This is a genomic window from Ruegeria sp. HKCCD6647-2, from assembly GCF_057221075.1.
On record NZ_JBWVBD010000007.1, the window covers coordinates 1 to 55,474 of the forward strand.

General features: G+C 58.6%; 60 protein-coding genes and 1 pseudogene (1 of these 61 cut by a window edge). 35 read left to right on the forward strand and 26 right to left on the reverse strand.

The genetic code is table 11. From position 1 onward, the window contains the following. The 3 genes from AC2TDJ_RS17725 to AC2TDJ_RS17735 all read left to right on the forward strand — a co-directional run. Positions 1-304 (forward strand): 4Fe-4S dicluster domain-containing protein (locus tag AC2TDJ_RS17725; RefSeq protein ID WP_480844008.1); only part of this gene is annotated, 304 nt, incomplete at its 5' end. Positions 305-405: 101 nt separating this feature from the next. Continuing rightward, positions 406-2,121: a tetratricopeptide repeat protein gene (locus tag AC2TDJ_RS17730; RefSeq protein WP_480844167.1), complete on the forward strand. Its 1,716-nt coding sequence runs from the start codon at positions 406-408 to the stop codon at positions 2,119-2,121. Beyond that, a complete protein-coding gene (locus tag AC2TDJ_RS17735) occupies positions 2,111-2,932 on the forward strand; it encodes a 4-(cytidine 5'-diphospho)-2-C-methyl-D-erythritol kinase (RefSeq protein WP_480844009.1) in 822 nt (273 codons plus the stop codon). Before AC2TDJ_RS17730 ends, AC2TDJ_RS17735 begins: the two co-directional genes overlap by 11 nt. Here AC2TDJ_RS17735 and AC2TDJ_RS17740 read toward each other — a convergent pair. Continuing rightward, positions 2,925-3,923 carry a polyprenyl synthetase family protein gene (locus AC2TDJ_RS17740; RefSeq protein WP_480844010.1) on the reverse strand — a complete coding sequence of 333 codons (999 nt, stop codon included), beginning with the start codon at positions 3,921-3,923 and terminating at the stop codon, positions 2,925-2,927. The two genes, AC2TDJ_RS17735 and AC2TDJ_RS17740, sit on opposite strands and share 8 nt — an antisense overlap. A 56-nt stretch (positions 3,924-3,979) precedes the next feature. Between AC2TDJ_RS17740 and AC2TDJ_RS17745 the strand changes: the two genes are divergently transcribed. The 3 genes from AC2TDJ_RS17745 to AC2TDJ_RS17755 all read left to right on the forward strand — a co-directional run bounded on the left by AC2TDJ_RS17745 (position 3,980) and on the right by AC2TDJ_RS17755 (position 5,251). Then, entirely contained in the window at positions 3,980-4,195 is a 216-nt protein-coding gene (locus AC2TDJ_RS17745; RefSeq protein ID WP_050604033.1) for a putative signal transducing protein, read from the forward strand. Continuing rightward, positions 4,192-4,962, forward strand: a complete 771-nt coding sequence (locus AC2TDJ_RS17750; RefSeq protein WP_480844011.1) for a tRNA1(Val) (adenine(37)-N6)-methyltransferase — start codon at positions 4,192-4,194, stop codon at positions 4,960-4,962. The genes AC2TDJ_RS17745 and AC2TDJ_RS17750 overlap by 4 nt, the downstream gene beginning before the upstream one ends. 124 nt (positions 4,963-5,086) lie before the next feature. Further along, on the forward strand, positions 5,087-5,251 hold the full coding sequence (locus AC2TDJ_RS17755) for a YdcH family protein (protein WP_480844012.1): 165 nt from the start codon (positions 5,087-5,089) through the stop codon (positions 5,249-5,251). Here AC2TDJ_RS17755 and yddG read toward each other — a convergent pair. The 10 genes from yddG to AC2TDJ_RS17805 form a co-directional block, all read right to left on the reverse strand. Further along, entirely contained in the window at positions 5,248-6,114 is an 867-nt protein-coding gene (yddG, locus tag AC2TDJ_RS17760) for an aromatic amino acid exporter YddG (protein ID WP_480844013.1), read from the reverse strand. The two genes, AC2TDJ_RS17755 and yddG, sit on opposite strands and share 4 nt — an antisense overlap. Further along, complete coding sequence (locus tag AC2TDJ_RS17765) at positions 6,111-7,058, reverse strand: transcriptional regulator GcvA (protein ID WP_480844014.1); 948 nt, start codon at positions 7,056-7,058, stop codon at positions 6,111-6,113. The genes yddG and AC2TDJ_RS17765 overlap by 4 nt, the downstream gene beginning before the upstream one ends. 304 nt (positions 7,059-7,362) lie before the next feature. Further along, positions 7,363-8,085 carry an acetoacetyl-CoA reductase gene (gene phbB / locus AC2TDJ_RS17770; protein ID WP_480844015.1) on the reverse strand — a complete coding sequence of 241 codons (723 nt, stop codon included), beginning with the start codon at positions 8,083-8,085 and terminating at the stop codon, positions 7,363-7,365. Positions 8,086-8,272: 187 nt separating this feature from the next. Beyond that, on the reverse strand, positions 8,273-9,448 hold the full coding sequence (locus AC2TDJ_RS17775) for an acetyl-CoA C-acetyltransferase (protein ID WP_480844016.1): 1,176 nt from the start codon (positions 9,446-9,448) through the stop codon (positions 8,273-8,275). Positions 9,449-9,642: 194 nt separating this feature from the next. After that, positions 9,643-10,476: an EAL domain-containing protein gene (locus AC2TDJ_RS17780; protein WP_480844017.1), complete on the reverse strand. Its 834-nt coding sequence runs from the start codon at positions 10,474-10,476 to the stop codon at positions 9,643-9,645. A 127-nt stretch (positions 10,477-10,603) separates the two neighbouring features. Beyond that, a complete protein-coding gene (locus tag AC2TDJ_RS17785; RefSeq protein ID WP_480844018.1) occupies positions 10,604-10,780 on the reverse strand; it encodes a hypothetical protein in 177 nt (58 codons plus the stop codon). 102 nt (positions 10,781-10,882) lie between these two features. Then, positions 10,883-11,854 (reverse strand): sterol desaturase family protein, encoded by a 972-nt coding sequence (locus AC2TDJ_RS17790; RefSeq protein WP_480844019.1) that lies wholly within the window; start codon positions 11,852-11,854, stop codon positions 10,883-10,885. After that, entirely contained in the window at positions 11,851-12,237 is a 387-nt protein-coding gene (locus AC2TDJ_RS17795) for a hypothetical protein (protein ID WP_480844020.1), read from the reverse strand. Before AC2TDJ_RS17795 ends, AC2TDJ_RS17790 begins: the two co-directional genes overlap by 4 nt. A 59-nt stretch (positions 12,238-12,296) precedes the next feature. Continuing rightward, positions 12,297-12,626: a hypothetical protein gene (locus tag AC2TDJ_RS17800; RefSeq protein ID WP_480844021.1), complete on the reverse strand. Its 330-nt coding sequence runs from the start codon at positions 12,624-12,626 to the stop codon at positions 12,297-12,299. Positions 12,627-12,719: 93 nt separating this feature from the next. After that, complete coding sequence (locus tag AC2TDJ_RS17805) at positions 12,720-13,286, reverse strand: TlpA disulfide reductase family protein (RefSeq protein ID WP_480844022.1); 567 nt, start codon at positions 13,284-13,286, stop codon at positions 12,720-12,722. Between the two features lie 22 nt (positions 13,287-13,308). Here AC2TDJ_RS17805 and argH point away from each other — a divergent pair, with 22 nt between their 5' ends. The 5 genes from argH (at position 13,309) to AC2TDJ_RS17830 (ending at position 19,022) form a co-directional block, all read left to right on the forward strand. Continuing rightward, positions 13,309-14,697, forward strand: coding sequence for an argininosuccinate lyase (argH, locus tag AC2TDJ_RS17810; RefSeq protein ID WP_480844023.1), 1,389 nt, complete (start codon positions 13,309-13,311; stop codon positions 14,695-14,697). Then, a complete protein-coding gene (locus tag AC2TDJ_RS17815) occupies positions 14,694-14,879 on the forward strand; it encodes a hypothetical protein (RefSeq protein WP_480844024.1) in 186 nt (61 codons plus the stop codon). Before argH ends, AC2TDJ_RS17815 begins: the two co-directional genes overlap by 4 nt. A gap of 78 nt (positions 14,880-14,957) precedes the next feature. Then, positions 14,958-15,107, forward strand: coding sequence for a hypothetical protein (locus AC2TDJ_RS17820; RefSeq protein ID WP_480844025.1), 150 nt, complete (start codon positions 14,958-14,960; stop codon positions 15,105-15,107). A 72-nt stretch (positions 15,108-15,179) separates the two neighbouring features. Further along, positions 15,180-16,445, forward strand: a complete 1,266-nt coding sequence (gene lysA, locus AC2TDJ_RS17825) for a diaminopimelate decarboxylase (RefSeq protein WP_480844026.1) — start codon at positions 15,180-15,182, stop codon at positions 16,443-16,445. A gap of 36 nt (positions 16,446-16,481) precedes the next feature. Continuing rightward, positions 16,482-19,022: a TIGR02302 family protein gene (locus tag AC2TDJ_RS17830; RefSeq protein ID WP_480844027.1), complete on the forward strand. Its 2,541-nt coding sequence runs from the start codon at positions 16,482-16,484 to the stop codon at positions 19,020-19,022. 5 nt (positions 19,023-19,027) lie between these two features. Here AC2TDJ_RS17830 and AC2TDJ_RS17835 read toward each other — a convergent pair whose 3' ends face one another. Continuing rightward, on the reverse strand, positions 19,028-19,789 hold the full coding sequence (locus AC2TDJ_RS17835; protein WP_480844028.1) for a zinc-ribbon domain-containing protein: 762 nt from the start codon (positions 19,787-19,789) through the stop codon (positions 19,028-19,030). A gap of 184 nt (positions 19,790-19,973) precedes the next feature. Here AC2TDJ_RS17835 and AC2TDJ_RS17840 point away from each other — a divergent pair, with 184 nt between their 5' ends. Genes AC2TDJ_RS17840 through AC2TDJ_RS17855 form a run of 4 tightly spaced genes read left to right on the forward strand, consistent with a single transcriptional unit; the run spans position 19,974 to position 22,879 of the window. Further along, complete coding sequence (locus tag AC2TDJ_RS17840) at positions 19,974-20,651, forward strand: cell division ATP-binding protein FtsE (RefSeq protein ID WP_480844029.1); 678 nt, start codon at positions 19,974-19,976, stop codon at positions 20,649-20,651. Further along, positions 20,648-21,547 carry a cell division protein FtsX gene (locus tag AC2TDJ_RS17845; RefSeq protein WP_480844030.1) on the forward strand — a complete coding sequence of 300 codons (900 nt, stop codon included), beginning with the start codon at positions 20,648-20,650 and terminating at the stop codon, positions 21,545-21,547. Before AC2TDJ_RS17840 ends, AC2TDJ_RS17845 begins: the two co-directional genes overlap by 4 nt. Further along, positions 21,547-22,287 (forward strand): lysophospholipid acyltransferase family protein, encoded by a 741-nt coding sequence (locus AC2TDJ_RS17850; protein ID WP_480844031.1) that lies wholly within the window; start codon positions 21,547-21,549, stop codon positions 22,285-22,287. Before AC2TDJ_RS17845 ends, AC2TDJ_RS17850 begins: the two co-directional genes overlap by 1 nt. After that, entirely contained in the window at positions 22,274-22,879 is a 606-nt protein-coding gene (locus AC2TDJ_RS17855; RefSeq protein ID WP_480844032.1) for a pyridoxamine 5'-phosphate oxidase family protein, read from the forward strand. Before AC2TDJ_RS17850 ends, AC2TDJ_RS17855 begins: the two co-directional genes overlap by 14 nt. A gap of 137 nt (positions 22,880-23,016) precedes the next feature. Here AC2TDJ_RS17855 and lpdA read toward each other — a convergent pair whose 3' ends face one another. The 10 genes from lpdA to mdh all read right to left on the reverse strand — a co-directional run bounded on the left by lpdA (position 23,017) and on the right by mdh (position 35,478). Continuing rightward, positions 23,017-24,405, reverse strand: coding sequence for a dihydrolipoyl dehydrogenase (lpdA, locus tag AC2TDJ_RS17860; RefSeq protein ID WP_480844033.1), 1,389 nt, complete (start codon positions 24,403-24,405; stop codon positions 23,017-23,019). Between the two features lie 74 nt (positions 24,406-24,479). Further along, positions 24,480-24,749: a hypothetical protein gene (locus tag AC2TDJ_RS17865; protein WP_480844034.1), complete on the reverse strand. Its 270-nt coding sequence runs from the start codon at positions 24,747-24,749 to the stop codon at positions 24,480-24,482. Positions 24,750-24,751: 2 nt separating this feature from the next. Continuing rightward, positions 24,752-26,266, reverse strand: a complete 1,515-nt coding sequence (odhB, locus tag AC2TDJ_RS17870; protein ID WP_480844035.1) for a 2-oxoglutarate dehydrogenase complex dihydrolipoyllysine-residue succinyltransferase — start codon at positions 26,264-26,266, stop codon at positions 24,752-24,754. A gap of 3 nt (positions 26,267-26,269) precedes the next feature. Next, positions 26,270-29,227 carry a 2-oxoglutarate dehydrogenase E1 component gene (locus AC2TDJ_RS17875; protein ID WP_480844036.1) on the reverse strand — a complete coding sequence of 986 codons (2,958 nt, stop codon included), beginning with the start codon at positions 29,225-29,227 and terminating at the stop codon, positions 26,270-26,272. Further along, positions 29,224-29,763: a DUF805 domain-containing protein gene (locus tag AC2TDJ_RS17880; protein WP_480844037.1), complete on the reverse strand. Its 540-nt coding sequence runs from the start codon at positions 29,761-29,763 to the stop codon at positions 29,224-29,226. Before AC2TDJ_RS17880 ends, AC2TDJ_RS17875 begins: the two co-directional genes overlap by 4 nt. Continuing rightward, complete coding sequence (locus AC2TDJ_RS17885; protein ID WP_480844038.1) at positions 29,760-30,305, reverse strand: DUF805 domain-containing protein; 546 nt, start codon at positions 30,303-30,305, stop codon at positions 29,760-29,762. Before AC2TDJ_RS17885 ends, AC2TDJ_RS17880 begins: the two co-directional genes overlap by 4 nt. 18 nt (positions 30,306-30,323) lie before the next feature. Next, positions 30,324-31,205, reverse strand: coding sequence for a succinate--CoA ligase subunit alpha (gene sucD, locus AC2TDJ_RS17890; protein ID WP_480844039.1), 882 nt, complete (start codon positions 31,203-31,205; stop codon positions 30,324-30,326). A gap of 13 nt (positions 31,206-31,218) precedes the next feature. Next, a complete protein-coding gene (locus AC2TDJ_RS17895; protein WP_480844040.1) occupies positions 31,219-32,046 on the reverse strand; it encodes a glycosyltransferase family 25 protein in 828 nt (275 codons plus the stop codon). Positions 32,047-32,751: 705 nt separating this feature from the next. After that, a complete protein-coding gene (sucC, locus tag AC2TDJ_RS17900) occupies positions 32,752-33,945 on the reverse strand; it encodes an ADP-forming succinate--CoA ligase subunit beta (RefSeq protein ID WP_480844041.1) in 1,194 nt (397 codons plus the stop codon). A gap of 570 nt (positions 33,946-34,515) precedes the next feature. After that, on the reverse strand, positions 34,516-35,478 hold the full coding sequence (gene mdh / locus AC2TDJ_RS17905; RefSeq protein ID WP_480844042.1) for a malate dehydrogenase: 963 nt from the start codon (positions 35,476-35,478) through the stop codon (positions 34,516-34,518). Between the two features lie 160 nt (positions 35,479-35,638). Here mdh and AC2TDJ_RS17910 point away from each other — a divergent pair, with 160 nt between their 5' ends. Next, a complete protein-coding gene (locus AC2TDJ_RS17910) occupies positions 35,639-36,394 on the forward strand; it encodes a sulfite exporter TauE/SafE family protein (RefSeq protein ID WP_480844043.1) in 756 nt (251 codons plus the stop codon). 3 nt (positions 36,395-36,397) lie between these two features. Here AC2TDJ_RS17910 and AC2TDJ_RS17915 read toward each other — a convergent pair whose 3' ends face one another. Continuing rightward, positions 36,398-36,703, reverse strand: a complete 306-nt coding sequence (locus AC2TDJ_RS17915; protein ID WP_480844044.1) for a hypothetical protein — start codon at positions 36,701-36,703, stop codon at positions 36,398-36,400. 175 nt (positions 36,704-36,878) lie between these two features. Here AC2TDJ_RS17915 and AC2TDJ_RS17920 point away from each other — a divergent pair, with 175 nt between their 5' ends. The 12 genes from AC2TDJ_RS17920 (at position 36,879) to AC2TDJ_RS17975 (ending at position 45,335) form a co-directional block, all read left to right on the forward strand. Then, positions 36,879-37,736 carry an HpcH/HpaI aldolase/citrate lyase family protein gene (locus tag AC2TDJ_RS17920; RefSeq protein ID WP_480844045.1) on the forward strand — a complete coding sequence of 286 codons (858 nt, stop codon included), beginning with the start codon at positions 36,879-36,881 and terminating at the stop codon, positions 37,734-37,736. A gap of 6 nt (positions 37,737-37,742) precedes the next feature. Continuing rightward, positions 37,743-38,297, forward strand: coding sequence for an NnrU family protein (locus AC2TDJ_RS17925; RefSeq protein WP_480844046.1), 555 nt, complete (start codon positions 37,743-37,745; stop codon positions 38,295-38,297). Positions 38,298-38,309: 12 nt separating this feature from the next. Then, positions 38,310-38,516 (forward strand): DUF1737 domain-containing protein, encoded by a 207-nt coding sequence (locus tag AC2TDJ_RS17930; RefSeq protein ID WP_480844047.1) that lies wholly within the window; start codon positions 38,310-38,312, stop codon positions 38,514-38,516. After that, on the forward strand, positions 38,516-39,544 hold the full coding sequence (locus tag AC2TDJ_RS17935) for a MaoC family dehydratase (RefSeq protein ID WP_480844048.1): 1,029 nt from the start codon (positions 38,516-38,518) through the stop codon (positions 39,542-39,544). Before AC2TDJ_RS17930 ends, AC2TDJ_RS17935 begins: the two co-directional genes overlap by 1 nt. A gap of 71 nt (positions 39,545-39,615) precedes the next feature. Beyond that, positions 39,616-40,278: a DUF1194 domain-containing protein gene (locus tag AC2TDJ_RS17940; protein ID WP_480844049.1), complete on the forward strand. Its 663-nt coding sequence runs from the start codon at positions 39,616-39,618 to the stop codon at positions 40,276-40,278. Positions 40,279-40,493: 215 nt separating this feature from the next. Continuing rightward, a complete protein-coding gene (sdhC, locus tag AC2TDJ_RS17945) occupies positions 40,494-40,880 on the forward strand; it encodes a succinate dehydrogenase, cytochrome b556 subunit (RefSeq protein ID WP_480844050.1) in 387 nt (128 codons plus the stop codon). 12 nt (positions 40,881-40,892) lie between these two features. Further along, complete coding sequence (gene sdhD, locus AC2TDJ_RS17950; RefSeq protein ID WP_480844051.1) at positions 40,893-41,264, forward strand: succinate dehydrogenase, hydrophobic membrane anchor protein; 372 nt, start codon at positions 40,893-40,895, stop codon at positions 41,262-41,264. Between the two features lie 18 nt (positions 41,265-41,282). Then, positions 41,283-43,088, forward strand: a complete 1,806-nt coding sequence (sdhA, locus tag AC2TDJ_RS17955; RefSeq protein ID WP_480844052.1) for a succinate dehydrogenase flavoprotein subunit — start codon at positions 41,283-41,285, stop codon at positions 43,086-43,088. 12 nt (positions 43,089-43,100) lie between these two features. Beyond that, positions 43,101-43,880: a succinate dehydrogenase iron-sulfur subunit gene (locus AC2TDJ_RS17960; protein WP_480844053.1), complete on the forward strand. Its 780-nt coding sequence runs from the start codon at positions 43,101-43,103 to the stop codon at positions 43,878-43,880. A gap of 112 nt (positions 43,881-43,992) precedes the next feature. Next, positions 43,993-44,157: a hypothetical protein gene (locus AC2TDJ_RS17965; protein ID WP_480844054.1), complete on the forward strand. Its 165-nt coding sequence runs from the start codon at positions 43,993-43,995 to the stop codon at positions 44,155-44,157. A gap of 50 nt (positions 44,158-44,207) precedes the next feature. After that, positions 44,208-44,402, forward strand: a complete 195-nt coding sequence (locus AC2TDJ_RS17970) for a hypothetical protein (protein WP_480844055.1) — start codon at positions 44,208-44,210, stop codon at positions 44,400-44,402. 69 nt (positions 44,403-44,471) lie between these two features. Beyond that, positions 44,472-45,335 carry an urea carboxylase-associated family protein gene (locus AC2TDJ_RS17975; protein ID WP_480844056.1) on the forward strand — a complete coding sequence of 288 codons (864 nt, stop codon included), beginning with the start codon at positions 44,472-44,474 and terminating at the stop codon, positions 45,333-45,335. 46 nt (positions 45,336-45,381) lie between these two features. Here the strand turns inward: AC2TDJ_RS17975 and deoD are convergent, their stop codons facing one another. The 3 genes from deoD to AC2TDJ_RS17990 form a co-directional block, all read right to left on the reverse strand. Next, positions 45,382-46,092 carry a purine-nucleoside phosphorylase gene (gene deoD / locus AC2TDJ_RS17980; RefSeq protein WP_480844057.1) on the reverse strand — a complete coding sequence of 237 codons (711 nt, stop codon included), beginning with the start codon at positions 46,090-46,092 and terminating at the stop codon, positions 45,382-45,384. 20 nt (positions 46,093-46,112) lie between these two features. Further along, entirely contained in the window at positions 46,113-46,430 is a 318-nt protein-coding gene (locus tag AC2TDJ_RS17985) for an H-NS histone family protein (protein WP_480844168.1), read from the reverse strand. A 117-nt stretch (positions 46,431-46,547) separates the two neighbouring features. After that, positions 46,548-48,515 (reverse strand): protein meaA, encoded by a 1,968-nt coding sequence (locus tag AC2TDJ_RS17990; protein WP_480844058.1) that lies wholly within the window; start codon positions 48,513-48,515, stop codon positions 46,548-46,550. Between the two features lie 146 nt (positions 48,516-48,661). Between AC2TDJ_RS17990 and AC2TDJ_RS17995 the strand changes: the two genes are divergently transcribed. The 7 genes and pseudogenes from AC2TDJ_RS17995 to AC2TDJ_RS18025 form a co-directional block, all read left to right on the forward strand. Next, positions 48,662-50,044, forward strand: coding sequence for a 1-acyl-sn-glycerol-3-phosphate acyltransferase (locus AC2TDJ_RS17995; RefSeq protein ID WP_480844059.1), 1,383 nt, complete (start codon positions 48,662-48,664; stop codon positions 50,042-50,044). 114 nt (positions 50,045-50,158) lie between these two features. Next, the gene (gene ccrA, locus AC2TDJ_RS18000) at positions 50,159-51,445 is read left to right on the forward strand and encodes a crotonyl-CoA carboxylase/reductase (RefSeq protein ID WP_480844060.1); all 1,287 of its coding nucleotides are present in this window, start codon (positions 50,159-50,161) and stop codon (positions 51,443-51,445) included. Between the two features lie 205 nt (positions 51,446-51,650). After that, the gene (locus tag AC2TDJ_RS18005; RefSeq protein ID WP_480844061.1) at positions 51,651-51,869 is read left to right on the forward strand and encodes a hypothetical protein; all 219 of its coding nucleotides are present in this window, start codon (positions 51,651-51,653) and stop codon (positions 51,867-51,869) included. Then, entirely contained in the window at positions 51,808-52,527 is a 720-nt protein-coding gene (locus AC2TDJ_RS18010; protein WP_480844062.1) for a helix-turn-helix transcriptional regulator, read from the forward strand. Before AC2TDJ_RS18005 ends, AC2TDJ_RS18010 begins: the two co-directional genes overlap by 62 nt. An 84-nt stretch (positions 52,528-52,611) precedes the next feature. Further along, positions 52,612-53,250 carry an acyl-homoserine-lactone synthase gene (locus AC2TDJ_RS18015; RefSeq protein ID WP_480844063.1) on the forward strand — a complete coding sequence of 213 codons (639 nt, stop codon included), beginning with the start codon at positions 52,612-52,614 and terminating at the stop codon, positions 53,248-53,250. Between the two features lie 61 nt (positions 53,251-53,311). Further along, positions 53,312-54,844, forward strand: coding sequence for an ATP-dependent DNA helicase (locus tag AC2TDJ_RS18020; RefSeq protein ID WP_480844064.1), 1,533 nt, complete (start codon positions 53,312-53,314; stop codon positions 54,842-54,844). Further along, a pseudogene (locus tag AC2TDJ_RS18025) lies at positions 54,841-55,474 on the forward strand (SDR family oxidoreductase); it runs 95 nt beyond the window's last position. Before AC2TDJ_RS18020 ends, AC2TDJ_RS18025 begins: the two are co-directional and overlap by 4 nt.

Sequence of the window (55,474 nt, forward strand, 5' to 3'; positions counted from 1 at the left end):
CTTTGACCGCTTGACCAACGTATCGTTTGCGATGACCAACCACGAGGAAAGCCAGCCCTGCCATCTGAAGCTGACCGACCCAGAGATTCCGGTGAAGGTCAACCTGCCCAAGTTCGACGAACCGGCGCAGCGTTATTGCCCGGCGGGCGTATACGAGATGGTCGAGGATGAAGGCGGTCCGCGATTCGTGATCAACTTCCAGAACTGCGTCCACTGCAAGACATGTGACATCAAGGATCCCAGCCAGAACATCACCTGGACCACACCGCAGGGTGGTGACGGGCCGAACTATCCCAACATGTAAGCAAAAACAGGGGCAGTGGCGGGGTCGTGAAGGCTCTGCCATTGCCACTTTCCCGCCAAAGCCCTAGCTTGTCGGACAGACAACGACAACAAGGCAGGCTTTTGGTGTTTTCCCGGGTTCGCGACGCGGCAGTGGCTGCGATTCTCACCTCGACCGTATCTGTATCCGCATTTGCGGATTCCGGCGCCGGAGCGTATCTGGCCGGCAGACAGGCCATCTACGAAAGCGACTACACTGCTGCGGCCCAATATTATGCCCGGGCGCTCAAGTATGATCCGCAGAACGACCAGTTGCAGGAAAGCGTTCTGCTGGCGCGTCTTGCGCTGGGAGACGTCGCCGGGGCCTTGCCGATTGCGCAGACAATCGAAGACCGTGGCTTGCCAAGTCAGGCTGCAAGAATGGCCATTTCGGCAAATCTGATCGTCGGGAACAAGCTGGACGAGCTTTTGGCCCGCGACCCGGAAACGCAAGGCGTAGGCCCCTTGGTTGATGGCTTGATGATAGCTTGGGCCCATATGGGTCAGGGGGCAATGTCCCGCGCAATGGAACAATTTGATTCCGTCGCCACTCAAGAAGGCCTGCGCGAGTTTGCGATGTACCACAAGGCGATGGCGCTGGCTTCGGTCGGCGACTTTGAGGGCGCTGAGGCGGTATTTGCCGCTGATGAGGGGGCAGTGTCGCGCTTCTCGCGCCGGGCAGCACTGGCGCGGACGGAGGTTCTGTCACAGCTTGATCGCAATGAAGAGGCGCTGCAGTTTCTGGATGAAGTTTTCTCTGCCGGCAGCGATCCATTCATCGAAGACTATGTTGCCCGTCTGCAGGCTGGTGAAACGTTGCCGTTCACGCATGTCCGGTCCGCCCAGGACGGAATGGCCGAGGTGTATTTTTCAGTAGGGGCCGCGTTGAATACCGAAGCTGCGTCGGATTATGTGCTGCTCTACACCCGTATTGCCAGCTTTCTGCGCCCCGATCACATTGACGCAATTCTGCTGAGCGCCGAGCTTCTGGAAGGGCTGGATCAGTTTGATCTGGCGGTCGAAGCATACCGTTTGGTTCCGCCGGATAGCGTTGACCACCATGCCGCCGAGCTTGGCCGCGCCGAGGTTCTGCGCCGTTCGGGCAAGACCGAGGCTGCCATAGAAGTGCTGCAGAACCTCGCCATCCAACAGCCTGATCTTCCGGGTGTGCATGTGGCGTTGGCCGATCTGCTGCGCCAGCAGGAGGATTATGCCGCGGCGGTGACGTCCTACGACAAGGCCATCGCCCTGACCGAAGAGAATTCAGGCAACAACTGGTTTCTGCACTACGCCCGGGGCATCTCGCACGAGCGTCAGAAAAACTGGGACAATGCCGAGGCTGATTTCCGCCGTGCACTCGAACTGAACCCGGATCAGCCGCAGGTGCTGAACTATCTGGGCTATTCCCTGGTTGAGCGGCGCGAAAAGCTGGATGAAGCCCTGGAGATGATCGAACGCGCCGTCACCGCGCGCCCGGACAGTGGCTACATCGTCGACAGCCTTGGCTGGGTGCTGTTCCGTCTGGGTCGTTATGACGAGGCGGTCGAGCATATGGAACGCGCAGTCGAACTGATGCCGGTCGACCCGGTGGTCAATGACCATCTGGGTGACGTCTATTGGGCCGTCGGCCGCGCGCGCGAGGCTGAATTCCAGTGGAAACGGGCCCTGTCATTTATCGATCCGGAAGATACCGACGGTGAGGCCGATCCCGAGCGTATCCGCCGCAAGATCGAGATCGGGCTGGATGCGGTGTTGGAGGAAGAGGGTGCAGAGCCTCTGAAGGTCGCCAATGACGGCTGAGGCCTTTGCGCCGGCCAAGATCAACCTGACCCTGCATGTGACCGGCCAGCGCGAGGATGGCTATCACCTGCTGGATTCTCTGGTGGTGTTTGCCGACGTCGGGGATCGATTGGCCTTTGTACCGGGCCCAGAGCTTACCATCGACGTTACCGGAGAATTTGCAAGCGGCGTTCCCACAGATCACCGCAACCTGATCTGGCAGGCGGCGCAGGCCGTGGGTTGGACGGGTCGGATCGATCTGGACAAGATGCTTCCCCATGGCGGTGGAATTGGCGGTGGATCTGCGGATGCAGCGGCGGTGTTGCGGGTTCTTCAAGCGCAGGGATTGAATTTTCCCCATGCGTTGCCTCTGACGATCGGCGCGGATGTTCCGGTCTGCATTTGTTCCAAAGCCGCCCGGATGCGGGGCATCGGGGAACAGGTCACGCGGGCCGATCTGCCGAAATTGCCCGCTTTGTTGGTGAACCCTGGTGTCGACGTGCCCACTGGTGCGGTGTTCAGCGCATTGGGCTCACGTTGCAATCCCGGCATGCCTGATGAGGTTCCTGTCTTTGAGTCCCCTCAGGCTGCTGCTGACTGGCTTGTGAAACAACGCAATGACCTTGAACCTGCAGCAAAGACAGTAGCCCCCCAGATCACAAGTGTTCTGAACGAACTGGAAGGCACCCGAGGTGCGCTTATGTCGCGGATGTCAGGGTCGGGGTCGACCTGTTTCGCGCTGTACCCAACCATGAAGGACGCGCATTTTGCAGCCTATGAGATTGGTGCAGCCCATTCCGAATGGTGGTGCCGCGCAACACTGCTTAGTTGAGGCGCGAGACCACGTAATCGGCCAGTTCGCGCAGCAGGGTGCGGATCTCATGATCCGGCAGTGCCTCCAGCGCTGCTTTCGCTTTTGAGGCCCAACCCAGAGCGTCCTTACGTGTTTCTTCCAACGTGGCGTATTTGTTCATCAGACTCAGGGCGTGGTCCAGATCGCCCTCGTGCTGGCGGCCCTTCTCGATCGTTCGCTGCCAGAACGCATGTTCTTCGGGTGTCGCCTGAGCCACGGCTTTGATCACAGGCAGCGTCAGCTTGCGCTCGCGGAAATCGTCGCCGACATTCTTGCCGGTTGCCATGCTGTCGCCCTGATAGTCCAGCAGGTCGTCGGCGATCTGAAAGGCAACGCCCAAAGCGTCACCATAGGCAAACAGCGCCTGAACCTGCGCCTCTGATGCACCAGCGATGACCCCGCCGACCTCGGTTGCCGCCGAGAACAATGCAGCCGTCTTGCCACGAACGACTTGCAGGTACACGCTTTCATCTGTCCGCAGATCGGTTGCCGCGGTCATTTGAAGCACTTCGCCCTCGGCGATAGTGGCCGAGGCATTTGCAAGGATGTCCAGAACCCGCAGCGAGCCGGTTTCAACCATCAACTGGAAGCTGCGCGAAAACAGGTAATCGCCCACAAGCACGCTGGATTTGTTGTCCCAAAGCAGGTTTGCCGTCGGACGCCCGCGCCGTTTTGCGCTTTCGTCGACAACATCGTCATGCAGCAAGGTCGCGGTATGGATGAACTCGACAGTTGCTGCCAGCCGAACGTGATGATCGCCCTGGTAGCCAAACAGCCGGGCGGCAGCCAGTGTCAGCATTGGCCGCAGTCTTTTCCCACCTGCTTCGACCAGATGGGCCGTAACCTCGGGAATGCGGGGCGCGTGTTCGGAAGCCATGCGGGTACGGATCAGTGCGTTGACCGACGCCATTTCATCGGTCAGAATTTCCGCCAGTCGCTCATGCGGTTTCGAGATCGTGCTGATAGTCATCACACTCCTGATACAAGGCTCGACTTTCGCCTTACCTTGCCCTTACATCCATCCCCATGAAAGAACTTCTGCGCAGCACCGATCCAACAATCCTGGCCTTTGCATCCGCTCTTCTTGAGGGCGAGGATATAGACTGCTTTCAGATGGACGTAAATATGAGCATCCTCGAAGGTGGTATCGGAATCTTCCCCCGGCGTCTGATGGTGCGCGCCGAGGACCTGACCCGAGCCGAGCGGGTGATGCGTGACAACGAGATTCCGCTGGGCCGATGAGTGCCTTTGCCGACAGCAAACTGACCCGAAACGATTTTCTGGGTGGTCGTGTCTGTCTGTGGCAGCCGCGCAAGGGTTATCGCGCGGGGGTTGATCCGGTAATGCTCGCGGCCTCGGTTCCGGCAACCAGTGGCCAATCAGTGCTGGAATTGGGTTGCGGGGCCGGGGCTGCGGTTCTTTGCCTCGCCGCGCGGGTCGAGGGGTTGCAACTTGCGGGTGTTGAGCTGCAGCCGGATTACGCCGATCTGGCGCGTCGCAACGCAGCCGAGAATGGTGTGCGCCTTGAAGTGGTCGAGGCCGATCTTGGCGCCATGCCGTCCGATCTTAGGCAGCGGCAATTCGATCACGTCATTGCCAACCCACCATATTATCGAGCGGGGGCGCACAGTCCGGCCACAGATGATGGACGCCGCGTCGCGTTGGGTGAGCAAACGCCCCTGGCAGACTGGATCGACACGGCAGCCAGACGCCTGGCGCCGCGCGGTTACCTTCATGTGATCCAAAAGGCCGATCGGCTGGCAGACATGCTGGCGGCCTGCGCGGGCCGCTTGGGCTCGCTTGAGGTGCTGCCGCTTTCCGCGCGCACGGGACGAGATGCCGAGTTGGTTATCCTTAGGGCCCGCAAGGGCGGCCGCGCGGCTTTTCGGCTTCATGCGCCCCTGATTTTACACGCGGGTGATCGGCATGAGATGGATGGTGAGAGTTATTCGCCCGAAGTGTCAAAAGTGCTGCGGAACGGGGCGCCCCTGCCGGGGTTTTCACCGTGATAGGCAATGACCAGCCGAATTTGTCGGATTTATTACAGAATCTGTGCATCTGCGGCGTGACAGGGTGGAAACGATGTGATCAACTTCCTAGGTGGAATATACACACCAAACAAGGAGGATCGCCATGAGCGTGAGCGCACATCTGACGGAGCTGAAGAAAAAACACGAAATTCTCGGTCTTGAAGTGGAAGAAGCCCAACGCTCGCCAGGCATCGATGATCTCCATATTGCACAACTCAAAAAGCAAAAACTGAAACTGAAAGAAGAGATCGAACGTCTGTCGAACTAAGACTTCAGACTGGCGCGTGCTGCGATTAAGGCACCACCTGTGATCAACACCGCCGCGATCGCCAGGCCCCAGGACGGGGCGGCGATCCCGGCAAATATCAGCACCACTGTCGATAACAGGGGCGCCGCGTAAGAACTGGTGCCAAGCATCTGAATGTCGCCCTGTTTGACGCCAATATCCCAAACATAGAAAGCCAGGCCGACAGGCCCCAGCCCAAGCGCCATGGTCGAAGCCCACCCAAGGGCCGTTTCAGGCCAGATCGTATCTTCCAGCGCCACGTGCAAGATCCATGAAGCGATGGCCGTCAGAGTACAGAAAACGGCGACCGTGCTGGTAGGCGTTTCCCCCAGGCGCCGGGACAGGACCGAATAGCCAGACCATGTCAGCGCGCACAGAAAGGCCAGCGCATACCCCGGCAGGTGACCGGCCTGAAACCCGGTGCCGCCGCCACCCGTGATGATCAGGGCAGCCCCAGCAAAGCCAAGACACGCACCAATCAGGTGACCAGGGCGCAGGTGCTCGCCGGGCAACAGCCCTGAGAACAGGACGATCAGAAGTGGCCAGAGATAGGCAATCAGCCCGGCCTCGGCCGCCGGAGCCATACGCAGCGCCGAGAAATAAAGCGCGTGATAGCCAAATAGCCCAATGGTGCCGAATATATACACTCGCCACCGAACGGTTCTGAGCTGCCCTAGCCCACCAGTCCGCCACGTCCAGATCAAGCCCAGAGAGCCGCCCAGGGTGAAACAAACAGCATTCAGCAACAATGGCGGCGTTGGGGCAGATCCGACCGTCAACAGGGCCAGAAGGGACCAGAGGAGGACAGCGACGAATCCGATGGCGGTGGCACGGGTTTTGGTCATTTAGGTGGGACGTCCTCGACGGGAATTATCCGGAACTCATCCGAGATATGCGCGGTTTTTTCAATCTCGGCTACGAACCAATCCCGGAATGCCGCGATCTGCGGCCGGGTTTCCGCGCCGGGCAGACACAGGAAACGAAAGCGCCCGCGGGTTTCGATGGCCACTTTGAATGGGGCGACCAGGCGCCCTTCGGTCAGATCCTTGATGATCATCGCGCGCCGCCCCAAGGCCACGCCCACGCCTGCCACGGCGGCATCAATCGCGTGATCAGCATGGGAAAACCGCGCCCCGTGGGTGGGGGTGAAATCCACCCCGACCGCCCGGAACCATGTGTCCCAGTCCGCAGGTGGTTTGAGGAAACTGATCGAGTCGTCATGGATCAGGGGAGCATCGCGCAGGCTTTCCGGAGTGTGGAACTCTTCGGCCAGTTCAGGTGTCATTACCGGCGTCAGCCACTCCTTTCGCACAGGCAGCGCGTATAACCCTTCGTCAGGGCCATATCCAAACCGGATTGCCACGTCGACGTCATCACGCTCCAGATCCATGTTGCGCAGCGTGGCCGAGAACTTCAGGTCAATCTCGGGGTGCGCACGGGCAAATTCGTACAGGCGAGGCGCTAACCACTTGGCCGTAAGGGCCGGCCCCGCCGTGACGGTCAGGCTGGTTTCGTCTCCGTGCCTTCGAACGGTGCGCCAGGCCGATTGCAATGTTGCGAACCCTTCGGCCGCGCCAGGCGCAAGACTGCGACCGGCCTCAGTCAATTCAACGGCGCGATTCAATCGGCGGAACAGCGGCCGCCCCAGGTGCTCTTCCAGCGATTTGATCTGGAAGGACAAGGCGGCCGGGGTGACATGCAGTTCCTCGGCGGCTTTTGCAAATGACAAGTGACGCGCGGCCGCATCGAATGCGCGCAAAGCGGTCAAAGGGGGCAGGCGGTCATTCATATTCGATTAAGTTTTGCTTAACTGAAGTCCCGAAAAAGCTCGTTTGTTGGTTGTGATAATTGGGTCCATATTATGTGAAAGTCAAACACAACTGATCTGAAAGGACTGCGCCAATGATCGAAATGACGACCAATCCAGCAACCCGCCGCGCCTTTCACCGCGCGCATGAGGCGCGTAGCATGGCGATCAAATCTCTGTTGAACATGTTATTCGGTTCCCGCTGATCGCAGCGCGCGCGTTCTTACGGGATGAAAGAAGGGCCGGTCCAGACGGACCGGCCCACTTTCATTGTACAGGCGCCTGATCAGACGAAGAACTGCGCACCATTGGCCGAAATGGTCGAGCCGTTGATGAATTGAGAATCGTCCGAGGCCAGAAACGCAACACAACGCGCGATCTCTTCCGGTTCGCCCAAACGACCGGCCGGGATTTGCCCGATGATTGACTCGCGTACCTTTTCCGGCACTGCCATGACCATCTCGGTGGCGATGTAGCCTGGGCAAATGGCATTTGCGGTTATCCCGGCGCGCGCGCCTTCCTGCGCCAGAGACTTCACGATGCCCAGATCGCCCGCCTTGGTGGCGGCATAATTCACCTGCGCAAACTGACCCTTCTGGCCGTTGATCGAACTGATCACGATCACGCGGCCGAATTTGCGTTCGCGCATACCCGGCCAAACGGGATGCACGGTGTTGAACACGCCGGTCAGGTTCGTGTCGATCACCTGATGCCACTGTTCCGGCGTCATCTTGTGGAACGGCGCATCGCGGGTGATGCCGGCGTTGGCGACAACGATATCGATCGGGCCGACTTCGGCCTCAACTTTCTCGATGCCGGCCTTCGATTCATCATAATCGGCGACGTTCCATTTGTAGGTGGCGATGCCGGTTTCTTCACTGAACTTCGCCGCGGCTTCGTCATTCCCCGCATAGGTGGCGGCAACATTGTATCCTTCGGCCTTCAGCGCCTTGGAAATTGCTGCGCCGATGCCGCGGGAACCGCCGGTTACGAGTGCTGTACGTGCCATTTAGGAATCCTCCAAATTTAGTCGTCTTGGCAATTCTGTTACTCTGAGAGTGGTTGCTGCGCAATATCGTTTCGTGCTCGTTAATGTCTTTCTGTTTGGCGATATTGTCGCATCTAAGGGATAAGACCCGATTGTAACAAAAAAGGGCGCCCAATGGACGCCCTTTTTTATGCGGTTGTCAAAGCACTTAGTCGCGCTCCACACACAGTGCGACACCCATGCCGCCGCCGATGCAGAGGGTCGCAAGACCCTTCTTGGCGTCACGCCGCTTCATTTCGAACAGCAACGTGTTCAGAACACGGCAGCCCGACGCGCCGATCGGGTGGCCGATGGCGATGGCGCCACCGTTCACGTTCACGATCGACGGGTCCCAACCCATGTCCTTGTTCACGGCGCAGGCCTGCGCGGCGAAGGCTTCGTTCGCTTCGACCAGATCCAGATCGTCGACCGACCAGCCCGCTTTTTCCAGCGCCTTGCGCGAAGCGTAGATTGGTCCGACGCCCATGATCGACGGGTCCAGGCCGGCGGTCGCGTAAGACGCAATACGGGCCAACGGTTCGATACCGCGCTTTTCCGCATTTTCAGCCGACATCAGCAGAGTCGCTGCGGCACCATCATTCAGACCCGAGGCGTTGGCTGCCGTGACCGAGCCTTCCTTGGCGAAGGCCGGGCGCAGCTTTGCCATGGCTTCGATGGTGGCGCCATGGCGGATGTATTCATCCTTGTCCATCACGATATCGCCCTTGCGGGTCTTGATGGTGAAGGGCACGATCTCGTCGTCGAACTTGCCGGCCTTTTGCGCGGCTTCGGCCTTGTTTTGCGAGGCGACAGCGAATTCGTCCTGCATGTCGCGGCTGATTTGCCATTTCTCGGCAACGTTTTCGGCGGTCTGACCCATGTGATAGCCATTGAAGGCATCCCACAGGCCGTCGCGGATCATCGTATCGATGTATTTCATGTCGCCCATCTTGTGCCCGGCGCGCAGGGCGGCGGCGTGGGGCGACAGGGTCATGTTTTCCTGTCCGCCGGCGGCCACGATTTCGGCGTCACCCAATTGGATGTGCTGTGCGCCCAATGCGACAGCGCGCAGGCCCGAGCCACATACCTGGTTAATCCCCCAGGCTGCGCTTTCCTGCGGCAGGCCTGCGTTGATATGGGCCTGACGGGCAGGGTTTTGACCCTGGGCAGCGGTCAGGACCTGACCCATTATGGTTTCGCTAACTTCGCCCTTGTCGATCCCGGCGCGTTCAACAACTGCTTCCAGGACGGCAGCGCCCAGATCATGTGCAGGGGTGTTCGCAAACGAACCGCTAAAGCTACCGACGCCCGTACGTGCGGCGGATGCGATTACTACGTTGGTCATACAGTCAATCCTTTACCGTCAAGGTCCTGTGGGAAATCTGACAGCCCGGCAGGCAGTGAAACACTCGCCCAATCCAAGAGCGCCTCGTGTTCCCCGCTCCAGCATGTTCTGAAATACCTTAATGCTGCACGTGCAGCAACGGACAGCTTGTCCCAGCATGAAGACCGGCGGAGTTCCGCAGTCGGATATGGGTGCTAAGTCCCTGTTTTGGCTATGATCCCGGACTTCCACGGCGGTGTGACCGACGGAGCGCCAAACAGGAACCCCTGCAGGCAGCCGACGCCATTGGCGACAAGAAACTCGGCGTCCTGCTGTGTTTCGACCGATTCGGCTGTGACCAGGATCTCGAATTCCCGCGCAACGGCGATCAGGGCGCGGACAAGCGCCTGATTGTCGGGATTGTCGCTGATGCCCCGAATGAACTGGCCGTCAATCTTTGCCGCATCGAACAGAAATTCACGGAAGTAGCGAAAGCTGAAATTGCTTGCCCCGAAATCGTCCAGGGCGAAGGCAATGCCACGTGACTGCAACCGATCCATGAAGTCGATGACCAGTTCGGGCACGAGCATGGCAGAGCTTTCCGAGATTTCGAGGATCAGCCTTTCACCGAGTGTAGGATCCTTTTTCAGAAACCGTTCCAGCACCCGAGACCATCGGGCAAAACCGATGGATCGCGCGGACATGTTGATCGACAACCGAATGCCGGGATTCCGGATCAATGTCCGCAATCCCATTTCCAACGCGATGCAATCCAGTTCGCGGCCAATTGGTGTGGTTTCGACCTGCGGCATGAACTCTCGCGCGGGAATGACGCGCCCGGTATCATCCAGGACGCGAATGAATCCTTCGTAAAACGCGACGTCATGGGGTGGATGGGCCTGCATGACCGGCTGAAAAGCCAGCTTGCATTGTTTATGCTTCACCGCATCGGTGGCCATCTGAACGGCTGACGCGTCGCGCGACGTTACCGCTGCGTTCAATGGGCTGTCCGCCCCTTCGGGCAGGTCTGCCAGTTTGTTCTTCCGCATGAGCACACCGTTCCCCTGATCGTGCCGTCATTAGGTCCGGCACCGATTTCACGGCAAACAAGTGAATCTGACGTTAAGGCGTTTGGTCTATGGGTGTCGGAAATGCGCGGATCGCAGCGCAATCACTTCAACGTGTCGATTGCCACGCTCGTCCCAGTGATGTTGCGGCGCCAAACAGGGCTCCAAACAAGCCAATCGCTGCCATGGAAAAACCAATGGCCAACAGCGGTGAAGTCGCCCCGCCGAATGCCGCCATCATTGCCAGCAGAATACCTGAAAGACCTACAGCAGTGGAAATTGTCACAATTTTTGTCATATGGCCCTCGGCAATCCGCTAACGAAACTCTGTTGCGATATGGAGTGCCGAGCGCCTGAGTCAAGCTGATGGGCGAGTTGTCGCCAGGGGTCAGATCCTTTCGGCCCGCGTATTGGGCGGATTTGCATCGAATTGCTCGAAACCGGGCGTTCCGCGAAGTTCAGGATGGCGGGCAAGGTGCTTGGCCTTGATCTGGTCCGAGTTATCGCGGCTGCCATCATGACTGTAACCCGGTGGTGCAAAGCAATAAGCCAGCCTCTGGCGCAGAGTCAGGCCCGGCTGCGTCGCGTCGCGCCAGATACCAACCCATTCGTGGAAGGCCACCCGCAGAGGGTTGAAGGTTCCGATATTATGGACCAGCCCATAGTCGACGCGGTCATCCTCCTGCTCGGGGACGAATGTCCCGAACAGCTTGTCCCAGATGATGAACACGCCGGCATAGTTGCAATCGAGATAACGCGCGTTACGCCCGTGATGCGCGCGATGATGGCTTGGCGTGTTCATCACGGCCTCGAACCAACGGGGCATCTTGCCGATGGCCTCAGTGTGGATCCAGAACTGGTATATCAGGTTCAGGCCACCGCAGAACAAAACCATCGCCGGGTGAAACCCAAGCAGGATCAGGGGCGCGCGGACGACCATCATGAAAGTGAACGTATAGGTCCAGGTTTGCCGCAGCGCGGTCGTCAGGTTGTAATGTTGCGAGCTGTGATGGTTCACGTGGCTGGCCCAGACCCAGCGAACCCTATGGCCCAGCCGGTGCACCCAGTAATACCGCAGGTCGTCGAGCACGAAACACAGTAGGATGACCGGTATCGAGGTGCCCAGATTCAGCGGCGTGATCTGCCACAGCCACATGAAGAATGCGTAAGCGATAAATCCCAGCAGAAAACCCGAGGCAATGTTGCCAGCCCCCATGATCAGCGAGGTGACAGCATCGCGTGTCTCGTATCGCCCGCCGCGGCCCTTGACCGATATCCATAGGAATTCCGCCAAAATGGCAGCAATGAAAAACGGGACGGCCCATTGCACGGCGTCCGGAAATGTCACTTGATCCGTCATGCGGGCTCCATCAGGTCGCGCCAGTGGCTTCGTTCGAAGTCATCCAGTCGGATGATTGTCCTTGGCGCAGAGAATTCGTGGAATTGGATTTCAAAACCTTCGGGATGACTCAGCAGATCATAATCCAGCAGGTGCCGGCCGACGGTATCTGCGCCAAAGGACCACAATAGCCCGTTGCCGGTGCTTGTGCGTACCAAAGCCGAACGGCCGTCATGCGCCACCGTAACGTCGATCACGTCGTCATCGGGAAAATGGCGTACCCATTGCGCGCGCGCCGAGGCAGGCGTCAGTTCGAACTGCCGCGAATTGCCTGTGATGTGCAGCAAGAGGGTGATGCCGGCAATGCCGCCGACCACCAGCACCAGTAATATTTCGAGTGGCATTCCATCCTCCTTCGGACAAACTGCAAAGGAGTTGAAATCCTGTCAAAGGTAGCGTGGCGTCAGCTGTTTTCCATTCTTTCCAGCACTTCGTGCTGCACGACGCGTTCGACAAACGGTACCAACCCTTCGGGCCCGGACGAGCGATCCTTGAGGTGGATACAGATATCCGGCCTGCGCGCGGCGATGATACCGACCATTTCCCCGCGCACTTTGTCGTCCAGGCCAGCCCCCATGATCGCACAGGCAATCCGAGGTTCGGCGTCCAATTGCCGTCGGACCTCATCCTGATCATGTGCGCCGAGCCATTGGATCGGCAGATGGTCCAACTGCCGTGCCACGTCACCTATCACATTAGGCAGTCGACCAATCAGCAAAACTACTGGTTTCATTGCCGTCATCCTTCCTTGAGCCCGCAAACGAAAACCGGCCCTTCGGGGCCGGTTCCAGTTTAGCACAAAATAACGCGGACGACGCGCAAGGCGTCAGCTATTCCCTTCAACCAAAGTGGAAATGATGGCTTTGGCACTGTCTGAATTCCATTCCGCATCGCCGATCAGACGCGCAATTTCGTTGCCGTCCGGGTCGATGATGACAGTAATCGGCAGGCCAATGACACCCATTTCGCGGGCGACAGCCTGTTTCGGATCCTGATGGCGCGGCAGGTTGCTTATTCCGTTTTCTTCGAAGAATTTCTTGATCCCGGCTGGGGAGTTGCGTCCGGTGGCCAGTGTCAGTACCTCGAATTTATCGCCGCCAAACTCTGCCTGCAATTCAGCGATTTGTGGCATTTCCTTGCGACAGGGGGCGCACCATGTGGCCCAGAAATTCAGCAACACGTATTTGCCCTTATAATCGGCCAGCGATCCCGTGCCGCCGTCGTCCTCAAGCTCGAACTCCACCACTTCGACTGGTTTGGGCTCTTTGTGAAGGATCAGCCGTTTCAGGCTGCCTTCGCGCAGCGGGCCCAGGGTTTCAGCATCCGTCGCCAAAGCCGCGTTTGCACCCAGCGCAAGGGCCATATAAAGGGGGATCAGACGAAATAGGCGCATATCAACTCCGGGTTTTTGCAACATGACCGATCAATCCTCGAACCAGATGTGGGGCGGCCGCTTTGCCGCCGGTCCAGACGCGATCATGGAGGCGATCAATGCCTCGATCGGGTTCGATCAGCGGATGGCAGCCCAGGACATCGCAGGCTCGCGCGCCCATGCCGCCATGTTGGCCGCCACAGGCGTTATTACTGATAGTGATGCGCAGGCCATTCGGGAAGGGCTGCTCACCGTTTTGTCAGAGATTCAGAACGGAGAATTTCAGTTCTCGACCGCGCTGGAGGACATTCACATGAATGTCGAAGCCCGGCTAAAGGAAGTGATAGGTGAGCCCGCAGGTCGTTTGCACACAGGCCGCAGCCGCAATGATCAGGTCGCAACCGATTTCAAACTTTGGGTCCGTGACCAACTGGACGCAGCAGAAACCGGATTGCTGGCCCTGATCCGCGCGCTTTTGGCGCAGGCCGAAGCAGGGGCGGATTGGGTCATGCCCGGTTTCACGCACCTGCAAACTGCCCAGCCGGTGACATGGGGCCATCACATGATGGCTTACGTCGAGATGTTTGGCCGCGACCTGAGTCGTGTCCGCGATGCCCGTGCGCGCATGAACGAATCCCCGCTGGGGGCTGCTGCGCTGGCTGGGACGTCCTTCCCCATTGACCGCGACATGACGGCGAAGGCGCTGGGCTTTGACCGCCCCGCTGCCAACTCGCTGGACGCGGTCAGCGACCGTGATTTCGCGCTGGAGTTCCTGTCGACCGCCTCGATCTGCGCCGTGCACCTGTCGCGCTTTGCCGAGGAACTGGTGATCTGGTCCTCGGCACAGTTCCGCTTTGTCACCCTGTCCGACCGGTTCTCGACCGGCTCGTCGATCATGCCGCAGAAGAAAAACCCCGATGCGGCGGAACTGATCCGCGCCAAGGTGGGTCGCATCTTCGGTGCCAACACAGCGCTGATGATGGTGATGAAGGGCCTGCCGCTGGCCTATTCCAAGGACATGCAGGAAGACAAGGAACAGGTCTTTGACGCCGCGGACAACTGGATGCTGGCGCTGGCGGCTATGGAGGGCATGGTCAAGGACATGACCGCCAACCGCGAAAGCCTTGCCGCCGCTGCCGGGTCGGGTTTCTCGACCGCGACCGATCTGGCCGACTGGCTGGTGCGGGTGCTGGGTCTGCCGTTTCGCGATGCGCATCACATCACCGGATCGCTGGTGGCCATGGCCGAGGGCAGGGGTTGCGACCTGCCCGACCTGACGCTGGAAGACATGCAATCGGTCCATGCCGAAATCACTCAGGACATCTATACTGTGCTTGGCGTCGACAATTCAGTAAACTCACGCCAGTCCTATGGTGGCACGGCTCCGGATCAGGTCCGTGCCCAGATCAAACGATGGAAGGCGATGATATGACCGCGCTTGTCCGAGTGATCGTATTCTTGTCAGCCAGTTTGGTGCTTGCCGGTTGCGGCGCCGACGGCGAACCTGTCCAACCGACTTTCAACGCGGCGGTCGGTGTCGGCAGCAGCGGGTCTTATGTCGCGGGGGGCGTCGGCGTGAATCGCGGACCGGTCGGCCTGTTTGTCGGTTTCTGACCGCCAACCCGTTGAACACACAGAAACGGAACCCCATCTGGGATCGAGACCGAAACCTTCATAGAAAAGAAACAGACCATGAGAATAATCGGCCTGATCCTGTCGCTTGCCGTTCTTGCCGCATGCGACCCGTCGTACAAGCCGCAACCGGAACCTGCGGCCGCGCCGAAATCCTCGGGCGTTTCTGTCTCGGGATACGCGCGGGTCGGAGCGTCAACGACTTTCTGAGAGCTGGTAGACCCCGGAAGACCTGTCGGAATCATTTGATCCATATGCCTCTTTTGGTCTAAGCGCGCAGTCATGGATCACTTTCTCTACCGCGACGGCGCGCTTTTCGCCGAGGATGTCCCGATCTCCGAAATCGCAGCCGCGGTCGGAACACCGTTCTACGTCTATTCCACGGCCACTTTGCTGCGGCACTTTCAGCTGTTCGACGATGCGCTTGAGGGGACTGATCATCTTGTCTGCTACGCGATGAAAGCGGCCAGCAATCAGGCCATCCTGAAGACACTGGCGCAGGCGGGCGCGGGTATGGATGTGGTTTCGGGTGGCGAATACCTGCGCGCGAAGGCGGCGGGTGTGCCGGGCGACAAGATCGTGTTCTCAGGCGTTGGCAAAACAGCCGATGAAATTCGAACCGCGTTGACCGGTGGCATTCGCCAGTTCAACGTCGAATCCGAACCCGAGATGGAAGTGATCAACGCTGTTGCCGTGGAGTTGGGCGTTGTTGCGCCGATCACCGTACGGGTGAACCCGGACGTGGATGCTAAAACCCACGCCAAGATCGCAACCGGAAAATCCGAGAACAAGTTCGGGATTCCGATCGCCCGTGCTTGCGGGGTTTACGCCCGCGCCGCCAGCCTGCCGGGGCTGGAGGTCATCGGGATCGACGTTCACATCGGCTCGCAACTGACCGAGCTGGAGCCGTTCGAGCTGGCCTATACCAAGGTCGCCGAGCTGACCGAACGGTTGCGGTCCGAGGGTCACAATATTCGCCGTCTCGATCTGGGTGGTGGGCTTGGTATTCCCTACACCCGTTCGAACGACGCACCGCCGTTGCCGGTGGAATATGGCGCGCTGATCAAGAAAACGCTGGGCCATCTTGAGTGTGAGATCGAAATTGAACCGGGCCGCTTGATCGCGGGCAATGCCGGATTGATGGTCAGCAAGGTCATCTACGTGAAGTCCGGCGAGGACCGCGATTTTCTGATCCTCGATGGCGCGATGAACGACCTGATCCGCCCCGCGATGTACGAGGCGCACCACGATATCGTCGCCGTGAAAGAACCTGCGCCCGGTGTCGAACAGCAACCCTATGACATCGTTGGACCGGTCTGCGAAACCGGTGATACCTTTGCCAAGCAGCGCAATATGCCGCCTTTGCAATCGGGTGATCTGATCGCTTTCCGCAGTGCCGGAGCTTACGGAGCAGTGATGGCCAGCGAATACAATACGCGCCCCCTGATCCCCGAGGTGCTGGTAAACGGTGATCAATTCGCAGTAATTCGTGAACGCCCAAGCTTTGACGAAATCATAAAGCGCGATACCATACCTCCGTGGCTTTGACGCGATAACCGCGCGGGCCCGGTCAGGAGGCCCGCGTTGCGCGACTTATCGAACCTGCCAATTCCAAGATTGTCCCTGTGGCTGACGCATGCAGGGATGCTGGCCGAGCAAGTTCTTCGGGCATTCTGGCCCCTTTTTTCAATCCTGATGGCCATAATGGCCGCGCTTATGCTGGGTCTTCAGGACTTAGTTAACGTCGAAACCGTCTGGATTGCCGGTATTTTGGCGCTTTTGGGTTTGCTGGCGGCAGCCGTAATCGGAGTGCGGCGTCTGCATCTGCCGACGCGGGGCGAAGCCTTGGTTCGATTGGACGAAACCCTGCCAGGACGCCCCATTCAGGCGCTGATGGATGAACAGGCCATCGGTGCGATGGATGCTGATTCGGTCGCGCTGTGGCAGGCTCATCAGGCGCGTATGTCCCAAAGGGCGGCGCAAGCCGAACCCGTCAAGCCGGACCTTAGGCTTGCCGCGCGGGATCCCTATGCGCTGCGATACGCGGCGCTGCTGGCTCTGGTTGTGGCAACGCTGTTTGGATCGATTTGGCGGATTGGTTCAGTTGCGGAAATGACGCCCGGCACTGCGGTCGCAGGGCAAGGTCCGACATGGGAAGGCTGGGTCGAACCACCCCGTTACACGGGCCTGCCGACGCTTTACCTGGCCGATCAGGATGATCCGGTGCTGACGGTCCCCCAGGGAAGCCGGGTCACTTTAAGGTTTTATGGCGAGGTCGGGGCGCACAGTCTGACTGAATCCATTTCAGCGGCAGGCGCCGAGGCAGCGGCCGGTCCGGAACAGGATTTTGTCGCTGAACGTTCTGGTCAGTTGACGATTGATGGTCCTGCTGGTCGGGGCTGGTCGGTTGCCATGGTCTCTGATGCGGCTCCACAGATTTCGGTCGCCGGCACAGCCGAGGCTGAGGCTGGCGGTCAGATGAAACTGCCATTTGCTGCCAGCGACGACTACGGCATTGTCTCTGGCACAGCGCTGATCGAGCTTGATCTGGCGGCGGTGGACCGCCGATATGGATTGAAAACCGAACCTGAACCCCGCGCGGAAATCTCGGTTCAACTGCCGATGCCAATTACCGGCGAACGCACAGATTTCACTGAAGACCTGATTGAAGACTTCTCGCAGCACCCATGGGCACATCTGCCGGTTCGGATCACTTTGATGGCGCAGGATGCGGCTGATCAACAGTCTGCCTCTGAACCATACGCGACCGCGTTGCCCGCGCGACGGTTTTTTGACCCGCTGGCCGCTGCCGTGATCGAACAGCGGCGTGACCTGCTTTGGTCGCGGGAAAATGCGCTGCGCGTATCGCAGGTGTTGCGCGCCGTGTCGCATTTGCCTGAAGATCTGTTCAGATCAGAAACCGCTTACCTGCGGCTGCGGGTCTTGCTGCGCCGCCTGGAGGCGTTCGAGGATTATGGCCTCAAACCCGAACAGCAGGCGGAAATCGCGCAGGCCCTTTGGGATCTGGCGATTCTAATCGAAGAAGGCACTCTGGCCGATGCGCTGGAGCGGATGCGCCGCGCCCAGGAGCGTCTGACCGAAGCGATGAAAAACGGCGCAAGCGACGAAGAAATCGCGGAGTTGATGCAGGAGTTGCGCGAAGCCACGCAGGATTACATGCGACAGCTTCAGAGACTGGCGCAGGAAAACGAATCTGACGAACGCCAACGCGGCCAAAGTGGTGAAACTTTGCAGATGACGCAGGACGACCTGCAACGCATGATGGATCGCATTCAGGAACTGATGGAACAGGGCCGTATGGCCGAGGCGCAGCAGGCGCTGGAAGAGTTCCAGCAGATGATGGAAAACATGCGTGTCACGCAAGGTCAGGGGCAAGGCGGACAGTCCGAAGGCCAGCAGGCGATGGAGGGATTGGCCGAGACTCTGCGCGAACAACAGGGTCTTAGCGATCAGGCATTCCGGGATCTGCAGGAACAGTTCAACCCGGGCGCGCAGGCGGGTGAAAATCAGGGCAACGAGGGTCGCTCGGGTGGTCAGGGCCGCGGTCAGAGTCACGAAGGCCAGGGCGGTCAGGGTCAGGGCTCGGATCAGGCCGGTGACGGTCAGCAGGGTCAGGGATCGCTGGCGGACCGGCAGCAGGCGCTGCGAGAGGAGTTGCGGCGTCAGGAACAGGGCTTGCCGGGTGGCGGGACACCCGAGGGTGAAGCCGCGCGCGAGGCGCTGGGCCGGGCCGGACGGGCCATGGACGAGGCTGAAGACGCTTTGCGCAGCGACGATCTGGCCGAAGCTATTGATCGCCAGTCCGAGGCTATGGAAGCCTTACGCGAAGGGATGCGGTCGCTGGGTGAGGCGCTGGCGCAAAACCAGCAGAACCAGCCGGGGCAGGGCACTCAGGAAGGTGACATGCAAGCCCAGAATCGTGATCCGCTGGGGCGGACGCCGGGTTCGGCCGGGTCCATCTCGACCGACGACAACTTGTTGCAAGGCGAAGACGTATACCGCCGTGCGCGCGAACTGTTGGATGAAATTCGCCGCCGCACCGGCGAATCCGACCGGCCTCAGATCGAACTGGAATACCTGAAAAGGCTGCTTGAGCGGTTCTGAGCGCCTCAGTTCTGAGGCGCCCCGCTGCCGGTTTGAGCCTCAAGCCACAGGCGCGCCTGATCGACCAGTGAGACATAGGACTGCAGCACGGGATCGACCTGCGGTACAGCTTCACTGATCCGGCTTGCATTCCCATAAATCAGGATCAGCACAACACCGATGATCACGATCAGGGCAAAGCCACGCATGAACCCACCGGATCTCCGTTCAGGAGGAGGCGCCGTTTCGGCAGCCTTTGGAGTATCATCGCTGCGCAAACCGGAACTGATCGCCTCGACATCTGGAAGGGCGTCTTTTTGACCGGCATCAGCGGCGGTTTTGGTCGCGGTCGGTCTTTCCGGCTCAACCTTGGGTTCAACCGGCGGGTCGAGCGCCAGATCCGGCTGGCTTTCCAGACTCACGCCTTCCTTGGCACGCAGATCGGCTTCGCGCGCGGCTTCTTCCTTAAGAATATTCGCCACGGCGGGATCAACGTTACTTGTACTCGCGGCCGGCTCCGGGGTTTCTTCAACCTTGGGCTCTTCCGGTTTCGCGGTAGATTCAGCCATGGCTTCTGAAGCGTCCGCAACGGGTTCTTTTGGCTCCTCGGGCACAGGCTCAGCGGTTTCGTGAACCTCTGGCTCGGGCGCCTCGGTTTGTGCTTCCGGGTGCTTGGGCTGAAACCACGTCTGCTCGCAGTTTGAACACTGCACGTCCCGCCCACCTTCGGGGATCACGTCATCCGGAACCTCGTACTGGGCACTGCAATTCGGACATGTAAGTCGCATACTGCCTCCTGGCCTGCCTGTCGGCCTGATACTAGTTTTTTCAGGAATTATATTCCGTTAAACCCTATCAGCAAAGCGTGTTTTCGGTTTCAGGGGGTTAAGTGTCACCAAATGGGACCGGTAGAGGCATTGAAACCACGGCCGCACTAAGGCAAGACAAGCCTCAGAACAAAAGGGGGCAGGCGTGATCGAGCTGGAAAATGTCAGCTACAGCTATGGCGGCGGAGAGCTGTTGAGCGATGTGTCTGTACGTCTGCAACCCGGATCCTTCCATTTTCTGACCGGTCCTTCCGGTGCGGGCAAGACCACGCTGCTCAAGCTTTGCTATGGTGCGTTGCTACCGACGTCAGGGCGTCTCAGCGTGTTCGAAGAAGATGTCGCGCGGCTTGACCGGGACCAGATGGCGCTGCTGCGCCGCCGTATCGGCGTGGTGCATCAGGATTGCCGGTTTCTGGATCACATGACGCTGGCCGAAAACGTGTCATTGCCGATGATGGTGTCTGGACGCGCGGCCGAGGCCGAGCAGAACAACCTGACCGAGCTTTTGAACTGGGTAGGGCTGGGCGCGCGGCTTGAGGCCCGTCCCCCCGAGCTGTCTGGCGGTGAGCGCCAGCGTGCGGCGCTGGCACGCGCGGTCATTCTGTCGCCCGACGTAGTGTTGGCGGATGAACCCACGGGCAATGTCGACTGGGAGATGTCCCAGCGTCTGCTACGCCTTTTGATCGAGCTGAACCGAATGGGAAAAACCGTCCTGATCGCCACGCATGACCTGAGCCTGATCCGAGCTGCCAAAAGCCAGGTTCAGGCGCGTGTTCTGCGCATCTCGCAGCGCAGACTGCACCTTGCGGGGGCCGATCTATGAGCAAGGGAGACATCCGCGGCATGTTGCGCCGGGACAGGCGTGCGGACCGGGTCGTCCCACCAACCGGGTTCACCGCGCATCTGACCCTGTTCGTGTCGGGCGCCATGGCTTTCCTCGCGGTCTTTGCGCTGGCCCTGTCGCTTGCTTCGGGACGATTGGCCGATCGCTGGGCTTCAGAACTTGCGGGGGCTGCAACCCTGCGGATCAACGCCCCGGCCGAGCAGCAGGCCGCGCAGACCGCGGCGGCCCTGACCGTGCTGAGTCAGACGCCCGGTGTGGCATCGGCCCGCGCGTTGACGACCGAGGAACAGGCGGCTTTATTGACGCCGTGGTTTGGCCCTGACCTGCCGCTGGACACTTTGCCTGTCCCGCAGTTGATTGAAATCACCATTGGTGAACCTGGCTTGGATGCGACTGGCCTGCGCCTGCGGTTGGGGGCCGAAGTCCCTGGCGCAGTGTTGGACGACCATTCCAGATGGCGTGAGCCCTTGGTTGATGCCGCGACCTCGCTTAGGCGGCTCGGGTGGGTGTCAATTCTTTTGATCGGTGGCGCCACAGCGGCAATGATCACGCTAGCGGCCAATGCCTCTCTTGCCGCCAATGCGCAGATCATCGAGGTATTGCGTCTGGTTGGTGCTCAGGACCGTTTCATCGCCGGTGCTTTTGTTCGCAGGTTCACATTCCGGGCATTGTTCGGGGCTGCCATCGGAACTTTGCTGGGCATGTCCGGCGTGCTGTTGCTGCCCGAAGCGTCGGACGAAGGCGGTTTTCTGACCGGCCTGGGCTTTCAGGGGTTTGGATGGTTGTTGCCCGCGCTGATCCCACTATTGGGCGCGACCGTTGCATTTCTGGCGACCTGGTCCGCAGCCCGTCGCAAGTTGAAGGAGCTTTCTTGATGGCCATGGCCCTGCAATGGATACGGTCCCTGATCTTCATGATCACGATCTATGCCTGGATGCTGATCCTTGGGCTGATCTTTGCTCCTTACGCGCTGTTTTCCAAACGCGGCGCGCTGCGGGCCTGCAAGACCTACGCACGAACAACGCGGTGGCTGGCGCGCTGGATGGTGGACATCCATACCGAGGTTCGCGGAGCCATTCCAACGGGCGAAGTTGTGATCGGCGCCAAGCACCAATCCTTTCTGGACATCATCATCATTTTCGACGCCATCCCCCACGGCAAGTTCATCATGAAACGTGAACTCCTCTGGACCCCCGTTATCGGTATGTATGCACGCAGGTTGGGCTGCATCCCGGTTGATCGCGGCAAAAAGGGTGTTGCCGTTGCCAAGATGGTCAAGGATGTTGCACGCGAATTCTCGGAACCCGGTCAGCTGGTGATTTATCCGCAGGGCACACGCGTCGCACCGGGGGCCCACAAACCCTACAAGGTCGGAACCGCGGTCTTGTACGAAGGTCTGGGTTATCCTTGTATTCCGGCGGCCACGAACGCGGGCGTTTTCTGGCCTCGTACAGGTATTCTGCGCAAGCCTGGCCGGGCTATAGTCGAGTTCCTGAACCCAATTGAACCGGGCGTTGAGCGCAAGGATTTTCTGGGTCGTCTGGAGCAGGATATCGAGACACGATCGAATGAATTGATGCGGGAAGTGGGGTTTGATCCGGATGGAGTACATTGAAGACATCGCGGCACTCGAAGCGCTTTATGGCACACCGGGTGCTCCGGCCATCCGCAAGGTCTCGCACCGGCTGACACCGCTCTACCGCCAGTGGATCATGGCATCGCGCCTGTGCGTGCTGAGCACCGTCGGACCGGAGGGCGTCGATGGCAGTCCGCGTGGCGATGATGGTCCGGTGGTAGTCGAACTTGATCCCGGAACGCTGGCGATGCCGGATTGGCGGGGCAACAACCGGCTGGACAGTTTGCGAAACATCGTCCGCGACCCACGCGTGTCACTGATGTTTCTGGTGCCGGGGTCCAATACTGTGGTGCGCCTGAACGGATCCGCCCGATTGACCGCGGACGTGGCGCTCCGCTCTCAATTCGAAAAACAGGGCAAACGCCCAGCGACGGTCATCATCGTCGAAATCGGCGAAATCTACACACAATGCGCCCGAGCGCTCATGCGCGCACGTACGTGGGTCAGCGGCGACGAAAGTGCCGAGCTGCCCAGCGCCGGGTCCATTCTGGCCGAAATGACGAAAGGCGAAGAAGGCGGGGATCGTTATGACACGGAATGGGGCGCGCGGGCGGCCAAAACCTTGTGGTAACAGCCCTGTGACTCCTCCGCGCCGCTCGTGAAGAACCTCGGCCGAAGAAATCTATAAGTATCCGATCTTCATCTGGCCGAAAATATCCCGGAGCGCGAGGCAGAGCCTCGCTTCCTCCGGTTCGGTCTTGCGGCAGTTTACGAATGAATCGGCCCGTCGCCACACGCCAACGCGGCCTCGCGGACCGCCTCGGAATAGGTCGGGTGGGCATGGCAGGTAAGGGCCAGATCTTCTGCCGAAGCACCGAATTCCATCGCTACGCAAACCTCGTGAATCAGATCACCGGCCGCCGGGCCGATGATATGCGCACCTAGGATTCGGTCGGTTTCCTTGTCGGCGAGAATTTTCACGAAACCGTCTGCGGCAAAGTTTGCCTTGGCACGGCCATTGCCCATGAACATGAATTTACCGACCTTGTAGGCACGACCCTCAGCCTTGAGCGTCTCCTCGGTCTCGCCCACATTGGCAACTTCGGGCCAGGTATAGATCACACCTGGAATGACGCCGTAATTCACGTGGCCATGCTTGCCCGCAACCTGCTCGGCAGCAGCCATTCCTTCATCTTCGGCCTTGTGGGCCAGCATCGGGCCTTCGGTGACGTCGCCGATGGCATAGATGCCCGGGATATTGGTCTGCCAGTCAGAACCCACCTTGATCTGCCCCTGCGGCGTCATTTCGACGCCCAGTGCCTCCAAACCCAGACCATCGGAATAGGGCCTGCGACCGGTGGCAACCAGTACCGTGTCGGCGTCGATCACATGCTCGCTGTCATCTTTGCGCAGCTTATACGTCACCTTGGCCTTGGTCTTGGTGGCTTCGGTCTTTTGCACTGCCGCGCCCATGACGAACTTCAAGCCCTGCTTTTTGAGGATCCGCTGGAAGGTCTTCTGAACCTCGGGATCCATTCCGGGCGTGATGACATCCAGGAATTCGATCACAGTCACGTCGGCGCCCAGACGCTGATAAACCGAGCCCAGCTCCAATCCGATCACACCTGCACCGATGACCACCATCTTTTTCGGGATCTTGCCCAGCGACAACGCACCGGTCGAGGTCACAACGACCTTTTCGTCAACCACAACACCTGGCAGCGATGCGGGCTCGGACCCGGATGCGACAATGATGTTCTTGGCCTCGTGCACTTCATCGCCGACCTGCACCTTACCTGCGGCGGGAATCGAGCCCCAGCCCTTTAGCCAGTCGATCTTGTTCTTTTTGAACAGAAACTCGATGCCCTTGGTGTTGCCCTCGATCGTTTCTTCCTTATAGGCCTGCATCTGCTTCCAATCGACCGAGGGGCTTTTGCCCTTCAGGCCCATCTTGGCAAAGTTGTGCTCGGCCTCATGCAGTTGATGGCTGGCATGCAGCAACGCCTTCGAAGGGATACACCCTACGTTCAAACAGGTGCCGCCCAGCGTGTCGCGCCCTTCGACCACGGCAGTTTTCAGGCCCAGTTGCGCGCAGCGGATGGCGCAGACATAGCCGCCTGGACCGGCGCCGATTACGATGACGTCATAATTTGCCATTTTGTTCTCCTAAAACCCGAGGAGTTTATTGTTAAACAGGCAACCTAAAAGATTTAGATGGCCAGGAATTCTGTCTAAACCGGCTCCAGCACCTTGATCTGAATATGGGCAACGCCACCGCGTTCGTGGTGCATGGCCAGTTCCTCAGATTCGATGAAGCTCTCGGCCCGGTCTAGATCCGTGATCTCGAACAGCGCCACTGCATGATCTTTTTGATCCGGGTCCTTCCAGATGTGGAGATCGCGTATACCCGCGGCCTCCCGCATCTTCTTGTCTTCTTTGAACACTTTCAGCCAGACATCGAAATCGGCCACATCGGCCTGCCAGAGTACATGAGTCGCCATGATCACAGATCCATCAGCAGACGGCGCGGGTCTTCCAACGCCTCTTTAACGCGAACAAGGAAGGTCACAGCACCTTTGCCATCAACAATCCGGTGGTCATAGGAAAGCGCCAGATACATCATCGGGCGGATCTTGATCTCACCATTGATGACCATCGGACGGTCCTGGATCTTGTGCATACCCAGAATACCCGATTGCGGGGGATTCAGGATGGGCGAGGACATCAATGAGCCATAGACGCCACCGTTCGAGATGGTGAAGGTGCCGCCCTGCATCTCGGCCATGCTCAGTTTGCCGTCGCGGGCGCGCTTGCCTTTCTCGGCGATGGCCTTTTCGATCGCGGCAAAAGACATGCTGTCAGCATCACGGATAACCGGAACCACAAGACCTTGCGGCGTACCGGCGGCAACGCCCATATGCACGAAGTTCTTGTAGACGATGTCGTTGCCGTCGATCTCGGCATTCACCTCGGGTACTTCTTTCAGCGCGTGGCAGCAGGCCTTGGTGAAGAAGGACATGAAACCCAAACGCACGCCATGCTTCTTCTCGAACTGTTCCTTGTACTGATTACGCAGTGCCATCACCTCGGTCATGTCCACCTCGTTATAGGTGGTCAGGATGGCGGCGGTGTTCTGCGCGTCCTTCAGGCGCTTGGCGATAGTCTGGCGCAGGCGGGTCATGCGGACCCGTTCTTCGCGGGCCTCATCTTCGGCGGCGACAGGCGCGCGCGGGGCCTGGGCAGCGGGGGCGGGCACAGCCGCCGCAGGCGCTGGGGCCGATGCCGTTGCAACCGCGCGGGCCACGTCTTCCTTCATGATCCGGCCATCGCGCCCTGTTCCTGTAACCTGATCGGCGGTCAGTCCGGTCTCGGCCATGGCTTTTTCCGCGGATGGCGCATTTGATACGTCCTTGCCGGTGCCTGCTGCCACCGCAGGAGCTGCCACCGCGGCAGCGACCGGAGTGGCAGCGGCACCCGCTGCCGAGCCCGAGATCACCGCGAGCTTGGCGCTGGCATTCACGGTTGCACCCTCCGGGGCCGTGATTTCGGCCAGAACACCGGCAGCTGGTGCGGGAACTTCGACGGAAACCTTGTCGGTTTCCAGCTCGCACAGCATCTCATCCTGGGCAACGCTGTCGCCCACCTGTTTGAACCAGGTCGAAACAGTAGCTTCCGTGACGGATTCGCCCAGCGTTGGCACCATCACGTCAACGCTGCCCCCCGCCGCAGCCGGGGCCGCAGCCGGCTCTGCCGCCGGTGCAGGGGCCGGGGCAGCGCCCTCGCCTGCTGCAATGGTGGCCAGCAATGCGTCGACGCCTACGGTTTGCCCTTCGGCGGCGACAATCTCGCCCATCACACCCGCGGCAGGTGAAGGTACTTCGACCGTGACCTTGTCGGTCTCAAGCTCACAGAGCATCTCGTCCACGGCTACAGCGTCGCCGGGTTTCTTGAACCATGTCGCAACCGTGGCTTCGGTGACCGACTCGCCAAGCGTGGGAACTCGAACTTCAATCGTCATCGCTTACTTTCCTTCGATGCTCAGCGCTTCGTTCACGAGCGCCTCTTGTTGGGCTTTATGTTGGCTGGCCAGGCCCGTTGCGGGCGAAGCCGAGGTTGCGCGACCGGCATAGACCGGACGCTTGTGTTTCGCGCCGATCCGGGTGAGAACCCACTCGATATTGGGTTCAATAAAGGACCACGCTCCCTGGTTCTTGGGTTCTTCCTGACACCAGACCACTTCGGCTTGCTTGAAGCGCTCAAGCTCGTTGATCAGTGAATGGGCCGGGAAGGGGTAATACTGCTCGATCCGCATCAAATAGACATCGTCGATGCCTCGTGCATCGCGTTCCTCCAGCAGGTCGAAATAGACCTTGCCGGAACACATCACCACGCGCTTGATCTTGTCGTCCTTGACCAGCTTGGTGTCCGAGTTGCCTTTTTGTGCGTCGTCCCACAGCACCCGGTGGAAGCTGGAGCCGGTTGTGAAATCTTCGGCATTGCTGACTGCCAGCTTGTGGCGCAGAAGCGACTTTGGCGTTACCAGAATCAAGGGCTTGCGGAACGTGCGGTGCAACTGACGGCGCAGGATGTGGAAATAGTTCGCGGGCGTCGTACAATTGGCGACAATCCAGTTGTCCTGACCGCACATCTGCAGGAACCGTTCCAGTCGCGCCGAGGAGTGCTCGGGCCCCTGGCCTTCGAACCCGTGCGGCAGCAGGCAGACCAGACCGGACATGCGCAGCCATTTGCTTTCGCCCGAGCTGATGAACTGGTCGAACATGATCTGCGCGCCATTGGCGAAATCGCCGAACTGTGCCTCCCATAGAACCAGCGCATTGGGTTCTGCCAGCGAGTAGCCGTATTCAAAGCCCAGCACCGCATATTCCGACAGCATCGAATCAATCACTTCATAGTTCGACTGCCCGGCGCGGATGTTGTTCAGCGGATAGTACCGCTCTTCCGTTTCCTGATGGACAAAGCCGGAGTGGCGCTGGCTGAACGTACCGCGCGTTGCGTCCTGACCGGACAATCGCACCGGATAACCTTCGGTCAGCAAGGACCCGAAGGCCAGCGCCTCGCCGGTGGCCCAGTCGAACCCGGTGCCCGAGTCGAACATCTGCTTCTTGTGATCCAGCAGGCGGGCGACGGTTTTGTGCATCGCAATGTCTTGCGGAGCGTGTGTCAGGGCATTGCCGATCTCGGCCAGTGTCTCGGGCGAGATCGCGGTTTCGCCGCGGACGTATTCCTCTTTGTTCTTGTCCAGATGAGACCAGCGCCCGTCCAGCCAGTCGGCTTTGTTGGGTTTGTAGTCCTTTCCGGCATCGAACTCGGTGTTCAGATGCGCCTGGAAGGCCGCTTTCATGTCCTCGATCTCGCCCTCGGGGATCAGCCCGTCCTTGACCAGCCGCTCGGTATAGAGGCTGAGCGTGGTCTTATGGGTTTTGATCTTTTTGTACATGATCGGGTTGGTGAACATGGGCTCGTCGCCCTCGTTATGACCGAACCGGCGATAGCAGAAGATATCGATGACCACATCCTTGTGGAACTTCTGACGGAATTCGGTCGCCACCTTGGCCGCGTGGACCACCGCCTCGGGGTCATCGCCGTTCACGTGGAAGATCGGTGCTTCGACCATCAGCGCAATGTCAGTCGGATAGGGTGACGAGCGACTAAAGTGCGGTGCGGTCGTGAACCCGATCTGGTTGTTCACCACGATATGCATCGTGCCGCCGGTCTTGTGCCCCTTCAGGCCCGACAGGCCGAACCCTTCGGCCACGACGCCCTGACCGGCAAAGGCCGCGTCACCGTGCAGCAGGATACCCATCACCTTGGTGCGATCGGCGTCGTTCAACTGATCCTGCTTGGCGCGGACCTTGCCCAGCACAACCGGGTTCACCGCCTCGAGATGCGAGGGGTTCGCGGTCAGCGAAAGGTGCACGCTGTTGCCGTCGAACTCACGGTCGCTGGAGGCCCCGAGATGATACTTCACGTCGCCCGAGCCATCCACGTCCTCGGGTTTGAAGCTGCCACCTTGGAATTCGTTGAATATGGCGCGGTAGGGTTTGCCCATGACGTTGGCCAGAATGTTCAGTCGACCCCGGTGCGGCATGCCGATGACGATGTCGCTGACACCCAGCGCGCCGCCGCGCTTGATGATCTGCTCCATCGCCGGGATCAGGCTTTCACCGCCGTCCAGACCGAACCGCTTGGTGCCCATGTATTTCACATGCAGGAACTTCTCGAAGCCCTCGGCCTCGACCATCTTGTTCAGAATGGCCTTTCGGCCCTCCTTGGTGAACTGGATTTCCTTGCCGTAGCCTTCAATCCGTTCCTTCAGCCAAGCGGCCTGTTCCGGGTCCGATATATGCATGTATTGCAGCGCGAAGGTGCCGCAATAGGTTCGCTTTACGATCTCGACGATCTGCCGCATCGAGGCCATCTGCAGCCCCAGCACGTTATCGATGAAGATCGGACGATCCATGTCGGCATCGGTGAACCCATAGGTCTTGGGGTCCAGTTCCGGGTGCGTGCTGGCAGCGCGCATGCCAAGCGGGTCCAGATCGGCGGCCAGATGGCCCCGGATCCGGTAGGCCCGGATCAGCATCAGTGCCCGCAGGCTGTCCAGAACCGCGCGTTTGATCTGGTCGTCGCTGACCTCGACACCTTTGGCCTCGGCCTTCTCCTTGATCTTCTTGCCTGCCGCCTTGGCGTCAATCTCGGCCCATTCCCCGGTCAGCGCGCCGGTCAGATCGTCGGCGGGCATCGGCGGCCAGTCGGTGCGGGCCCAGGATGGCCCTTCGGCCTCTTTCTGCACGTCCGGCGTGGCGTCGCCCATCGCCTGGAAGAACTCGGCCCAGGCGGCATCTACTGCACCCGGATTCTTGGTGTACTGGGCATAAAGCTGCTCCAGATATTCGGCATTGTGTCCTTGCATGAAGCTTGAAGCATGAAAGGCGGAGTTGGGCGTGTGTTCGGTCATTGGGCTACCTCTGTTGGGTTGGGACCGTATTGATTGGTGCCTGGTTGGCTGGGGCGTGCGAGCCACCATAGAACCAGGAGGGGCGACACAAACAAAACCAGCAGTGTCGGAATTACGATAAGCAAAGTGGCGCGTGTCAGCAAAATATCCATTGTTCCACCGTGAAATTGGCTGGCGATACCGATGCCAAAGACGAGAACTGCAAATGCTCCGACGATCAGCAGGATCGGCAGCAGGGCGTAAAGCCCACTGCGCCCCGTATCGTGCATCCGCCGGAAGGCCACGGCCAGATGAGGGATAAACACGATCAGTGCCACGATGCTCTGAACCGGTTGCGAGGACGTAGCCGCAACAGATTTGACCTCATCCGTTTGCGCGACCGAGACCTGAGTGAAGAACCGCCAGTCGATGATCCCGGCGATAAAGCTCCAGATCACGATGAACAGGAAAAAGAACCAGTATTCAGGCCGCGAGGCGCGACCTGAGAAGGTGAAGAACTTGGAGAAACAGGTGCGGATGGCGTCAGAGAAGGTCATGCGATCGCCCCCGATGGGTCTGGCCCGTACTCGTTAGGGCCCGGCTCCGAAGGGGTCGTACCCCACAAAACGACTACGATCAGTGCGAGTATCGAAATCACAAGTTGCGGTATCCCCAGTAGGATCGCAACGACTAGGGCCAATGGTATCGAGATCAGACCCAACAAACCTGCGAAGAAAGAAAATGCTGGTCCGAAGAAGAAAGCTAGGAATAGAGCCAACCAAGCGTACCAGCCCGGGTATCCGATATCATGTACCCGGCGCGTCAGAACAGCTGCAAACGGAACAAGGAGTATAAGGGAAACAACGAGGCTAAGGACACCTGGGCCATACTTGATAACAATCGAAACCTCTTGTGTCTCTTCTCCCGTCAGCAGATCGGTTGTTGTGGTCACACTCTGATATGCAGTCGGATCAAGAACCGCTAAATCGACGAACAGTGCGCCTGCAATCATCACCAATATCGGAACAGCATACTTCCAGTATTCCGAGCGGGACGCCCGCCCGGAAAACGATAGAAGTTCTTTGATACTGGTCAACATAACTACAGGCTGTTCCGCTTACCCAATCGCTTCCAGCACAGCCTCACCCAACTGGGCAGGGCTTTCGGCCACGACGATACCGGCCGAGCGCATGGCTTCGATCTTGTCCTCGGCACCGCCCTTGCCGCCGGCGACAATCGCGCCCGCGTGGCCCATGCGACGGCCCGGAGGGGCTGTGCGGCCTGCGATGAAACCGGCGGTCGGCTTTTTACGACCCTTCTTGGCCTCATCCGCCAGGAACTGCGCGGCTTCTTCCTCGGCCGAGCCACCGATCTCACCGATCATGATGATGGATTCGGTCTCGTCATCGGCCAGGAACCATTCCAGCACGTCGATATGCTCGGTGCCTTTGATCGGGTCGCCGCCGATGCCCACACAGGTGGACTGACCCAGACCCACATCGGTGGTCTGCTTGACGGCCTCATAGGTCAGGGTGCCGGAACGGGACACAACACCGACCGAGCCACGCTTGTGGATGTGGCCGGGCATGATGCCGATCTTGCAGGCGTCAGGCGTAATCACACCGGGGCAGTTCGGGCCGATCAGGCGTGATTTGCTGCCTTCCAGCGCGCGCTTCACTTTCATCATGTCCAGCACCGGGATGCCTTCGGTGATGCAGACGATCACTTCCATCTCGGCATCAATCGCTTCGAGGATCGAGTCAGCCGCAAAGGGCGGCGGCACGTAGATCACCGAGGCGTTGGCTTCGGTCACCGCCTTGGCCTCGTGGACCGAGTTGAACACGGGCAGGTCAAGATGGGTCATCCCGCCTTTGCCGGGGGTCACGCCGCCGACCATCTTGGTGCCATAGGCGATGGCCTGTTCGCTGTGGAATGTGCCTTGCGAGCCGGTAAAGCCCTGACAGATGACCTTGGTGTTTTCGTCGATGAGGACTGCCATTTTGTCCCTTTCTCTAGGCGGTGTTGGATTGATGGGGTTCAGCCGCTGGCAGAACCTGCGGCGCATAGGTGATTTTTTCGAGCGTGGCGCGTCCCAGCGCCAGATTGGTGATCGTGCGGAGGCCGCTGCTGATTTCAGCGATGCCCCGACGGACTTTTTGCCGGATCAGAGGCCAACCGGTCGGGCGATGGCGCGGTGCGCCCATCTGCACTTCACCGGGGGCCTCGTTGCCCTGTTCGACCATCGCGGGGATCACCTGATAGATGTTGACCTGCCGCGCCGCCGCCGAGGCGGACGGGTTGAACAGCAAACCGTCAAGTGTGATGTCATAGGGCTTTTGCGCCAGGAAATGCTCCGCCGCCTCGCGGGTCAATGCATAGGCCGCGCCGCCCGGATTGCGCGAGCGCATCAGGCGCAGCTCTCGCCCCAGATGGGACAGCCGTTCGCGCCCAAGCGCCACGTACAGCTTGCTGCTGCGCCAGCGTTCGAACCGCACGATATCCGCATCCGCTGGCCACCAGGAGGGATCGTTCAGCCAGTCCGCCAGTTCAGACGTCAGGAATACGTCATCCTCAAGGATCAACGCCTGTTCAGCCCCCGAGGCAATGACGGCCTCCCACGCTTTGGCATGGCTGAGCGTACAGGCCATGTCCTTGGTGTGGAAATATCCCCACGGTCCCTCGGCCTTGCACTCGCGCAGAAAATCCTCACGGGTGGCGGCATCGCAGTCGACAGCATTGACGCGCGTCGCCGACAGGCCTGCTTTTTGCAGCTCCTGCTCCATCAAACGCGTCCGCCCGGTGGCGCGTTCAAGACCTATGAGGAAGATGGGGATGGTCATGGGGTTTGGTTTTCCAGAAAGATCAGACAGTCCACACCCAATGCAATCTGCTCTGCGAGCCGGTAAAGCCCTGACAGATCACTTTGGTATTTTCGTCGATGAGGACTGCCATTTGGCGTTCTCCTTTATTGGGTTCCTGAGGGCGAGCCTATTCGCCGTAAATTAGCGACGGGACTCTTCCCTGCGGCACTGGTTGTGAAATCAGAAACACGTTGCTTGTCGTGCTCCCCATGTCTTTTGCGTCGTGTGTGAGAAGGCTACCGTTTGGAAGCTGGATAGCGTATTCGAACCTTTCGGATGGAAACTCTTCTTCAGTTCCTGAGCCCACAGTCGAGAGGGCTGCTTTCAAAATAGCATTCCCAATGACTGACGGAGGCTCGGAGCTGATCGCTCTAATACCGCAGACCTCGACGTCAGACGCACCTGGGAGGCTCTGAAGGCCGACAATTATCTCGCTATTCGGCACGACATATACTGAACGAATTTGACCTAGATCCCTTGAGGAATTCAACGAAGCAGCCCGTGCGTTACTTTGAAAATCACTGAAATCGGGCAAGCTTGCCAGACAAGTGCTTGAGAACGAATTGGCCGCTTCTTGCGCAACGTTTCCTCCGGATGAAAGCCTTGAAGGGCTTTCATCACAAGCAGAGATCAAAGCGCCCGCGGCCAACAATACCGACGGCAGACTTATACGTCGGACTGTGTTCACCCCTTAACCGCTTTCACGATCTTCTCGGCGCCGTCTTTCAGGTTGTCCGCCGCGATCACGTCCAGGCCAGAGGTGTTGATGATCTCTTTGCCCTTCTCGACATTGGTGCCTTCCAGGCGCACGACCAGCGGAACCTGCAGGCCGACCTCTTTCACCGCGGCGACAACGCCCTCGGCGATGACGTCGCAGCGCATGATGCCGCCGAAAATGTTGACCAGAATGCCTTTGACGTTCGGGTCCGAGGTGATGATCTTGAACGCCTCGGTCACTTTTTCCTTGGTCGCACCGCCGCCCACGTCGAGGAAGTTGGCAGGCTCGGCACCATAGAGCTTGATGATGTCCATCGTTGCCATCGCCAGGCCGGCGCCGTTGACCATACAGCCGATCTCGCCATCCAGCGCGATGTAGTTCAGGTCGTATTTGCTGGCTTCCAGTTCCTTGGGGTCTTCCTCGGTCGTGTCGCGCAGTTCGGCGATATCCGGGTGTCGATAGACCGCGTTGCCGTCAAAGCCGACCTTGGCATCCAGCACTTTCAGGTCGCCGCTGTCCGAGACGATCAGCGGGTTGATTTCCAGCATCTCCATATCCTTCTCGACGAAGGCGTTATAGAGCTGGTTCATCAGCTTGACACATTGCTTGACCTGCGCGCCTTGCAGACCCAGCGAAAAGGCGATCCGGCGGCCATGATAGGGCTGATAGCCGGTGGCCGGGTCCACCGAGAAGGACAGGATTTTCTCAGGCGTGGCGGCAGCCACTTCTTCGATGTCCATGCCGCCTTCGGTGGAGCAAACGAACGAGATGCGGCTGGTTTGGCGGTCCACCAGCAGGGCCAGGTACAGCTCGCGTTCGATGCCCGAACCGGCCTCGATATAAATACGGTTGACCTGCTTGCCCGCCGGGCCGGTCTGATGGGTCACCAGCGTGCGGCCCAGCATCTTCTTGGCTTCCTCGGCGGCTTCTTCAACCGATTTGGTCAGACGGACACCGCCTTTGTCACCCGCGTCAGCTTCCTTGAACGAACCCTTGCCACGGCCGCCCGCGTGGATCTGTGCCTTGACGACCCAAAGTGGCCCGTCCAATTCACCGGCTGCGGTTTTGGCTTCCTCGGCGCGCAATACGGCGCGGCCATCGGATACCGGTGCGCCATAGCTGCGAAGAAGGGCTTTGGCCTGATATTCGTGAATGTTCATCGAAAGTGTCCCGTCTGACTGCGAATTTATCCGTTATAGGGGCGTCTAGTGGTCAAGTTTAAAGGGTTTTTTTATGGGAGCGCTGTTTTTTACGAAGATTTTCACTATTTGTGATCACAGCATTTTGGGGTGTGATCACAAAACCGAATAACCTGCACTCTTGACGAGTCAGGACCAGTATCGATTCTGCCAGATCCACATCAGTACAGTTGCGGCACCAACCAAAAAGAAAGGAAACGTTCTTTCCAACGCCATACTCAGCAGTTCCATCCAGGGAAGGTCAGTTTGAACGGCCGTCAAAATAGCAAACATCATGAAGAGCGTTCCGAACACACCACAGAGAAAGCACAGCACGAAATAGCACGGCAGGATTACGCGCGCCCAATCTCGCGCAGTGGAGGAGTGTGAGGTTCGTATGAATGCCAGACATAGAATTGGCACGGCCAACAAAAAAACAGTGAGTTTGAATGACATAATTACCGGAAAGAATGATGCTCGAATGCGATAGGTATGAAAGAAAATGCGCGCCGAAAAGCGCGCATTCAAGTCGTGGGTCCGGAATTCCAGACCTTATGCCAGCGAGCTGTCGATCCCCTTGCAAGCCTCGATCAGGCCCTTCACGGCGTTGACCGAATTGTCGAAACCGGCCTGCTCTTCCTCGTTCAGGGTGATATTGACGACCTTTTCGATGCCACCGGCACCGATGACGGTGGGCACGCCGACATACATGCCGCTGACACCCAGTTCGCCATCACAGTAGGCGGCGCAGGGCAGGACACGCTTTTGATCCTTCAGGTACGCTTCAGCCATTTCGATCGCCGACGTGGCCGGTGCATAATAGGCCGAGCCGGTTTTCAGCAGGCCAACGATTTCGGCACCACCGTCACGGGTGCGCTGCACGATGGCGTCCAGTTTGTCCTGCGTCGTCCAGCCCATCTTGACCAAATCAGGCAAGGGGATACCAGCGACGGTCGAATAACGCACCGACGGTACCATGGTGTCGCCGTGACCGCCCAGTACGAAGGCGGTGACGTCGCGCATCGACACTTCGAACTCTTCGGCCAGGAAGTGGCGGAAGCGGGCCGAGTCCAATACGCCAGCCATGCCGCAGACCTTGTTGTGCGGCAGGCCCGAGAATTCGCGCAAGGCCCAGACCATCGCGTCCAACGGGTTTGTGATGCAGATGACGAATGCATCAGGCGCGTTGGCCGCGATGCCTTCACCGACCGATTTCATGACCTTCAGGTTGATGCCCAGCAGGTCGTCGCGGCTCATTCCCGGTTTGCGGGGCACACCGGCGGTGACGATGCATACGTCGGCGCCTGCGATGTCCTCATAGGATTGGGTGCCTTTCAGTTGGGCGTCGAACCCTTCCGCGGGTCCGGATTCGGCAATGTCCAGCGCCTTGCCTTCCGGGATGCCTTCGGCGATGTCGAACAGCACGACGTCACCAAGTTCTTTCATTGCTGCGAGGTGGGCGAGCGTGCCGCCGATCTGACCTGCGCCGATCAGCGCGATCTTGGGTCTGGCCATTTGGATTGTCTCCGGTCGGTTTTGAAATCGCGATTTTGCTAGTCGTTTAAACGGCATTGCGCAAGTGTTCTGCGGCGCGGCATGCGACCGCATACCGTTTGCGCTGCATACGCTGATTGCGCTAAAGGGCCATCATAGCAAGCTGTTCCGGGGCCGCCGCATGTTCGAATTGAACCTGATGTTTTTTGCTGTGGCAATCCCGGCGGTGATCTTTGCGGGTATCTCAAAAGGCGGCTTCGGGTCGGGCGTGGCCTTTGCGTCCTCGTCGATTCTGGCTTTGATACTGGAGCCGGGGCAGGCGTTGGCACTCATGCTGCCCATCCTGATGATCATCGATGTCGCGACTCTGCGGCCCTATTGGAAACGTTGGAGCTGGCAGGATTCGCGCCTTCTGATGTTGGGTGCGGTGCCCGGTGTGGCGCTGGGCGCATGGCTGTTTCGCGCCACCAACGACGACCTGCTGCGCCTGTTGATCGGAGGGATTTCCGTCGGTTTCGTCGTCTGGCACATCTCTCAGTCGCGTGGCTGGGTGCGCGGGTTCGCCAATCGCCTGCCGCCGCCTGCGGGATTGTTTGCCGGTCTCGTTGCCGGGTTTACCAGTTTCGTCAGCCATGCTGGCGGGCCGCCAGCCGCGGTCTATCTGTTGTCGCAACGTCTTTCGAAAACCGAGTTTCAGGCCACCACGGTTCTGGTGTTCTGGGTCATCAATGCTGCGAAGTTCGTTCCGTACGCCTTTTTAGGCCTGTTTACATGGCACACAGCGTGGGCCGATTTGTTGTTGGCGCCATTTGCGGTGATTGGCGCTTGGTTGGGCGTCCGGGCGCATTGGATGGTGTCCGAGCGCCTGTTTTTTGGAATTGCCTATGTTCTGCTGACCATTACGGGAAGCAAGCTGATCTGGGATGCGCTGACCTGACACTCAGGTATTGGGTGGCAGCGCCTCGGCCAGCGTTTCGTAAGACTGACCCGAGGCAACAAGGCAGGTTGTGCCATCCGGCAGGGTCACAGTGATTGTCCAACTACCAGTGACGTCCGAGGCAAAAACCTCCATCACCGCACCCTGGCGTGCGAGTCCGATCCCCCTGCGTGTTTCGCCATAGGTCTCTGCCAGTTGTTCAATCACGTCGGTGCGCGGTGCACATTGGCGGGTCTGAGCGTTCAATTGCTGCGCCGCCAGTGCCGCGATGCCCAAGCCCATTGTCATCTTGATCATAGTGGAATTCATGTCGGTCCCCTTTTCACCTGCAGCCGAAAGGGTGACGGGACGATGAAGAATTTCCGTTAAGGCAACGCCCGTTGCGCCGCACCGGCGGGAATGCTGCATTGCGGCAATTTTCCACTTGAACTTTCCGGAAAAAAATGCCCCATTTCGCGCAACTTTATTTCAAAGGGAAAAATCAATGGATCCCCGTCAGCGCCCGTACCGTTCGGTTCTTTATATTCCCGGCTCGAAAGAGCGGGCTTTGGACAAGGCGCGCACCCTGCCCGTGGATGCGATCATCTTCGACCTGGAAGACGCGGTTGCTGCCGATGAAAAGAACAACGCCCGCGCAACGCTCAAGGCCGCATTGGAAGCAGGTGGATTTGGCGCACGGTTCAAAATCGTTCGAATCAATGGGCTCGATACTGAATGGGGGCAGGCGGATGCAGAGGCGGTGCGTGAGATGGGCGCTGATGTGGTGTTGCTTCCCAAGGTCAACAGGGCCGCAGATGTGGACGCACTGGCTGCGATCACTGGCGATCTTCCGATCTGGGCCATGATGGAAACCCCCCGGGGGATGTTGAACGCTGCCGAAATTGCGGCGCATCCCTTGATGGCGGGATTTGTCATGGGCACAAATGATTTGGCCAAGGAACTGCAAACCCGGTTCCGCCCCGACAGAATGCCGTTGATGACCTCTTTGGGTCTGTGTCTGCTGGCCGCCAAGGCCGAAGGGTTGATAATCGTCGACGGTGTCTACAATGCGTTCAAAGATGGCGATGGTTTGGCCGCTGAATGTGCGCAAGGGCGCGACATGGGCTTTGACGGCAAGACCCTGATCCATCCTGCACAGGTGGATATCGCCAATGCGGCCTACGCCCCGTCAGACGTGGAAATAGACCTTGCCCGCCGCCAGATCGCGGCGTTTGAAGAGGTCGAGGCGCAAGGGCAGGGGGTCGCCGTCGTCGACGGCAAAATCGTTGAAAACCTACACGTTGTAACTGCCCGCGAAATTCTGGCAAAAGCAGAGGCGATTGTAGCTTTGCAAGCGGGGTAAGCCAGCATGGGCTTTGTTCTTCTGATCCTTGGCGTGGCGCTTTGGTGGGCCGCGCATTTGTTCAAACGCGTGATGCCCGAACGGCGTGCCGCGATGGGCGATGCCGGGAAAGGCGCAGTGGCACTGGCACTGGCCGCCGCCATCCTGTTGATGATCTTCGGATATAGGATGACCGATACGATCTTTGTCTGGGCGCCTCCGACATTCATGATCCATATCAACAATCTGCTGGTGCTGATCGCGATCTTCATGATGAGTCCTGCCGGAACCAAAGGCAAACTCCTCAACAAAATGCGCCATCCGATGCTGACCGGTTTCAAGACATGGGCCTTTGCGCACTTGCTGGTGAATGGCGATTTGGCCTCGATCATTCTGTTCGGCGGGCTTCTGGCATGGGCTGTCGTCGAAGTGATCGTGATCAACCGAGCAGAACCCGAATGGACCCCCGGCGAGCCGGGCACGTACGGCAAGGACGCTATGTTCTTTGTCGCTTCCATCGTGTTGTTCGGGATCATCGGTTATGTTCATGGGTTGGTCGGACCCTCGCCTTTCCCCTCGTAAGGAGCTGACATTATGGCAAAACTCTATCGACTCCTGACCGAGGAGGATACGTCCGCCTTCTGTCACAAGGTCTCCGATGCGCTGGCCAAAGGGTGGGAGCTGCACGGTTCCCCCTCCTACGCATTCGATGCGGCAAGCAATGTCATGCGCTGCGCGCAGGCGGTTATCAAAGAGGTCGAGGCCGACTATTCACCTGACATGAAACTGGGGCAGCAGTAATGGCAAAAACCAATCCGGGTCACTTCTTCGAGGATTATTCAGTCGGACAGGTACTGCACCACGCAGTGCCCCGCACCGTGACAGAGGGCGAACGCGCGCTCTATCACGCGCTCTACCCGGCGCGGCACGCGCTTTATTCCTCGGACGAATTCGCCCGGAATTGCGGTTTGCCGCAAAGTCCGGTTGACGATCTGGCAGCATTCCATGTGGTCTTTGGCAAGACCGTGCCGGACATATCGCTAAATGCGGTGGCCAATCTGGGCTATGCCGAGGGTCGGTGGCTGAAACCGGTCTATCCCGGCGATACGCTGCGGTCGGAATCCGAGGTTATCGGTCTCAAGCAGAACTCGAATGGCAAAACGGGGGTTGTTTGGGTTCGAACTCGGGGCCTGAACCAGCGCGACGAAGTGGTGATCGAGTATGTGCGATGGGTCATGGTGCGCAAATCGAACCCTGATGCGCCGGCACCCGAAACTTTGGTGCCCGAGCTGAAGAATGCATTGGGCGCGCAGGATCTTGTGGTCCCGCAGGGGCTGGATTTTTCAAACTACGATTTTGAGCAGGCAGGCGAGGCGCATCGCTGGGGCGATTATGAAATCGGTGAAACAATCGACCATGTCGACGGTGTCACGGTCGAAGAGGCCGAGCACATGCTGGCAACCCGGCTGTGGCAGAACACAGCCAAGGTGCATTTTGACCTGACCTTCCGCCCCGAAGGCCGTCTGATTTATGGCGGCCACGTGATTTCAATGGCCCGAACCTTGTCCTTCAACGGCCTGGCGAACGCGCAGATGATCGTTGGCCTGAACGGCGGGGCGCATGCAAATCCCTGCTTTGCCGGCGACACGATCAAGGCATGGTCCGAGGTTTTGGATAAGGCAGAAACACATGTTCCGGGTGTCGGCGCCCTTCGCCTGAGATTGGTTGCGACCAAAGGTGGTGATCCTTTCGCCTTGCGAAACGAAGGCGGTAAGTACCTGCCCGAGGTACTGTTGGACCTCGATTATTGGGCATTGATGCCGGTTTGACCTGATGAACTGCTGATCCGAGGTTACATTCATTTGAATGCAGCCCGCGCCAATCGTGCTAGGCTGCAGGTATGAAAGTGCTCCGTAATCTCGTGGCGTGCCTGTGCCTGGCGCCACCTGCCGCGGCCTGTGAACTGGCGCTGGCATTGGCCGTCGACGTGTCGGGCTCGGTGGATTCAACGGAGTTTCGGATTCAGATGGACGGTCTGGCCGCTGGCTTGCGTGACCCAGTCGTTTCCGAAGCATTGGTACGGGGACAGGCACATCTGATGCTTGTGCAATGGACCGGCAGCTCGCGCCAGCGCGTGACGATTCCCTGGACCCGAATTGACAGTTTCGCGACGCTGGATCACTTCGCCGAGCAAGTCGCGAAAGATCCGCGCGTGTGGCGCAATTTCTCTACGGCCATCGGCGAGGCGCTCGAGGTTACAGTGTCCAGTTTCGATGCCGTGTCGGAATGCAGCAGGCATCTTATTGATCTGTCGGGGGACGGTATTTCGAACGAAGGGGTGGAACCATCTGAGATGCGCGACCTGTTGCGCGACCGCGGCATTACGGTGAATGCCATCGCCATTGAAGAAAGCGAGCCGGACCTGACGGCCTATTTTTTTGAGAATGTGATCGTCGGCGAAGGCGCCTTTGTCGTTTCGGCAGCCGGCTTTTCCGATTATCCCGAGCGCATACGAAAAAAGCTGCTACGAGAAGTGACACAGCAAACTGCCCGGCTGAAATAACCGGATTGCAGATTCGTGATCACATTGCTTTGGCATTGAAAACGCTAACATAGGCACGGCTGAATGAGATTTGTGATCACGACATTATTTTGTGTGATCACAATTGCACATAATACGTCAAATTGGGCCGAATTTAGTGATTTTTGCACTTGCAGCACGTGACAGAGTCGCAAAAAGCGGTAAAACGTTCGGTAGCCAACCGAAAAGGAGCCGCCATGGCCGATGTAAATCGGGGCAACCGCCCGCTATCTCCGCACTTGTCGATCTATCGTCCACAATTGACCTCGGTCACATCCATTCTGACGCGAATCACGGGAAACGCAATGATCGTGACGGCGCTGCTGATCGTCTGGTGGTTTCTCGCTGCCGCGACTTCGCCCGAAGCGTTCGAGCGCGCGAACTGGTGGTTGACTTCGGTTCTGGGCGATCTGGTGATGGCTTTGTCACTGTGGGGTATTTGGTATCACACACTGGCTGGCGTGCGGCATCTGATCTGGGACAACGGGATCGGATTGGATCTTCCGACTGCCTATAAGCTGGGTTGGGCCGTTGTGATCGGATCGGTGGTCCTGACCCTGTTGACCTTGTTGATCGTCGGATAAAGGAGGCCTGACATGCGTTATCTGACCGACCGCAAACGCGCGATTGGCCTTGGTTCAGCCAAGTCCGGCACCGCACATTTCTGGAGCATGAAAGTCAGCTCGGTTGCGCTGCTGATCCTTGTTCCATTGTTTATCTTCACATTTGGTCCGATATTGGGCCAGCCCTATGATGTCGTGTTGGACTACTACTCGCGTCCGTTCCCGGCCATTGTCGCTGCGCTGACGTTGATTGTCGGCTTCAAGCACTTTGCCAGTGGCGCACAGGTGATGTTGGAAGACTATGTCCACGGCACCATGGAAAAGGTGCTGATTATCCTGACCATCTGTTTGTCCTATGGCGCTGCTGCTGCCGGTGTTTTCGCCATCGCGCGCATTGCCCTTTAATCCCCGGAGCTGAAAGAAATGGCTGCATACGAATACGAAACGCATGAATATGACGTGGTCGTTGTCGGCGCCGGTGGGGCCGGTCTGCGAGCGACGCTGGGAATGGCGGAGCAGGGGTTGCGCACCGCCTGCGTGACCAAGGTTTTCCCGACCCGATCTCATACAGTAGCGGCGCAGGGTGGTATCGCTGCATCTTTGTCGAATATGGGCCCCGACCATTGGCAATGGCACATGTATGACACCGTCAAGGGGTCTGATTGGCTGGGCGACACCGACGCGATGGAATATCTGGCACGCGAGGCGCCCAAGGCCGTTTATGAGCTGGAGCACTACGGTGTTCCGTTCAGCCGGACCGAAGAAGGCAAGATCTACCAGCGCCCCTTTGGCGGCCACACCACGGAATTCGGCGAAGGCCCCGCCGTGCAGCGCACCTGTGCCGCCGCTGACCGGACCGGTCACGCGATCCTGCACACGCTGTACGGTCAATCGCTGAAGAACAACGCCGAGTTCTATATCGAATACTTCGCCATCGACCTGGTCATGTCCGAAGACGGGCAATGTCAGGGCGTCGTCTGCTGGAAGCTGGACGACGGCACGATGCATGTTTTCAACGCCAAGATGGTGGTGTTGGCGACCGGCGGCTACGGTCGCGCCTATTTCAGCGCAACCTCGGCCCATACCTGTACCGGCGACGGCGGCGGCATGGTGGCCCGCGCGGGTCTGGCCCTGCAGGACATGGAGTTCGTGCAGTTCCACCCCACCGGCATCTATGGTTCGGGCTGCCTGATCACCGAAGGCGCACGCGGCGAGGGCGGTTACCTGACCAATTCGGAAGGTGAGCGGTTCATGGAGCGCTACGCGCCTCAGTACAAGGACCTCGCGCCGCGCGATTATGTCTCGCGCTCGATGACTATGGAAATTCGTGAAGGTCGCGGGCACGGGGATGACGGGGACCATATACACCTGAACCTCAGCCACCTTCCAGCAGAAGCGTTGGCCGAGCGTTTGCCGGGGATTTCGGAATCGGCCCGCGTATTTGCCGGTGTTGACGTCACCAAAGAGCCGATCCCCGTTCTGCCGACCGTGCACTACAATATGGGTGGTATTCCGACGAACTATTGGGGTGAGGTTCTGAACCCGACGCCTGAAAACCCGACAGCGGTAGTTCCGGGTCTGATGGCAGTTGGCGAGGCCGGGTGCGCTTCGGTCCACGGCGCGAACCGTTTGGGTTCAAACTCGTTGATCGACCTTGTGGTATTCGGGCGTGCCGCAGCGATCCGGGCCGGAAAGGTCGTGGATGCCACGGCGCCGAACCCTGTTCTGAACCAGGCGTCGGTTGACAAGGCGTTTGACCGCTTCGACGCGATCCGCAACGCCAACGGAGCGATCCCGACGGCCGATCTGCGGCTTGAGATGCAGAAAACGATGCAATCGGACGCGGCCGTATTCCGCACGGCCAAAACCATGGCCGAAGGTGTCGAGAAAATGACCGCAATCGCGGCCAAGATGGACGACCTGAAGGTTTCCGACCGCTCGCTGGTCTGGAACAGTGACCTGATGGAGACGCTGGAACTGACCAATCTGATGCCGAGTGCCCTGGCCACGATCGTGGGCGCCGAGGCGCGCAAGGAATCCCGTGGTGCCCACGCGCATGAGGACTACACCGAGCGTGATGACGAAAACTGGCGTGTTCACACGGTGTCCCGCGTCGAAGGCAACAAGGTTGAGCTGAGCTATCGCCCCGTGATCGTCGATCCGCTGACGACCGAGGATGAAGGCGGCATCAGCCTGAATAGAATCGCGCCCAAGGCGCGGACGTTCTAAGGAGAGGAACCCATGGTACAACTGACCCTCCCCAAGAATTCCCGGATCACCACCGGCAAGACCTGGCCCAAGCCGGAAGGCGCGACCAATACTCGCAAATTCCAGATCTACCGCTGGAACCCGGAAGACGGGCAGAACCCGCGCGTCGACACTTATTTCGTCGACATGGATACCTGCGGGCCGATGGTTCTGGATGCGCTGATCAAGATCAAAAACGAGATCGACCCGACCCTGACCTTCCGCCGCTCGTGCCGCGAGGGAATCTGCGGATCCTGTGCGATGAATATCGACGGGATCAATACGCTGGCCTGTATCTACGGAATGGATGAGATCAAGGGCGACGTGAAAATCTATCCGCTGCCGCACATGCCGGTGGTCAAGGATCTTATCCCGGACCTGACACATTTTTATGCGCAGCACGCCAGCATCATGCCGTGGCTGGAAACCAAAACCAATCGGCCCGCGAAAGAGTGGAAGCAATCCATCGAAGATCGCAAGAAACTGGACGGCCTTTATGAGTGTGTGATGTGCGCCAGCTGCTCTACGTCTTGCCCCAGCTACTGGTGGAACGGGGATCGGTATCTTGGCCCTGCTGCTCTGCTGCATGCTTATCGCTGGATCATCGACAGTCGTGACGAGGCGACAGGTGAACGGTTGGACGATCTGGAAGATCCATTCAAACTGTATCGCTGCCACACGATCATGAACTGCGCCAAGACGTGCCCCAAAGGGTTGAACCCGGCCAAGGCAATTGCAGAGATCAAGAAGATGATGGTCGAACGGGCGGTTTAACCACCCACGACCCCTGCGCTTGCCGGTCTGCGGCAGGCGCAACCCCAGTCTGCAATATTGGGCGATGCGCGCACCGATTATCAGGACTATCTTTCCGCTTGGGGAGGAGTGATTGGATCAATACGGGATCACTCCGATGGACACGAAAAACACGAAAACGCAGGCTGAAGAAGCGCTGGAGTTGCTCGAGCAGGCTTGGGCCTATTACTCGCCTGAAGCCACGCCAGTTGAAGCGGATCACGAGCCCGACCTGTTCGAATATGCCAATGCTGCTTAGCAGATGAACCCGTCACTTGGACGTCTGCACCACTTGAAATCCCTTCACTAATGGTGAAAGCAGAAGAATGCCTGTCCTTCTGCTTTTACTTGCTGCCGGTGTTTTTGCTTATTTCGTCTGGCGTGCGCGCACGTCGTCCTTGTCGCGCGATTGCCGGTGGAGACAGCACAGGGCCGAAGGCGTCTGGCGGTGCAGCTATTGCGGCGCAGTATCGCATTCCGACGCGCAACCTGTGCGATGCCTGAAAGACCAGTCTTGACGGTTCTACGTAACGGGGGTTTCGCGCGGCGCCAAACTGCTCCACTCTGCCGGCCATGTCAGATTCTGGAATCACCAATCGCCCGCCTGTGGATGCCGAAGCCCGTCGCGCTGTCGCTCCGGTAATATGCTACCCGAATGACAGTTTGCCCAAGCCGGATCTGGCCTGGATGCAATCAATTCGAAACGGCGCGACAAAGACTCATGATGTTCTGATCCCACCGCGCGAGGCGCGGTGTTTCGAGGTTCCGGCTGGAAGTTGTTTTAGAATTACATCGGTCGAGGGCCCGCAGGTTGGCGATTTGAACCTTTGGAACCTCAACGATCTGTCCGAACGGTTTTATTCAGGAAAAACCCGCGCCCTGCACGGCACTCACCTGACCACGGGCGAGCGGATGTGGTCCAGTTTCCCGTCTTTGCGTCCGATGGCCACAATCACAACGGATACGCTGGGTTGGTACGGTATCGATGAATTTGGTGGATCGGTTCATGATGTGATCGGAACGCGATGCGATCCGTATACGGGAAACCTGTTGTCCGGATCCCAATATCACCATTGCTGCCACTCTAATCTGACGCGGGCGCTAGCGGATCATCTGGGCATACCTCTTTCCGAGGCTGAGCCAGCGGTTCACGATGTTCTGAACGTTTTCATGTGTACCGGATTCACGCGGGATACCGGTCAGTATTTTATGAAAGCGTCACCTGTTCGGCCTGGCGATTATCTTGAGTTCTTTGCGGAAATCGACCTGCTCGGGAACCTCAGCGCCTGTCCGGGTGGTGATTGCTCGTCCGAGCATTCCTCGGACACGGCAGCATGTTACCCGCTGCTTGTCGAAGTTTTTGCTCCGGCCGATGGTGTATTGGACGAGTGGCAGAGCCCGGCCCGGAATGGATACGACGGTTCACACGGGCGATAGGCAATACTGAATCGGCAGGCGTGCAAATACGCCTGCCGACTTGTTCTCAGGCGCTCGGAAAGGCCGCTTGTAGTGCAATTTCCACCATGTCGCCAAAGCTGCTCTCGCGATCGGAAGAGGGCAGGGCTTCTCCGGTCAACAGGTGATCCGAGACAGTCAGAACGGCCAGAGCCCGGCATTTGTGGCGTGCCGCCAGAATGTAGAGTTCTGCGGCCTCCATCTCGACGCCCAAAATACCGTGGCGCACCATCTGTTCGTTGAGGTCAGGACGTTCGTCATAGAAAACGTCTGACGAATAAATTCCACCGACATGAGTCGGTGTGCCTTTCGCTGCTGCCGCCAAAGCCGCCGCCTGTAGCAAACCCCAATCGGCGCAGGGGGCGAAGTTGAGCTCTTTCATGATGCCGCGCGATGGCGTGCTGAGCGTGCTGGAGGTCATGGCAAGAATAACGTCTCGCAAGGCAACGCCATCCTGCATCCCGCCGCACGACCCGATGCGGATCAGCGTCTTGGCGCCATAGTCGCGGATCAATTCGTTGACGTAAATTGAAAGAGACGGCATTCCCATGCCGCTGCCCTGAATGGTGACCGGGTTTCCATTCCAAAAGCCGGTAAATCCCAGCATACCGCGAACATTATTTATTTGTTTTACGTCGCTCAGAAATGTTTCAGCAGCCCATTTTGCGCGATATGGATCACCCGGCAAAAGCACGGTTTCAGCGATTTCGCCCTTTTCGGCACCAATATGAATTGTCATTTTGACACAACGCCCCTAGGTCAAATTTCCAAATCGGAAATATCGGCACCGGCTTTCAACGCATCATGTACCCATTGCGGCTTGCGACCGCGCCCTGTCCAGGTTTGTTCCGGGTCCGCAGGGTTGCGATACTTCGGTTTGGCTTTTGTCCCTTTGGTCGAACGTTGTGACCCAGCGGCTAATTCCGACAATGAAAACCCGAATTCCGCCGCTGCTTTTTCCGCAGCTTTCAACGCTTCCTGACGTTCACGAGTTTCGGCCTTTTTTAAGGCTTTTTCAATTTGACCCCGTAATTCCAGCAATTCCTTGCGGGACATTTTTTCAAGGTTGATCCCCATCATTTCTCTCCGTGTTTGTCAGATAGAGCTTAAAACTGACGCGCACGGTAATTCCATTTGCGGATATTATCTATCCCCAATTAACCGCAAATAGCCTGAGATATGGGCGGAGAAAAACTATTCCGCTGCCAGATTTTGTGGATCTGCCAAGGATACGATGTCACCCATAATTGCATTCAGCTCGAAATTTTTTGGGGTGTACACTTTGGCAACGCCCATTTCTTTCAGCCTGTCGGCGTCTTCGTCGGGAATAATCCCGCCAACCACTACAGGAATGTCGGCAAGACCGGCCTCGGCCAGTCGGGTGATCACGTCCTGAACCAAGGGCAGATGGCTGCCGGACAGGATCGACAGGCCGATGACATGGGCGTCTTCCTCGGCGGCGGCGGTCACGATCTCTTCCGGGGTCAGGCGAATGCCCTCATAAGTGATGTCCATGCCGCAATCGCGAGCCCGGAAAGCGATTTGTTCCGCCCCGTTTGAATGGCCGTCGAGACCGGGTTTGCCAACCAGGAATTTCAGACGGCGTCCAAGATTGTCGCTGACCGCGTCAACCGCCGCGCGCAAGTCATCCAGCCCTTCGGTTTTGTTGGAGACGGAACCCGAAACCCCGGTGGGACCGCGATAGGTTCCATAAGCCTTGCGCATTTCTTCCGCCCATTCGCCGGTCGTGACACCAGCTTTGGCAGCCGCAATTGAAGGTTCCATCACATTGCCGCCCGTGCGGGCCGTTTCGCGCAGCGCCGCCAAAGCGTCGGCAACCGCGGCTTCGTCCCGTTCCGCCCGCCATGCGTTCAACCGCGTGATCTGTTCCTGCTCGACCGCCGGATCGACAACCATGATCCCGCCGTCTTCGGTCTGAAGGGGCGAGGGTTCGCCTTCGGTCCACTTGTTGACGCCGACAACAACGGTTTCGTTCCTTTCGATCCGGTTCAGGCGATCAGCGTTTGAATCGACAAGGCGCGATTTCATGTACTCGATTGAGGCGACGGCTCCGCCCATCGAATCAAGATTGGCCAGTTCCGCGCGTGCGCCTTCCTTCAGTTCTTCAACCTTGGCGTCGACAGCGGGGTTTCCGTCAAACAAATCATCGTATTCCAGCAGGTCGGTTTCGTAAGCCAGAATCTGTTGCATCCGCATCGACCATTGCTGATCCCATGGGCGTGGCAATCCCAGCGCTTCGTTCCATGCCGGCAGCTGAACGGCACGTGCGCGCGCCTTTTTTGAGAGAGTCACGGCCAGCATCTCGATCAGGATGCGGTAGACGTTGTTTTCCGGTTGCTGTTCGGTCAGGCCCAACGAGTTGACCTGAACGCCGTAACGGAACCGACGAAACTTGGGATCTTCCACACCGTAACGTTTTTGCAGAATTTCGTCCCAAAGATCGACAAATGCGCGCATTTTGCACATTTCGGTAACAAAGCGGATGCCTGCATTCACAAAGAACGAAATGCGCCCGCAGAGCGCCGGGAAATCCTCGGCTGGTACGCGCGGGCGCAGTTCGTCCAGAACGGCGATGGCTGTAGCCAATGCATAGGCCAGTTCCTGTTCCGGTGTCGCGCCGGCCTCTTGCAAATGGTAAGAGCAAACGTTCATCGGGTTCCATTTCGGAACGTTCGTGTAGCAGTATTCGGCCACATCCGCGATCATCTTCAACGACGGCTTCGGCGGGCAGACATACGTGCCGCGGCTCAGATACTCCTTGATCAGATCGTTCTGGACCGTGCCTTGCAGTTTCGAGACGTCCGCACCCTGTTCCTCGGCGACCGCAATATAAAGGGCCAAAAGCCAAGGCGCCGTGGCGTTGATGGTCATCGAGGTGTTCATCTGCTCCAGTGGAATCTGATCGAACAGGAGCCGCATGTCGCCCAGGTGACAGATCGGAACCCCAACCTTGCCGACTTCGCCCCGCGACAGGGTGTGGTCGCTGTCATACCCGGTCTGCGTCGGCAAATCGAAGGCCACCGACAATCCCGTCTGCCCCTTGGCCAGATTGCTACGGTACAGTGCGTTCGACGCCTGTGCGGTAGAGTGACCGGCGTATGTCCGGATGAGCCAGGGGCGATCTTTCTGCGACTGCGTCATGGTGCGGGCCTCGTGATCCAATGGGTAACAAAATTTCACACAGGGCCTCTAAAGCGCAATTTTATGGACATGTCAATTCGCTGCATCGCGGCATCTTTCTGTTTCTACAGATTGTGAGTGGTAGCGATTGGTGGCACTGTGCATCCATGACGCAGACCGTGGAACTTCCGCTTTGGCTGTTTGTGCTGATCGTGGTCTTTGCCACGATCACCTTCGCTTCGCATTTTCTTTTTCCTTCCGTACGTTGGTTCTTTCGCAGGCGTCTGGAACGCGCCGTTGCACGGCTCAACAAACGACTGCAACGCCCGATCCAGCCGTTCAAACTGGCGGAACGCCACGATATGATTCAAAGGCTGAGCTACGATCCTCAGGTCAGCAAGGCCGCGCAACGATACGCGCAGGAAGAAGGCGTGCCCGAGGCCGTGGCCTCGGAAATGGCTCGCCGGTATGCGCGTGAAATCGTGCCTTCTTTTTCAGCGACGATTTATTTCAGCATTGCCATTCGCCTGGCCCGGCTGCTGAGCAACACGTTCTACAAGGTCCGACTCGGCTACGAGGATGAAGAGGCCATCAACACGATCGATCCGCAGGCGACCGTGGTATTTGTGATGAACCACCGCAGCAATATGGACTATGTGCTGATCACCTACCTCGCCGCACGGCAATCGGCTTTGTCCTATGCGGTAGGTGAATGGGCCCGTGTCTGGCCGCTGAGCCGTCTGATCCGGGCTATGGGAGCATTTTTCATTAGGCGCAAATCCGGCAGTGATCTGTACCGGCAGGTATTGGCAAGTTATGTGCGTCATGCAACCGAAGCCGGCGTAACCCAAGCCATGTTTCCCGAAGGCGGGCTGAGTCTGACCGGGCAATTGGGCCGGCCGAAGCTGGGGCTTCTGAAATACATTACTGATGGCGCGGAACCCGAGGGCCGCGACGTTGTCTTTGTACCTGTCGCGCTGAATTACGACCGGGTGCTGGAAGATACGATACTGACGGCTGCAGCCCTTGGGACGGAACGGCGATTTCGGGCGCGGATCGGGGTGATCACACGTTGGACGCTGAAACAGATCTGGCGCCGTCTGATCGGGCGATATAAGCGGTTTGGTGTCGCCTCCGTCCGTTACGGTACACCAATTTCTTTGCGGGAATTCCGAAAGGAACACGAACGCGATCTGACCACCGACCTTGCACGCGAACTGATGCGACGAATTGCAGGAGCGATCCCATTTGCTCCCCTCCCTGCCGTGTGTCGTTTGGTGCGGGACAACGGTGAGGTTCGGGAAGATCACCTCACCGACCATCTATCTATGCTAATGGGTGACGATTTGACGGAAGAAGATCAGCAAACAGTTCGGGACGCAGTGGATCAACTGATAGATCGGCGTATTTTGTTGCGCGACCATGGTATCCTGCGGCCATCCGGGCAGCGCTCGGACCTGTTGTCTTACTATGCAGCCTCCTCTGCGCCTGGGGTGCAACCCCCTGATGCTGCAGGCGCGAAAGATCTTTCTGCATCCGCTGGGTCATAAAATTTCAAAATACGCACCAAAAACTGTTGCAATATTTCTCAGCGGTTAATATTTCATGCTGGGAAGGCCGCGATTCTGCGTCGCGGCGAGAACTGTCTAATAAAGGAGGCCAGTATGGCTTTGGACATCGACAGCGGCATCGCGTCGTACGAGGCGCCGGAAAAAGACCTCTATGAAATGGGTGAAATCCCTCCGATGGGATATGTGCCTAAACAGATGTATGCATGGGCCATCCGCAAGGAACGCCACGGCGAGCCCGACACTGCCATGCAGCTGGAGGTCGTGGATGTGCCCAAGCTGGACAGTCACGAGGTGCTGGTCCTCGTGATGGCGGCAGGCGTGAACTACAACGGTGTCTGGGCGTCGCTGGGTAAGCCGATCAGCCCGTTCGACGGCCATGGTCAGCCCTTCCACATCGCCGGTTCGGATGCTTCAGGCATTGTTTGGGCCGTTGGCGACAAGGTGAAGCGTTGGAAAGTCGGCGATGAGGTCGTGATTCACTGCAACCAGGACGATGGCGATGACGAGCATTGCAATGGCGGCGACCCGATGTACTCGCCCAGCCAGCGGATCTGGGGCTATGAGACACCCGATGGATCGTTTGCGCAGTTCACCAATGTTCAGGCGCAACAGCTGATGCCCCGCCCCAAGCATCTGACCTGGGAAGAAAGCGCCTGTTATACGCTGACGCTGGCAACCGCCTATCGGATGCTGTTCGGTCACGAGCCGCACGACCTGAAACCCGGCCAGAATGTTCTGGTTTGGGGTGCGTCCGGCGGTCTGGGCTCCTATGCGATCCAGCTGATCAACACAGCAGGCGCCAACGCAATCGGCGTGATCTCGGACGAAAGCAAGCGTGACTTTGTCATGGACCTGGGCGCCAAGGGCGTTCTGAACCGCAAGGACTTCAACTGCTGGGGGCAGTTGCCAACGGTCAACACGCCTGAATATGCCGAATGGTTCAAAGAGGCCCGCAAGTTCGGTAAGGCGATCTGGGATATCACCGGCAAAGGCGTCAACGTTGACATGGTCTTTGAACACCCGGGTGAGAGCACATTCCCTGTGTCGACATTTGTGGTCAAAAAGGGCGGTATGGTCGTGATCTGCGCCGGCACCACCGGATACAACCTGACCTTCGACGTGCGCTACATGTGGATGCATCAGAAACGTCTACAGGGTTCGCATTTTGCCCACCTGAAACAGGCGGCGTCCGCGAACCAGTTGATGGTTGAACGCCGTCTGGACCCATGCATGTCCGAGGTCTTCACCTGGAACGACCTGCCCGAGGCGCACATGAAAATGATGCGCAACGAACATAAGCCCGGCAACATGTCGGTACTGGTCCAGGCACCACGCACTGGCATGCGGACTCTGGAAGAGGTTCTTGCCGCTCGCGGTTGAGTACCAACGCATAAAACGAAACACCCGCACTGCGCCGAGCCGTTGTGCGGGTGTTTTGCGTTAATGAACTACTTATTGTCTTTACAAGGGCTTAATATCCGGAGACCCGCTATTTCTGGGGAGTAGAAAGCAGTGAATAGGCCAAATTAATGCACACATGTTATGGTTGTGTTAACCCTTCGTTAACTATTTCGGGGACACCCTGATGGCGCAAAATGAGTGGATACTGGACGTACTGTCGGACCTCAACGCCTTTGCGGTGGCGAACGGGTTGACCGCGCTTGCTGAACAGCTTGATGACACCAGGCTGATCGCCGCGGCCGAAATTGCGTCCATGCAGGATGAGGCACGGGCGCCCGCGAATGGTAACGAAATACGATTTGAGCCGGATCCCAGAGGATTTGGAAAACACCAGCACGCTTGAAGAGCTGACTGGTGTTGCCGTTCGTTTGCGGGATCGCCTGAAACTGGATCACATCATTTACCATTGGGTCGATGGCGCAGGGGATCAATACGGGTTCACGACCTACCCGGATGCGTGGGCCGAACGCTATCAGGACAGAAACTACCACCGGATTGATCCTGTCATTCTGGGATGCTTCCAGCGGTTCCATCCGGTGGACTGGAAACAGCTGGATTGGTCAGGCAAAGCCGCCCGCGCCTTCTTGCAGGACGCGAAGGATCATGGCGTAGGCAATCAGGGATATTCGATCCCTCTGCGCGGACCCAGTGGCCAGTTTGCACTTTTTACCGTGAACCACTCGTGCGATGATGACAGCTGGCAGGCATTTGTTGGGACATATGGACACGATCTGATCCTGATTGCACATTTTCTCAACCGCAAGGCGCTGGAATTCGCCAAGGACCGGCAACCAGAAAGCCGACGCGGGCTTTCCCCCCGAGAGATTGATGCGCTGACCTTGTTGGCGCTGGGCTACAGTCGCGCGCAGGTGGCCCATTCTCTGTCCATTTCCGAGCACACTTTGCGTGCTTACATCGAAAGCGCCCGCTCAAAGCTGGGCGCGCAAAACACAACCCATGCCATCGCCACGGCATTAAGCCGTGGGTTAATAGTGGTTTAAGCAACGCGCGTTGCTCTCACAGTAAATTAACCATGCCTTCGTACCCCCTTTGTTCCAGCCATTGGACGACAAGGGGATCAAGTCATGCTGCGCTATGTTTATGCCGATGAATTACACAAATATCCTGATTTGGCCGACGGGATGTTTCGGGACCGCGCCGACCAGTTCAAAACCCGACTGGGGTGGGACGTTCAGGTCGACAAGTTTGGACATGAACGTGATCAATATGACGATCTGAACCCGCTTTACGTCATCTGGGAAGAAGCTGACGGCAGCCATGGCGGTTCCATGCGGATACTGCCAACAACCGGACCTGTCATGGTAAATGACGTCTTTGGACACCTGACAGGCGGCAAACCTATTCGCAGCCCCCTGATCTGGGAGGTGACGCGATTCTGCCTCTCACGTACAGCAAGCCCGCATACCGCCGGGGCCATCATGCTCAGCGGTGGAGAAGTGATGGAGGGGTTCGGTCTGACTCATATCGCGGGTGTTTTCGATGCACGGATGATCCGTATCTATCGCCTGATCGGGTCGTCACCGACCGTTCTGGGATCTCAGGGCGAGGGACGGGAACAGATCTCGGTGGGCTTGTGGCCCTATTCGGCCGAGGACTGTAACAGGGTTGCGGAACGCGCCGGTATTCCGCGCGAGCTTTCGCGGCTGTGGTTCCGCACGGCATTCGGGAACGTGGCGCAGCATCGGTTTGCATTGTCTGCCTAAACGCGCGGAATTCGAAATTCCACATCTGGTCCACGATGGCGCAGCCCTGTAGGGTCGCGCCATGTCCTTGCCCCTTGTGACCTTTTCCGAAGACCAGGCCGCCGCGTTCGACAGTATCTCCGAGATGCTCAAGGCGGCGGGTGTCGATCTTGATGATGACGCCTTGTTGAAACTGCCAGGCAGCGGCAAGTCCGGCGTCATGGCAGTGATCGGCAAGGCCGGTTCGGGTAAGACCCTGCTACTGGCCGAGCTGTACAAGGCCTTGTCTGAAACCGGTGTTCAGGTTGTCTCGGGCGATTTCGAAAGCCGCAAGAACCGCGATAAACGCAGCCTGGCCATCCTGGCACCGACCAACAAGGCGGCCAGCGTGCTGCGGTTGCGCGGCGTACCGGCAACAACCATTCACCGCATCCTTTACACGCCGGTTTACGATCCCGAATACGAACGCATCGCGGAATGGCTGGCGGGAAATGACGAACGGCCAGAGATCGAAGGTTTGACCGACGAGGCACTGGATCGGGCCGCAGCGTTCTATGCAAATAACAAGTCCATCCCCGGGGCGCTGGCGGCGGCAGGTCTGCGGGGTTCGGATTTCATAACAGGCTGGAAACGCAGGGACGAACCGCTGGACATAGGCTTCATCGACGAATCCTCGATGCTGGACGACCGGCAATTCGCGGACTTGCAGGAGATCTTCCCCACACTTCTTCTGTTCGGTGACCCGGCACAGTTGGCTCCGGTCAATCAATCCGGTTCGATGGTGTTTGACGGTCTGCCCGAGCCGCGCAAGCTGACCCTGCACCGTGTGCATCGCCAGACAGCGGATAATCCGATCCTGGACCTTGCTCATGCCCTGTCGGACGCCACCATGGGGTTCGAAGATTTCGAGCGGCTGGTCGAAGATACCGCGCGCAAGGATGACCGGGTGGTGTGGGGGCAACGGGTTGAGGTTGACCTGATGGCCCGCAGCCCCGTCCTTGTCTGGCGCAACGCCACCCGCATCCGTCTGATCCAAGCCTTTCGCAGTGTGCACGGTGCGCCCGAGACGGAACTGCTTGAGGGTGAGCCGCTGATCTGCGACGGCATTGAATTGCCGCTCAAGCATCGCAAAAAGCGGCTGGATCTCGAAGCCCGAGGTCTGATCAAAGGAGCGCAGGTGATTTATCTTGGGCCGGGCCGCAAGCCCGGATTCTCGCGTCTGCACGTCATGGGGGCCGAAGACCCCCAGGTCAGCGCGGCATCGATCGTGCAGATCGAAAAACCGGACGAAGAAGAACCATTTATCCCCTATGCAGCCCGTATGGGGGCGACGTTTCTGCATGGCGCCGCCGTGACGATCCACAAGGCACAAGGGTCGCAATGGGATACCGTTCAGGTGTTCGCACCGGACATCTATGCCGCTGCCCGCATGGGTCGGACCGAGGCAGGCCAGCCGTTATGGAAACGTCTGGCTTACGTCGCTATCACTCGCGCGCAGCAGAGGTTGATCTGGGTTGTACGAAACCGCCTGTCCAAGCCAACTCATCCGCTGCGCGTCGATGATTTGCGTGCGATTCCTGCGGCGTCACTGACATTGGAGGCGGAAGAGACATGAAGACCATCATCGTCACAGGTGCAAGTTCCGGCATTGGTCGCTCTACCGCCGAGCTGTTTCTGGCCAAGGGTTGGAACGTTGGATTGTTGGCGCGTAGTGCCGAAACGTTGAAAGCGATGGCTGAGGCCTAAAAAAACGCGATCCCCCTAGTGGCGGACGTCACCGATGCAAAAGCCGTGGAAGCGGCCTTTGCCGACTTTGCGGACCGCGCTGGACGGTTGGACGTGCTCTTCAACAATGCAGGTGTTTTCGCACCGGGCGGAACGATCGACGAAATTGCACTGGATGATTGGGCCCGGTCCGTGGATGTGAACCTGAACGGAATGTTTCTTTGTGCCCGGGCCGCTTTTGCCACGATGCGGCGGCAGTCGCCTCGGGGTGGCCGGATCATCAACAACGGGTCGATCTCGGCGCATGTGCCCAGACCGAATTCGGTTCATTACACGACGACCAAACATGCCATCACCGGTTTGACCCGCAGCCTGTCCCTGGATGGCCGTGCTTTTGGCATCGCCTGCGGTCAGATTGATATCGGCAACGCCCGAACGCCTATGGTGCAGGAACTGGTCGATACCGCCATCGCGGAAGGGCGGACGCCCGATCCGACAATGTCTGTCGAGAATGCAGCGG

Bases quoted from the DNA above. Each gene is read 5' to 3' on its own strand.
- AC2TDJ_RS17735 (WP_480844009.1), top strand. From the start codon at position 2,111: ATGACGGCTGAGGCCTTTGCGCCGGCCAAGATCAACCTGACCCTGCAT.
- AC2TDJ_RS17740 (WP_480844010.1), bottom strand. From the start codon at position 3,923: ATGACTATCAGCACGATCTCGAAACCGCATGAGCGACTGGCGGAAATT.
- AC2TDJ_RS17745 (WP_050604033.1), top strand. From the start codon at position 3,980: ATGAAAGAACTTCTGCGCAGCACCGATCCAACAATCCTGGCCTTTGCA.
- AC2TDJ_RS17750 (WP_480844011.1), top strand. From the start codon at position 4,192: ATGAGTGCCTTTGCCGACAGCAAACTGACCCGAAACGATTTTCTGGGT.
- AC2TDJ_RS17755 (WP_480844012.1), top strand. From the start codon at position 5,087: ATGAGCGTGAGCGCACATCTGACGGAGCTGAAGAAAAAACACGAAATT.
- yddG (WP_480844013.1), bottom strand. From the start codon at position 6,114: ATGACCAAAACCCGTGCCACCGCCATCGGATTCGTCGCTGTCCTCCTC.
- AC2TDJ_RS17765 (WP_480844014.1), bottom strand. From the start codon at position 7,058: ATGAATGACCGCCTGCCCCCTTTGACCGCTTTGCGCGCATTCGATGCG.
- phbB (WP_480844015.1), bottom strand. From the start codon at position 8,085: ATGGCACGTACAGCACTCGTAACCGGCGGTTCCCGCGGCATCGGCGCA.
- AC2TDJ_RS17775 (WP_480844016.1), bottom strand. From the start codon at position 9,448: ATGACCAACGTAGTAATCGCATCCGCCGCACGTACGGGCGTCGGTAGC.
- AC2TDJ_RS17780 (WP_480844017.1), bottom strand. From the start codon at position 10,476: ATGCGGAAGAACAAACTGGCAGACCTGCCCGAAGGGGCGGACAGCCCA.
- AC2TDJ_RS17790 (WP_480844019.1), bottom strand. From the start codon at position 11,854: ATGACGGATCAAGTGACATTTCCGGACGCCGTGCAATGGGCCGTCCCG.
- AC2TDJ_RS17795 (WP_480844020.1), bottom strand. From the start codon at position 12,237: ATGCCACTCGAAATATTACTGGTGCTGGTGGTCGGCGGCATTGCCGGC.
- AC2TDJ_RS17800 (WP_480844021.1), bottom strand. From the start codon at position 12,626: ATGAAACCAGTAGTTTTGCTGATTGGTCGACTGCCTAATGTGATAGGT.
- AC2TDJ_RS17805 (WP_480844022.1), bottom strand. From the start codon at position 13,286: ATGCGCCTATTTCGTCTGATCCCCCTTTATATGGCCCTTGCGCTGGGT.
- argH (WP_480844023.1), top strand. From the start codon at position 13,309: ATGACCGATCAATCCTCGAACCAGATGTGGGGCGGCCGCTTTGCCGCC.
- AC2TDJ_RS17815 (WP_480844024.1), top strand. From the start codon at position 14,694: ATGACCGCGCTTGTCCGAGTGATCGTATTCTTGTCAGCCAGTTTGGTG.
- AC2TDJ_RS17820 (WP_480844025.1), top strand. From the start codon at position 14,958: ATGAGAATAATCGGCCTGATCCTGTCGCTTGCCGTTCTTGCCGCATGC.
- lysA (WP_480844026.1), top strand. From the start codon at position 15,180: ATGGATCACTTTCTCTACCGCGACGGCGCGCTTTTCGCCGAGGATGTC.
- AC2TDJ_RS17835 (WP_480844028.1), bottom strand. From the start codon at position 19,789: ATGCGACTTACATGTCCGAATTGCAGTGCCCAGTACGAGGTTCCGGAT.
- AC2TDJ_RS17845 (WP_480844030.1), top strand. From the start codon at position 20,648: ATGAGCAAGGGAGACATCCGCGGCATGTTGCGCCGGGACAGGCGTGCG.
- AC2TDJ_RS17850 (WP_480844031.1), top strand. From the start codon at position 21,547: ATGGCCATGGCCCTGCAATGGATACGGTCCCTGATCTTCATGATCACG.
- AC2TDJ_RS17855 (WP_480844032.1), top strand. From the start codon at position 22,274: ATGGAGTACATTGAAGACATCGCGGCACTCGAAGCGCTTTATGGCACA.
- lpdA (WP_480844033.1), bottom strand. From the start codon at position 24,405: ATGGCAAATTATGACGTCATCGTAATCGGCGCCGGTCCAGGCGGCTAT.
- AC2TDJ_RS17865 (WP_480844034.1), bottom strand. From the start codon at position 24,749: ATGGCGACTCATGTACTCTGGCAGGCCGATGTGGCCGATTTCGATGTC.
- odhB (WP_480844035.1), bottom strand. From the start codon at position 26,266: ATGACGATTGAAGTTCGAGTTCCCACGCTTGGCGAGTCGGTCACCGAA.
- AC2TDJ_RS17875 (WP_480844036.1), bottom strand. From the start codon at position 29,227: ATGACCGAACACACGCCCAACTCCGCCTTTCATGCTTCAAGCTTCATG.
- AC2TDJ_RS17880 (WP_480844037.1), bottom strand. From the start codon at position 29,763: ATGACCTTCTCTGACGCCATCCGCACCTGTTTCTCCAAGTTCTTCACC.
- AC2TDJ_RS17885 (WP_480844038.1), bottom strand. From the start codon at position 30,305: ATGTTGACCAGTATCAAAGAACTTCTATCGTTTTCCGGGCGGGCGTCC.
- sucD (WP_480844039.1), bottom strand. From the start codon at position 31,205: ATGGCAGTCCTCATCGACGAAAACACCAAGGTCATCTGTCAGGGCTTT.
- AC2TDJ_RS17895 (WP_480844040.1), bottom strand. From the start codon at position 32,046: ATGACCATCCCCATCTTCCTCATAGGTCTTGAACGCGCCACCGGGCGG.
- sucC (WP_480844041.1), bottom strand. From the start codon at position 33,945: ATGAACATTCACGAATATCAGGCCAAAGCCCTTCTTCGCAGCTATGGC.
- mdh (WP_480844042.1), bottom strand. From the start codon at position 35,478: ATGGCCAGACCCAAGATCGCGCTGATCGGCGCAGGTCAGATCGGCGGC.
- AC2TDJ_RS17910 (WP_480844043.1), top strand. From the start codon at position 35,639: ATGTTCGAATTGAACCTGATGTTTTTTGCTGTGGCAATCCCGGCGGTG.
- AC2TDJ_RS17915 (WP_480844044.1), bottom strand. From the start codon at position 36,703: ATGAATTCCACTATGATCAAGATGACAATGGGCTTGGGCATCGCGGCA.
- AC2TDJ_RS17920 (WP_480844045.1), top strand. From the start codon at position 36,879: ATGGATCCCCGTCAGCGCCCGTACCGTTCGGTTCTTTATATTCCCGGC.
- AC2TDJ_RS17925 (WP_480844046.1), top strand. From the start codon at position 37,743: ATGGGCTTTGTTCTTCTGATCCTTGGCGTGGCGCTTTGGTGGGCCGCG.
- AC2TDJ_RS17930 (WP_480844047.1), top strand. From the start codon at position 38,310: ATGGCAAAACTCTATCGACTCCTGACCGAGGAGGATACGTCCGCCTTC.
- AC2TDJ_RS17935 (WP_480844048.1), top strand. From the start codon at position 38,516: ATGGCAAAAACCAATCCGGGTCACTTCTTCGAGGATTATTCAGTCGGA.
- AC2TDJ_RS17940 (WP_480844049.1), top strand. From the start codon at position 39,616: ATGAAAGTGCTCCGTAATCTCGTGGCGTGCCTGTGCCTGGCGCCACCT.
- sdhC (WP_480844050.1), top strand. From the start codon at position 40,494: ATGGCCGATGTAAATCGGGGCAACCGCCCGCTATCTCCGCACTTGTCG.
- sdhD (WP_480844051.1), top strand. From the start codon at position 40,893: ATGCGTTATCTGACCGACCGCAAACGCGCGATTGGCCTTGGTTCAGCC.
- sdhA (WP_480844052.1), top strand. From the start codon at position 41,283: ATGGCTGCATACGAATACGAAACGCATGAATATGACGTGGTCGTTGTC.
- AC2TDJ_RS17960 (WP_480844053.1), top strand. From the start codon at position 43,101: ATGGTACAACTGACCCTCCCCAAGAATTCCCGGATCACCACCGGCAAG.
- AC2TDJ_RS17970 (WP_480844055.1), top strand. From the start codon at position 44,208: ATGGTGAAAGCAGAAGAATGCCTGTCCTTCTGCTTTTACTTGCTGCCG.
- AC2TDJ_RS17975 (WP_480844056.1), top strand. From the start codon at position 44,472: ATGTCAGATTCTGGAATCACCAATCGCCCGCCTGTGGATGCCGAAGCC.
- deoD (WP_480844057.1), bottom strand. From the start codon at position 46,092: ATGACAATTCATATTGGTGCCGAAAAGGGCGAAATCGCTGAAACCGTG.
- AC2TDJ_RS17985 (WP_480844168.1), bottom strand. From the start codon at position 46,430: ATGGGGATCAACCTTGAAAAAATGTCCCGCAAGGAATTGCTGGAATTA.
- AC2TDJ_RS17990 (WP_480844058.1), bottom strand. From the start codon at position 48,515: ATGACGCAGTCGCAGAAAGATCGCCCCTGGCTCATCCGGACATACGCC.
- AC2TDJ_RS17995 (WP_480844059.1), top strand. From the start codon at position 48,662: ATGACGCAGACCGTGGAACTTCCGCTTTGGCTGTTTGTGCTGATCGTG.
- ccrA (WP_480844060.1), top strand. From the start codon at position 50,159: ATGGCTTTGGACATCGACAGCGGCATCGCGTCGTACGAGGCGCCGGAA.
- AC2TDJ_RS18005 (WP_480844061.1), top strand. From the start codon at position 51,651: ATGGCGCAAAATGAGTGGATACTGGACGTACTGTCGGACCTCAACGCC.
- AC2TDJ_RS18010 (WP_480844062.1), top strand. From the start codon at position 51,808: ATGGTAACGAAATACGATTTGAGCCGGATCCCAGAGGATTTGGAAAAC.
- AC2TDJ_RS18015 (WP_480844063.1), top strand. From the start codon at position 52,612: ATGCTGCGCTATGTTTATGCCGATGAATTACACAAATATCCTGATTTG.
- AC2TDJ_RS18020 (WP_480844064.1), top strand. From the start codon at position 53,312: ATGTCCTTGCCCCTTGTGACCTTTTCCGAAGACCAGGCCGCCGCGTTC.